This window comes from Paenibacillus sp. NPDC057886, assembly GCF_042796655.1.
Classification (GTDB): Bacteria; Bacillota; Bacilli; order Paenibacillales; family Paenibacillaceae; genus Paenibacillus.
Genome location: NZ_JBHVMZ010000007.1, coordinates 35,274 through 92,944 on the forward strand (window position 1 = coordinate 35,274; position 57,671 = coordinate 92,944).

General features: G+C 47.8%; 53 protein-coding genes, 1 pseudogene and 1 riboswitch. Of the genes and pseudogenes, 15 read left to right on the forward strand and 39 right to left on the reverse strand.

Annotated features, from left to right (window positions below; genetic code table 11):
- Positions 1 to 494: 494 nt before the first annotated feature.
- The 6 genes from ACFVQB_RS23120 to ACFVQB_RS23145 form a co-directional block, all read right to left on the reverse strand.
- Entirely contained in the window at positions 495 to 1,619 is a 1,125-nt protein-coding gene (locus ACFVQB_RS23120) for a rhamnogalacturonan acetylesterase (RefSeq protein WP_379445477.1), read from the reverse strand.
- A gap of 174 nt (positions 1,620 to 1,793) precedes the next feature.
- A complete protein-coding gene (locus ACFVQB_RS23125) occupies positions 1,794 to 2,633 on the reverse strand; it encodes a carbohydrate ABC transporter permease (RefSeq protein ID WP_024633028.1) in 840 nt (279 codons plus the stop codon).
- Positions 2,634 to 2,635: 2 nt separating this feature from the next.
- Positions 2,636 to 3,538 (reverse strand): carbohydrate ABC transporter permease, encoded by a 903-nt coding sequence (locus tag ACFVQB_RS23130; RefSeq protein ID WP_379444596.1) that lies wholly within the window; start codon positions 3,536 to 3,538, stop codon positions 2,636 to 2,638.
- Positions 3,539 to 3,679: 141 nt separating this feature from the next.
- Positions 3,680 to 4,963, reverse strand: a complete 1,284-nt coding sequence (locus tag ACFVQB_RS23135) for an ABC transporter substrate-binding protein (RefSeq protein WP_379444600.1) — start codon at positions 4,961 to 4,963, stop codon at positions 3,680 to 3,682.
- 221 nt (positions 4,964 to 5,184) lie between these two features.
- Complete coding sequence (locus ACFVQB_RS23140; protein ID WP_379444604.1) at positions 5,185 to 6,738, reverse strand: response regulator transcription factor; 1,554 nt, start codon at positions 6,736 to 6,738, stop codon at positions 5,185 to 5,187.
- Entirely contained in the window at positions 6,713 to 8,500 is a 1,788-nt protein-coding gene (locus tag ACFVQB_RS23145; RefSeq protein ID WP_379444608.1) for a cache domain-containing sensor histidine kinase, read from the reverse strand. The genes ACFVQB_RS23140 and ACFVQB_RS23145 overlap by 26 nt, the downstream gene beginning before the upstream one ends.
- Before the next feature lie 414 nt (positions 8,501 to 8,914).
- Here ACFVQB_RS23145 and ACFVQB_RS23150 point away from each other — a divergent pair, with 414 nt between their 5' ends.
- Together ACFVQB_RS23150 and ACFVQB_RS23155 are read left to right on the forward strand one after the other, a co-directional pair.
- Complete coding sequence (locus ACFVQB_RS23150) at positions 8,915 to 9,361, forward strand: hypothetical protein (protein ID WP_379444611.1); 447 nt, start codon at positions 8,915 to 8,917, stop codon at positions 9,359 to 9,361.
- 175 nt (positions 9,362 to 9,536) lie between these two features.
- Complete coding sequence (locus tag ACFVQB_RS23155) at positions 9,537 to 10,091, forward strand: hypothetical protein (protein WP_379444614.1); 555 nt, start codon at positions 9,537 to 9,539, stop codon at positions 10,089 to 10,091.
- Positions 10,092 to 10,211: 120 nt separating this feature from the next.
- On the opposite strand, the gene ACFVQB_RS23160 is transcribed toward ACFVQB_RS23155, so the two are convergent.
- The 7 genes from ACFVQB_RS23160 to ACFVQB_RS23190 form a co-directional block, all read right to left on the reverse strand.
- Positions 10,212 to 11,528 carry an SGNH/GDSL hydrolase family protein gene (locus ACFVQB_RS23160; protein WP_379444617.1) on the reverse strand — a complete coding sequence of 439 codons (1,317 nt, stop codon included), beginning with the start codon at positions 11,526 to 11,528 and terminating at the stop codon, positions 10,212 to 10,214.
- 290 nt (positions 11,529 to 11,818) lie between these two features.
- On the reverse strand, positions 11,819 to 12,109 hold the full coding sequence (locus tag ACFVQB_RS23165; protein WP_379444621.1) for a hypothetical protein: 291 nt from the start codon (positions 12,107 to 12,109) through the stop codon (positions 11,819 to 11,821).
- 274 nt (positions 12,110 to 12,383) lie between these two features.
- Positions 12,384 to 13,247, reverse strand: coding sequence for an inositol monophosphatase family protein (locus tag ACFVQB_RS23170; RefSeq protein WP_379444625.1), 864 nt, complete (start codon positions 13,245 to 13,247; stop codon positions 12,384 to 12,386).
- Positions 13,248 to 13,354: 107 nt separating this feature from the next.
- Entirely contained in the window at positions 13,355 to 14,356 is a 1,002-nt protein-coding gene (gene uvsE, locus ACFVQB_RS23175; RefSeq protein WP_379444628.1) for a UV DNA damage repair endonuclease UvsE, read from the reverse strand.
- A gap of 155 nt (positions 14,357 to 14,511) precedes the next feature.
- The gene (locus ACFVQB_RS23180) at positions 14,512 to 14,835 is read right to left on the reverse strand and encodes a hypothetical protein (RefSeq protein ID WP_053779624.1); all 324 of its coding nucleotides are present in this window, start codon (positions 14,833 to 14,835) and stop codon (positions 14,512 to 14,514) included.
- Positions 14,836 to 14,866: 31 nt separating this feature from the next.
- The gene (locus tag ACFVQB_RS23185; protein WP_379444632.1) at positions 14,867 to 15,967 is read right to left on the reverse strand and encodes a D-alanine--D-alanine ligase; all 1,101 of its coding nucleotides are present in this window, start codon (positions 15,965 to 15,967) and stop codon (positions 14,867 to 14,869) included.
- A gap of 133 nt (positions 15,968 to 16,100) precedes the next feature.
- Positions 16,101 to 17,099 (reverse strand): amidase domain-containing protein, encoded by a 999-nt coding sequence (locus ACFVQB_RS23190; protein WP_379444635.1) that lies wholly within the window; start codon positions 17,097 to 17,099, stop codon positions 16,101 to 16,103.
- 380 nt (positions 17,100 to 17,479) lie between these two features.
- On the opposite strand from ACFVQB_RS23190, the gene acnA reads away from it, so the two are divergent.
- Entirely contained in the window at positions 17,480 to 20,194 is a 2,715-nt protein-coding gene (gene acnA / locus ACFVQB_RS23195; protein ID WP_379444639.1) for an aconitate hydratase AcnA, read from the forward strand.
- A gap of 125 nt (positions 20,195 to 20,319) precedes the next feature.
- Here acnA and ACFVQB_RS23200 read toward each other — a convergent pair whose 3' ends face one another.
- The 5 genes and pseudogenes from ACFVQB_RS23200 to ACFVQB_RS23220 form a co-directional block, all read right to left on the reverse strand.
- Positions 20,320 to 20,535 carry a hypothetical protein gene (locus ACFVQB_RS23200; protein WP_379444642.1) on the reverse strand — a complete coding sequence of 72 codons (216 nt, stop codon included), beginning with the start codon at positions 20,533 to 20,535 and terminating at the stop codon, positions 20,320 to 20,322.
- A 13-nt stretch (positions 20,536 to 20,548) separates the two neighbouring features.
- On the reverse strand, positions 20,549 to 21,100 hold the full coding sequence (locus tag ACFVQB_RS23205; protein WP_379444646.1) for a VanZ family protein: 552 nt from the start codon (positions 21,098 to 21,100) through the stop codon (positions 20,549 to 20,551).
- A gap of 230 nt (positions 21,101 to 21,330) precedes the next feature.
- Positions 21,331 to 21,985, reverse strand: a pseudogene (locus ACFVQB_RS23210) (M15 family metallopeptidase); the annotation flags it as partial.
- Between the two features lie 292 nt (positions 21,986 to 22,277).
- Entirely contained in the window at positions 22,278 to 23,366 is a 1,089-nt protein-coding gene (locus tag ACFVQB_RS23215) for a HAMP domain-containing sensor histidine kinase (protein WP_379444650.1), read from the reverse strand.
- A complete protein-coding gene (locus tag ACFVQB_RS23220) occupies positions 23,359 to 24,054 on the reverse strand; it encodes a response regulator transcription factor (protein ID WP_379444652.1) in 696 nt (231 codons plus the stop codon). Before ACFVQB_RS23220 ends, ACFVQB_RS23215 begins: the two co-directional genes overlap by 8 nt.
- A gap of 83 nt (positions 24,055 to 24,137) precedes the next feature.
- On the opposite strand from ACFVQB_RS23220, the gene ACFVQB_RS23225 reads away from it, so the two are divergent.
- From ACFVQB_RS23225 to ACFVQB_RS23240, 4 genes are all read left to right on the forward strand, one after another.
- Entirely contained in the window at positions 24,138 to 25,088 is a 951-nt protein-coding gene (locus ACFVQB_RS23225; RefSeq protein WP_379444656.1) for a helix-turn-helix transcriptional regulator, read from the forward strand.
- 69 nt (positions 25,089 to 25,157) lie between these two features.
- Complete coding sequence (locus ACFVQB_RS23230; RefSeq protein ID WP_379444660.1) at positions 25,158 to 25,979, forward strand: zinc ribbon domain-containing protein; 822 nt, start codon at positions 25,158 to 25,160, stop codon at positions 25,977 to 25,979.
- A 544-nt stretch (positions 25,980 to 26,523) separates the two neighbouring features.
- A complete protein-coding gene (locus tag ACFVQB_RS23235) occupies positions 26,524 to 26,691 on the forward strand; it encodes a hypothetical protein (RefSeq protein ID WP_379444663.1) in 168 nt (55 codons plus the stop codon).
- A gap of 202 nt (positions 26,692 to 26,893) precedes the next feature.
- A complete protein-coding gene (locus ACFVQB_RS23240; RefSeq protein WP_379444667.1) occupies positions 26,894 to 27,586 on the forward strand; it encodes an aspartate/glutamate racemase family protein in 693 nt (230 codons plus the stop codon).
- A 516-nt stretch (positions 27,587 to 28,102) separates the two neighbouring features.
- On the opposite strand, the gene thiC is transcribed toward ACFVQB_RS23240, so the two are convergent.
- Together thiC and ACFVQB_RS23250 are read right to left on the reverse strand one after the other, a co-directional pair.
- Entirely contained in the window at positions 28,103 to 29,887 is a 1,785-nt protein-coding gene (gene thiC / locus ACFVQB_RS23245) for a phosphomethylpyrimidine synthase ThiC (protein ID WP_379445480.1), read from the reverse strand.
- Between the two features lie 376 nt (positions 29,888 to 30,263).
- Positions 30,264 to 30,377, reverse strand: a riboswitch (TPP riboswitch).
- A 119-nt stretch (positions 30,378 to 30,496) separates the two neighbouring features.
- The gene (locus tag ACFVQB_RS23250; RefSeq protein WP_063568040.1) at positions 30,497 to 31,240 is read right to left on the reverse strand and encodes an IclR family transcriptional regulator; all 744 of its coding nucleotides are present in this window, start codon (positions 31,238 to 31,240) and stop codon (positions 30,497 to 30,499) included.
- A gap of 358 nt (positions 31,241 to 31,598) precedes the next feature.
- Here ACFVQB_RS23250 and ACFVQB_RS23255 point away from each other — a divergent pair, with 358 nt between their 5' ends.
- The gene (locus tag ACFVQB_RS23255) at positions 31,599 to 32,627 is read left to right on the forward strand and encodes an alpha/beta hydrolase (protein WP_379444673.1); all 1,029 of its coding nucleotides are present in this window, start codon (positions 31,599 to 31,601) and stop codon (positions 32,625 to 32,627) included.
- A 197-nt stretch (positions 32,628 to 32,824) separates the two neighbouring features.
- Positions 32,825 to 34,147 (forward strand): Fe-Mn family superoxide dismutase, encoded by a 1,323-nt coding sequence (locus ACFVQB_RS23260; RefSeq protein ID WP_379444677.1) that lies wholly within the window; start codon positions 32,825 to 32,827, stop codon positions 34,145 to 34,147.
- A gap of 208 nt (positions 34,148 to 34,355) precedes the next feature.
- Here the strand turns inward: ACFVQB_RS23260 and ACFVQB_RS23265 are convergent, their stop codons facing one another.
- From ACFVQB_RS23265 to ACFVQB_RS23305, 9 genes are all read right to left on the reverse strand, one after another.
- Positions 34,356 to 35,192, reverse strand: coding sequence for an alpha/beta fold hydrolase (locus ACFVQB_RS23265; protein WP_379444681.1), 837 nt, complete (start codon positions 35,190 to 35,192; stop codon positions 34,356 to 34,358).
- Between the two features lie 214 nt (positions 35,193 to 35,406).
- The gene (locus tag ACFVQB_RS23270; protein ID WP_053779639.1) at positions 35,407 to 35,631 is read right to left on the reverse strand and encodes a hypothetical protein; all 225 of its coding nucleotides are present in this window, start codon (positions 35,629 to 35,631) and stop codon (positions 35,407 to 35,409) included.
- Between the two features lie 70 nt (positions 35,632 to 35,701).
- Positions 35,702 to 36,556 (reverse strand): lipoate--protein ligase family protein, encoded by an 855-nt coding sequence (locus ACFVQB_RS23275; RefSeq protein WP_379444685.1) that lies wholly within the window; start codon positions 36,554 to 36,556, stop codon positions 35,702 to 35,704.
- Between the two features lie 232 nt (positions 36,557 to 36,788).
- Positions 36,789 to 37,382 (reverse strand): GTP cyclohydrolase I FolE, encoded by a 594-nt coding sequence (gene folE, locus ACFVQB_RS23280; protein ID WP_079695742.1) that lies wholly within the window; start codon positions 37,380 to 37,382, stop codon positions 36,789 to 36,791.
- Positions 37,383 to 37,559: 177 nt separating this feature from the next.
- A complete protein-coding gene (locus tag ACFVQB_RS23285) occupies positions 37,560 to 37,823 on the reverse strand; it encodes a YneF family protein (RefSeq protein ID WP_076290490.1) in 264 nt (87 codons plus the stop codon).
- A gap of 223 nt (positions 37,824 to 38,046) precedes the next feature.
- Complete coding sequence (locus tag ACFVQB_RS23290) at positions 38,047 to 39,078, reverse strand: HD-GYP domain-containing protein (RefSeq protein WP_379444692.1); 1,032 nt, start codon at positions 39,076 to 39,078, stop codon at positions 38,047 to 38,049.
- 15 nt (positions 39,079 to 39,093) lie between these two features.
- Positions 39,094 to 40,935, reverse strand: coding sequence for a tRNA epoxyqueuosine(34) reductase QueG (queG, locus tag ACFVQB_RS23295; RefSeq protein ID WP_379444696.1), 1,842 nt, complete (start codon positions 40,933 to 40,935; stop codon positions 39,094 to 39,096).
- Positions 40,936 to 41,113: 178 nt separating this feature from the next.
- Positions 41,114 to 41,719: a signal peptidase I gene (gene lepB / locus ACFVQB_RS23300; protein ID WP_379444699.1), complete on the reverse strand. Its 606-nt coding sequence runs from the start codon at positions 41,717 to 41,719 to the stop codon at positions 41,114 to 41,116.
- A gap of 421 nt (positions 41,720 to 42,140) precedes the next feature.
- Positions 42,141 to 42,566 (reverse strand): GNAT family N-acetyltransferase, encoded by a 426-nt coding sequence (locus ACFVQB_RS23305; protein WP_024632996.1) that lies wholly within the window; start codon positions 42,564 to 42,566, stop codon positions 42,141 to 42,143.
- 540 nt (positions 42,567 to 43,106) lie between these two features.
- Here ACFVQB_RS23305 and ACFVQB_RS23310 point away from each other — a divergent pair.
- A complete protein-coding gene (locus tag ACFVQB_RS23310) occupies positions 43,107 to 43,718 on the forward strand; it encodes a superoxide dismutase (RefSeq protein WP_024632995.1) in 612 nt (203 codons plus the stop codon).
- A 115-nt stretch (positions 43,719 to 43,833) separates the two neighbouring features.
- Here ACFVQB_RS23310 and mutY read toward each other — a convergent pair whose 3' ends face one another.
- Complete coding sequence (gene mutY, locus ACFVQB_RS23315) at positions 43,834 to 45,165, reverse strand: A/G-specific adenine glycosylase (RefSeq protein ID WP_379444704.1); 1,332 nt, start codon at positions 45,163 to 45,165, stop codon at positions 43,834 to 43,836.
- Positions 45,166 to 45,219: 54 nt separating this feature from the next.
- On the reverse strand, positions 45,220 to 45,639 hold the full coding sequence (gene acpS / locus ACFVQB_RS23320) for a holo-ACP synthase (protein ID WP_379444709.1): 420 nt from the start codon (positions 45,637 to 45,639) through the stop codon (positions 45,220 to 45,222).
- Between the two features lie 186 nt (positions 45,640 to 45,825).
- On the opposite strand from acpS, the gene ACFVQB_RS23325 reads away from it, so the two are divergent.
- The gene (locus ACFVQB_RS23325) at positions 45,826 to 46,641 is read left to right on the forward strand and encodes an alpha/beta hydrolase family protein (protein ID WP_379444713.1); all 816 of its coding nucleotides are present in this window, start codon (positions 45,826 to 45,828) and stop codon (positions 46,639 to 46,641) included.
- A 94-nt stretch (positions 46,642 to 46,735) separates the two neighbouring features.
- Here the strand turns inward: ACFVQB_RS23325 and nadE are convergent, their stop codons facing one another.
- From nadE to ACFVQB_RS23340, 3 genes are all read right to left on the reverse strand, one after another.
- On the reverse strand, positions 46,736 to 47,545 hold the full coding sequence (gene nadE, locus ACFVQB_RS23330) for an ammonia-dependent NAD(+) synthetase (protein ID WP_063567821.1): 810 nt from the start codon (positions 47,543 to 47,545) through the stop codon (positions 46,736 to 46,738).
- A gap of 137 nt (positions 47,546 to 47,682) precedes the next feature.
- Complete coding sequence (locus ACFVQB_RS23335) at positions 47,683 to 48,117, reverse strand: BrxA/BrxB family bacilliredoxin (protein WP_053779648.1); 435 nt, start codon at positions 48,115 to 48,117, stop codon at positions 47,683 to 47,685.
- Positions 48,118 to 48,285: 168 nt separating this feature from the next.
- On the reverse strand, positions 48,286 to 49,980 hold the full coding sequence (locus ACFVQB_RS23340; RefSeq protein ID WP_379444719.1) for a two-component system sensor histidine kinase NtrB: 1,695 nt from the start codon (positions 49,978 to 49,980) through the stop codon (positions 48,286 to 48,288).
- Between the two features lie 196 nt (positions 49,981 to 50,176).
- On the opposite strand from ACFVQB_RS23340, the gene ACFVQB_RS23345 reads away from it, so the two are divergent.
- Positions 50,177 to 51,445: a BaiN/RdsA family NAD(P)/FAD-dependent oxidoreductase gene (locus ACFVQB_RS23345; RefSeq protein WP_379444722.1), complete on the forward strand. Its 1,269-nt coding sequence runs from the start codon at positions 50,177 to 50,179 to the stop codon at positions 51,443 to 51,445.
- Positions 51,446 to 51,573: 128 nt separating this feature from the next.
- On the opposite strand, the gene ACFVQB_RS23350 is transcribed toward ACFVQB_RS23345, so the two are convergent.
- The 3 genes from ACFVQB_RS23350 to ACFVQB_RS23360 all read right to left on the reverse strand — a co-directional run bounded on the left by ACFVQB_RS23350 (position 51,574) and on the right by ACFVQB_RS23360 (position 54,074).
- The gene (locus tag ACFVQB_RS23350; protein WP_379444726.1) at positions 51,574 to 51,957 is read right to left on the reverse strand and encodes a hypothetical protein; all 384 of its coding nucleotides are present in this window, start codon (positions 51,955 to 51,957) and stop codon (positions 51,574 to 51,576) included.
- A gap of 115 nt (positions 51,958 to 52,072) precedes the next feature.
- The gene (locus ACFVQB_RS23355; protein ID WP_379444730.1) at positions 52,073 to 53,323 is read right to left on the reverse strand and encodes an ABC transporter permease; all 1,251 of its coding nucleotides are present in this window, start codon (positions 53,321 to 53,323) and stop codon (positions 52,073 to 52,075) included.
- Positions 53,324 to 53,342: 19 nt separating this feature from the next.
- The gene (locus ACFVQB_RS23360; protein ID WP_379444733.1) at positions 53,343 to 54,074 is read right to left on the reverse strand and encodes an ABC transporter ATP-binding protein; all 732 of its coding nucleotides are present in this window, start codon (positions 54,072 to 54,074) and stop codon (positions 53,343 to 53,345) included.
- A gap of 206 nt (positions 54,075 to 54,280) precedes the next feature.
- Here ACFVQB_RS23360 and ACFVQB_RS23365 point away from each other — a divergent pair, with 206 nt between their 5' ends.
- Entirely contained in the window at positions 54,281 to 54,574 is a 294-nt protein-coding gene (locus ACFVQB_RS23365; RefSeq protein ID WP_379444736.1) for an AbrB/MazE/SpoVT family DNA-binding domain-containing protein, read from the forward strand.
- Between the two features lie 2 nt (positions 54,575 to 54,576).
- Complete coding sequence (locus tag ACFVQB_RS23370) at positions 54,577 to 54,969, forward strand: type II toxin-antitoxin system death-on-curing family toxin (RefSeq protein WP_379444738.1); 393 nt, start codon at positions 54,577 to 54,579, stop codon at positions 54,967 to 54,969.
- A 109-nt stretch (positions 54,970 to 55,078) separates the two neighbouring features.
- Here ACFVQB_RS23370 and ACFVQB_RS23375 read toward each other — a convergent pair whose 3' ends face one another.
- A complete protein-coding gene (locus tag ACFVQB_RS23375; protein WP_379444740.1) occupies positions 55,079 to 56,410 on the reverse strand; it encodes an MFS transporter in 1,332 nt (443 codons plus the stop codon).
- A gap of 329 nt (positions 56,411 to 56,739) precedes the next feature.
- On the opposite strand from ACFVQB_RS23375, the gene ACFVQB_RS23380 reads away from it, so the two are divergent.
- Positions 56,740 to 57,201 carry a MarR family winged helix-turn-helix transcriptional regulator gene (locus ACFVQB_RS23380; protein ID WP_379444743.1) on the forward strand — a complete coding sequence of 154 codons (462 nt, stop codon included), beginning with the start codon at positions 56,740 to 56,742 and terminating at the stop codon, positions 57,199 to 57,201.
- A 90-nt stretch (positions 57,202 to 57,291) separates the two neighbouring features.
- On the opposite strand, the gene ACFVQB_RS23385 is transcribed toward ACFVQB_RS23380, so the two are convergent.
- Positions 57,292 to 57,477, reverse strand: coding sequence for a hypothetical protein (locus ACFVQB_RS23385; RefSeq protein WP_175480690.1), 186 nt, complete (start codon positions 57,475 to 57,477; stop codon positions 57,292 to 57,294).
- Positions 57,478 to 57,671 lie beyond the last annotated feature (194 nt).

Genomic DNA, 57,671 nt, shown 5'->3' on the forward strand with positions numbered 1-57,671 from the left:
CTTGGCTTTTTAAAGGCTTATTGCCTTCGCTATATTCGCTGGGCAACTTTTCGGGATGCTCGTTACTTCGTTAACTCGCTGAATAAAAGCAAGGCTGCTCGCGGGGCGGGCGCTTCGGCGGACGGATCGGGCTGTCGGCCGCTGTTGGCTCGGGATTTCTTTCATTCCCCCTCAGCAGGGGAAATCCCGCTCCAAAGGCGGACGCTTCGCTCCCTCTGCTCCGATTCCGCCCTCCTTCGCTGCAACGCTCGCCTTGGCTTTTTAAAGGCTTATTGCCTTCGCTATATTCGCTGGGCAACTTTTCGGGATGCTCGTTACTTCGTTAACTCGCTGAATAAAAGCAAGGCTACTCGCGGGGCGGGCGCTTCGGCGGGCGGATCGGGCTGTCGGCGCTGTTGGCTCGGGATTTCTTTCATTCCCCCTCAGCAGGGGAAATCCCGCTCCAAAGGCGGACGCTTCGCTCCTACTGCTCCAATTCCGCCCTCCTTCGCCACTTACCTCAAATACATTTGCAGCGGCTGAAGTCGCAGCTCGCGGATGGCTTCCGCCACCTGCATGGCGAGGCGACGGGCACCGCGCTCCTGAAAATGCGTGTTATCCTCCACGCCTGCTGGGAAGTTCACGTACTCACCCGGCAGCACCCACATGAAATCCTCCTTGCTGCCTTCAATACCCGCTTGCTCGAAAAGAATGCGGCTTCGCTCAGCCAGATCGATCAGCGGCACCCCTTCCTCTTCCGCCAGCTCCCGTACGGCGATGATATAATCGCCATGGGTGTCGGTCAATGTGCCGTCATCAGCGAAGTAGCGCCGATGCACCGGTGTCACGAGCACCGGACGAGCCTTGGCATCACGGGCGGCATCGATATACTTTTTCAGATATTCCTTATATGTTGTGAAAGGCTCCGTTCCCCGATCAGGGCCCGGCTTCTCATCGTTATGTCCAAATTGAATAAATAGAAAATCTTCCGGCTTCATCTTCTCCAGAATGGCATCCAATCTGCCTTCATTAATGAAGCTTCGGGAGCTGCGCCCAGATTGGGCATGATTATCTACAGCAACATCATGTTTGAACTGAGCGGGTAACAGCTGTCCCCAGCCACAGTATGGATATCCACTCTCCGGCTGATCCGTCACGGTAGAATCACCAGCGAGAAATACAGTCATCGTCTGATTGGCAAGCGTGATCTCCAATGCATTAATCCGTGGCGCGGGACCGGAGAAAGATAGTCGGAGCTTTCCGCCACGAACCACAACTGAGAATCGTACCTCTGCACATTGCCCAGGAAGTGTACGAATGGTTGGCAGCATCAGTCTGCCCTCTCCAGCTTTGACATGGGTGATCGTCTCCGCCAATTCATCCCCTGCAATTAACAAGACCTGATAGGTCCCATCGGGTACAGCCACGATGAAAGATGCCTTGAGCGGAATACAAAAGCTTGAACGCAATTGGGCAGACACATTGGACTGCCCTTTTTTGCCATCGTTTGCTCTACTCTTATCCGATACTTCGTCTTCACTTATCCGTTGTTTCTCGTACACAAGGGAGCCGGATTCAAAACCGTATTCTCCCTGTTCTTCATAGGCGGTGCTGGCAGAGACTTTCAAATAACCCTCAATCTCACCTGTACTGCCTGAGTTCGGTCCAAAATTGAACTTCCACTGGGTAACGGCCTCTTTACCGCCATCTGCCGTTACCTCTGTGGCAACAGCCTGACTACCCTGGCCCTTATTCAATAGGAACAACCTCCTTGTTCAACATGCTTATCCAGGTTTGAATCCAGTGAATATCGCTTATCCTTTCAGTCCGCTGGTGCTCATGCCCTGTACAATTTGTTTCTGGAAAATAAAGAACACGGCTACAACAGGTACGAGACTCACAATAGACATCGCGAACATTGCTCCCCAGTTGGAGGCAGACTCACTGTCCAGGAACATTTTCAGTGCCATGGAGACCGTATATTTATCCGGGGAGTTCAGATACAGTACTGGACCGAGCAGATCCTCCCATCTCCAGTAGAAGGAGAAGATTGCAGCCGTTGCGAGTGATGACTTGATGAGCGGCATAATAATCTGCACATACAGTCTGAACTTGTTACAACCATCAATAGTAGCCGCTTCATCCAGCTCTTTCGGAATCGTACGAATGAACTGAACCATCAGGAAGATGAAGAAAGGCATCCCGAAGAACGTAGGTACAACAATCGGCAGAATGGTGTTCAACCAGCCAAGCTTCGTGAAGATAATATATTGGGGTACGAGTACAACGTCATGCGGCAACATCAGAGTCAACATCATCAGGGAGAACCAAAAGTTACGTCCTTTAAAGTTGAGTCTGGCAAAACCAAAGGCAATCAGCGACGAGGATAACACTGCACCAATCGTGGAGATGACCACAATAACGAGCGAGTTGGTGATGTAATCCATAAACGGTCTTCCGCCTGCGCCTTTCCAACCATCCGCGTAGTTACTCCAGATCCATTCTGTAGGGAACAGGGACTCGGCAGTTACGAAAATGGTACGACTTTCTTTGAATGAGCTGAACAACATCCATAGAACGGGATAGAGCATCAGGAGGGCCAAAGCTGCAACGAACAGGTGATAGATGGGCCATTTCACATTTCTCCAAACCATCGTTACTTCCCTCCTTCGGATTCATAAAACACCCAGAACTTGGATGTCAGAAACACCGCGACTGTGAGTATACCGATCATAATAAGCATGATCCAGGCCATGGCCGAAGCATAACTCATGTTGTTAAACATAAACGCCTGACGGAACAGATACAGCGAGTAAAGCATCGTACCGTCCATTGGACCGCCCTCGCCTTTAGAGATGATATATGCAGGTACAAAGGTCATAAATGCACCGATGGTTTGCATAATCAGGTTGAACAGAATGATTGGACTGAGTAGCGGTAAAGTGATACCAAAAAATTTACGTACCGGGTTGGCACCATCTACACCTGCTGCTTCGTACATCTCGGGAGAGATATTTTTCAGACCGGCGAGGAAGATGAGCATGGACGATCCAAACTGCCAAACAGACAGCGAGATCAGCATAACCAGAGACGCATTCGGATCACCAAACCAGCTGATAGGCCCGATGCCGATTGCTGTTAATGCACTGTTGATGACACCTTCATTACTGAAAAGGTTACGCCACATAATCGATACAGCCACACTACCACCGATAATGGATGGCAGGTAGTACAAGGTACGATACGTTCCAACCATACGGGATCCCGTATTCAGGATCATGGCTACGAAAAGCGCGAACACCAGCCTTAGAGGGACACCAATAAACACATACAGAAACGTTACTTTAACCGAATTCCAGTACTTCGGATCATCAAAGAACATTTTGGTGTAGTTGTCCATCCCGATCCACCGTGGGGAGGTGAACAGGTTATAACTCGTAAACGACATGTACAGGGATACAAACATCGGAATAAGCGTAAATCCCAGAAAACCGATGATAAAAGGACTAATAAAAGCATACCCGGTCAGGTTTCTGCGCAACGACGAATATTGCCTCAACGGAACGAACCTCCTTTATTGATCTGCTTGTTTCCCGCAGCCTTGCTTCGAGCTGCTGGACGGGGAAAGGCCCTCGCGTTATGCGAGTAGCCCTGTTCCCGTCCATCCCGGTCATGGGATGAGCAAGCGATCATTCAACTGTTATTTATTGTTGGCAAGAACCGCTTCGGCATTTTTGCGGAATGTTGCTGCTGCTTGTTCCGGTGTAACCTTACCAAAGTTGAGTTCCTCTACAACATCCGCCAGAGAAGCAATAACTTCCGGCGAACCTACCGGCGGTGGCGGGCTCATTGGCGAAGCCTTAGGCTCCATGGACGCTACGAAGTCAAATACCTGTTTCGTTGCATCACTCAGCTCAGGAGCAATAGCTTCTTTAATTTTGCCCGAGATCGGTACACCACGCTCGCCTTTGATCAGTTTGTTAGCTTCTACATCGTTCACCCAGAAATCGATGAATTTGGCCGCTTCTTCCTTCACTTTTGAGTTCGATGTTACAGCCCAGTACATACTTGGCTGCATATAGAGTCCTTTTTCCATATCCGGTCCAGGCATTGGTGCAATTTCCAATGGACGGTTGGCTACCTGCTGCAAGGCTACAAATTGGTTGGACCACTGCCATACGCCAATTCCTTTTTCCTTGACCAGATCGGATTCCTCAATAATGCCTTTCGTCTGGTTAGCCAGATCAGGTGAAGGTGCTGCACCCTGTTCGATCATCCGGCGCATGAGTCCGAAGAACTCAACGAAAAGCTTGTCGTCATCATAGCCAAGACCCGTTCCTTCAGCATTGTAGAGGGATAATCCTTTGGTTCGTAGGAAATAGTGGAAGAAGATATCCGGTGCTACGCCCCCGTCCAAAAAGAGTCCTTTGGCAGCCGTTTGCTTGCCAAGCTCTTCATACGATTCCCAAGTCATATTTTCAGGAATGGCGTCCACGCCCGCTTTTTTGAGCAAAGCCGGATCATACTGGAAACCCAGTACGTTAACACCAGCAGGTACGCCATATTGTTTGCTGTTGATAATGCCTGTGCTGATTACGTTCTCGGATACATCGTCCACTTTGATCTGGTTTCCGAGGTATGGGGACAGATCTTCCAGCTGTCCGTTCTGTGCATATTGGCTGATGTAGGAAATATCCATCTGAACAATATCCGGCAGTTGATTCGCCGCAGCTTGTGGAGCGAGCTTTTTCCAGTAGTCATCGAACGAAGCGTATTCCACGTCAATTTTGACGTTCGGGTTTTTCTCTTTGTACAAATCAATGACCTTCTGTGTATATTCGTGACGTGCATCCGATCCCCACCACGCGATACGAAGTGTTACCGAACCATCTCCAGATGTTTCGCCCGATCCTCCGCTGCTGCTGCATGCCGTTGTTAATACCAGCAATGCCGCCATCATCAGGAATATCGCCTTTTTCACCATACCAATCTCCCCTTTTATGTTGAAATGGTTGTGTGAACGAGTTACCTTTCACTTTCTGATAACGCTTTCACAAACTTTATATTGTCATTTTCGCAAATGTGGGACCATAGTTGAATACACAAAACCGTCTTGTTGGTTCAAAAAACAGAGGAGGACAACTGCACCTCTATCGGCGCTGTTCGTCCCCCTCATATATCAAATACATGATCGTCAGTCAATTGTTATAAGCCAGTTCTGCGGAATTCGGTAGGTGTCATGCCGGTCCACTTTTTGAACACCTGACTGAAATATTGCGAGTTCCCTCCGAAGCCAAACAATTCGGCAAGTTCAAAAACCTTCACATCTCCACCTCTGCGAATATGGTCACAGGCACGCTCAATGCGCAAACGATTCACATAATTGGAGAAGTTTTCTCCCGTCACTTTTTTGAAAATTTTGCCGAGATAATCCGGATTCATATATAACATCTGATGGGCGACCCCGTTAAGCGACAGATCAGCTTCGCCATAGTGGCGATCCACAATATCCATCATCTTCTCCACGGCAGAAGACTGGCGGCTAATATGGTTTTTGTAATAACCGGAGGTTAACCGGGCTGCGCTGCTGGCGACAAAGGATTTCAAGCCAGACAATGTGTCGATGTGGGGCAACTCTGCCATCCGCTGGGTGAATTCCGTCGCCTCCTCGGGAGGACAGACATGAATCATTGCAGAGTACAACTGCACCACATACGAACGAGTAATCTCGATTTCAAGCTGCTGGCCAGACAGAAGATCAAACAGGCGATCCACTTCAGCTGCAGCTTCTTCGGTATTGCCTGACTTAATCAACTGGCAGAGCTGCTCTGCATCTTGTTCAACATGTACCCCGTCACATTCTCCGGCCAGTTCCAGATCACTTTTGGTAATCAGTTTGCCTTCACCGATAAAAAAGCGGTGGTTCAGGCATTGCAGTGCCTCACGAAACAGACGCCGGGATTGGATCATTCGATCTGCTTCACTGAGGGCAGCCGTAACTTCCAGTTTATATAGTCTGGTGAAAGCAGCGCGCACTTCCTCGATGCTCTCCTTCAGACCGACCGAATCGGCAGAGTCCCGCAGCAGAATTAACAGTTTGCCTTCAATGGTCGTGCTTAACAGAACATGGGGCAGCAGATCGCTGGCAATATTTTTGATCGCAAATAAATGACTATAATCATGTTCATCTGCAATCCGGAACAGCAATAGCCGAACTTCGTTATCCTCCAGCTCCAGATCAAACAGCTCCTGATAATACTCCAAATCGACCGGACCATAGGTTTGGTTCGTCATAAACTCCAGCAGGAACTGCTCCTTCACATGGGGCAGCACCCGCTGCAGCCGCTGTTTCATCTCTCCGGCCACATGTTCCTTCACCTGGGCATCCTGATGTTCCTGAAGCAACTCGGACAAGGCATCATGAATCTGGTTCTCGTTACACGGTTTAAGCAGATAATGCTTCACTCCATATTGCATGGCCCGGCGGGCGTATTCGAACTCTTTGTAGCCAGACAACATGATAAAGCGGAGTCCAGGGTATGCTTCGGATGCTTTTTCAATAAGCCCAAGACCATCCAGACCCGGCATCGAAATATCCGTAATGATAATATCCGGTTTGGAATGACCGATCTTATCCAGCGCTTCAATTCCGTTTCTCGCGGTATCCACCAGTTCTGTTCCCGCTGCAGCCCAATCCACGACTTGCGAAATCCCCTCCAGAATGACACGTTCATCATCTACGAGCATCACTTTGTACATCGTCATCGTCCTCTCTGATCCAAGGTATTCTGATCGATACTACGGTCCCTGATCCGGGATTGCTGCTCATGATCATTTCGCCTTCGTCACCGAAGGTCAATCTGATCCGCTCCTTGATGTTCGATAGTCCGATCCCCTGTCCCCTCGTCTGTACGCGTCCCTCCTGCAATTGCTCCAAAAATTCGGGAGTCATGCCTGGACCGTCGTCCTCCACCTCAATTACAACGTTGTCTCCATCCGCTCTCGCCCGAATCCGAATACGGCAAGGTTCAATGCTTGGCTCCAATGCATAATGAATGGCGTTCTCCACCAATGGCTGCAGGGTTAACTTCGGAATACGTGCAGTTCCCACTTCGGGAGCAATATCCATGTCAAAATCAAGTCTTTCCTCAAATCGCGTGTGCTGGATCGTCACATAACTGCGGACGATTTCCAGTTCCCTTTCCAAAGTAATCCACTTCTCGGACATGTTCACTGAGCTTCGCAGCAGAAATCCGAGGGCCTCAACCATTTCGGAGATTTGATGCTGCTTCTGCACTTTGGCAAGCCAGTTGATTGATTCCAGTGTGTTATATAGAAAATGTGGATTAATCTGAGCCTGAAGCGCTTTCAATTCAGTCTCTCGGATTACGAGCTGCTTCGCATAATTCTCGTCAATGAGTTCGCGTATACGCTGTACCATCATCTTGAACGTGCGATGCAGCAATCCGACCTCATTTTGTGAAGATACCGGGACATTGCCGAGCGCTGCTTCCTCCAGCTTATCCAGATCGCCTTTTTCGATATTGCGCATTTTCTTGATCAGCTGGGCGATGGGCTGAGTAATACTGCGGGAAAACTTAGCTCCGAATATAAGCGCCGCCAGAAATATCATGATAAAAATGACAGTCACCAGCTGTTTGACAAACTGGATCTGTTTAAACATTTGGTCAAAGGGCGTCATGTACAGATACACCCAATCCGTATAGGAAGAATGCGCACGGGCGACAAAATTCCTACCCTGCTCAAACATGGCGATCCCATAAGGCTGAGTCCGCTTCAGTTCAGACTCAATTTCAGATTTGCTGACAGTCGACTCTGTCGGATAGATCACTTCCCGGCCATCTGTAATTAATAGCTGTGAATCCTCTGCCGGATGCTGCATCTGGTCCTGAACAATTCGATCCAGCCGTACACGAATAACCAAAGTGCCCAGCTTCTCCAGCGTGAATGCTCCACCAGTAAAAGACTTCACCTGTCTAACCGACAGTAATCTGGCTTGTTGGTCCCCGCCCGTATACCAGGCATTGGAGCCCGAATATTGCTGTCCCAAAGCAACCAGCTCACGCTGCTTTGCTTCCGAGATTCCCTCACGGTTTCCAGCCGCCATAACATTATTATCATTATCGATAAAGATCATGGAATAGACGTATTTCTCTGAACCTGCATATGCCACCAGTCTGTTGGTAATTTTTTTGCGCAGGCCATTTTTCTCATAGCCTGATTCAGCCTTGTCCAACTGAAGAAGATATTGCTGAAGAGGCTCGTCGGACATGACCTTGAAGGATAGATTCGAAATCTCACGCAGTTGGTTCTCGATGCCCACCGAAGACATATTAAGCACCTGTGAGGATTTCTCATAAATTTGTCGGTCATAAATGCCGAACACATATCCCAGGACAGATACATAAAATGTAAAGCTGATCATCATCAATAATCCGATGAGAAGAATGGTTTTGTGATGAATTGGTAATTTCGTGAAAGCGTTTTTAATTCTACTCATCCAAAGCGCTCCTTTGGCTCGCGAAGGGTGCTGTCATTCGAAACTGTTTTCGATCTACTGTAAGTTATTTTCATATTTACACATCCATGGTCAGATGACAAGTCATATTTATGCAACATTTTAGGTCGTTATCGAAGGTCTTAAACAATATTTAGTTCCCAATCAAACAAAATTTTAAGAGGATAAATTAGGTAATAGCAACTTTTCAATCTCACTTAAACTATCAACAAAATAAAAAAATGTATTATAATGTATTTAAATGACTTTATTTGTCAAAAGTGTAGACTTTTGTTTTATCTTGTACTATAAATAGATATAGCGCTGAAATAAAAGGATGATCATCCAAGTTTTAAATAAAATGGATGGTATTATCTTGAAATTCAAAAAACAATTACTTCTACCTTAGCCGCAGCTATGCTTGTAGGCGCTTTATCTGGGCCAGCTACTATTTTTGCAAGCCCCGCTCCCACAAAAACGGTTGTATCTGCTAGTTCAACAATCGTTTCTAACAATTTAACTACAAGATCTTTCCCTATTGTTTCGTCTAATACAGTTACTGTAACTCCAACCGCTATAAATAATGGCGATGTAGGAACTCAGAATCTTATTTCAAATGTTATTAAAAAGGCTATCACTTCTGCCCTTCGCTACGGTGGAGATTACCTAGGTAAATTACTCTCAAAACTAAGTCCTAGTGCAGGTAATTTTGTAATCAAATATTCAAGCAAAATTGCCGATGTACTCGATTCTATTACGAATTGGCAAGAAAATATTATTGCTACTGGGCTTGTTAGTATCGGAATCCCACCAGCAGAAGCTTATGAAATTGCAACATACATTGTTTGGTTAGCAGGTCTCTAAAAAAAATACTTATACCTCAATCAGACTTCATACTTGTAATTTACAAAAAATTATTTTTTTCAGCATGGACTTGAGGTAGTTTAAAAAATATACTTTACTTCTTAAGAAGTAAAGTATATTTTATTTTTATGGGAATTAAAGTAATTTAAATTAAAATAATTCCAAAGGAGGAAATATGAATTCTACCCATATTCTTATTCTCTTTATTTTGCTACTTTTTCTTTTCCTATCACTAAATGAAATCATTAAGTTTATAGCTCGCAAAGATAAAGAATCGCCCCCACCAATAAACGTAAGACTTTGGCTTATTCCTTTGTTATCTCTATTGATCATTGTTCCTGTTGCTTTTTTCACAATATTATATAGTTTGTTTTTTTATACTTTTGGTGGAATGAGTAATTCGTTATATTTTGAACAGATTGGTGATGGGATTATATTTTCTGTATTTATTTTAATTGGATTTATATTGTTTGAAACACTTATCCATCCTATTATCATTGCTGCCCTGAACTATGGTGTACAAAGACGGGTTTCAGTTTATACCAGAAACTCTGTCACAATAATAATCGATGGTATCATTATTTATTTTTTGGGCTCCATCTTTGAAGGAGTATATATCCAAGATTTCTGGTCGGCTCTATCCATTTCAGTTTTATATCATATTATAGAATGGTTATTCACTTGGATTCACCATCTTTACAAAAAGAGGAAAAATAATATGACTTTATAATTTCATTTAGTCTCCCAAGTAAAAATGCTAAAGCCTTCCTAATTAGTAGGAAGGCTTTAGCATTTTTACTTAAATCATTTTAAGTTCACAAACTTTATTTAATAAATTCTTATATACGTTTTACGGATTCACAAAAACGGTTTTTAACTTGGCTACATACTGCACATCAAAGCCAAGACCCTCGGCTACCATGGCGAGAGGTACATACGTTTTGGACTCGTTGCCCACCTTGTTCAGGAATGCAGGTGTGTCCACGGAAAGGGATGCCCCATTTACCTGAACGGCCGCTGCACCAATCTTCACGGCAACCTTCCGGTCTCCATATGTAATCGTTGCGGTTGAAGTTTTGTTATCCCATACCGTGGTTGCACCAACAGCGTTCACGATATCCTGGATCGCCACAAAGTTTTTGCCATTGCGGATGATTGGTTTATACGGCGTATCCAGCGTTTTACCACTGACGATGATATTCATCGGTTGACCTGCAGTAGGAGCCGTCAGCTTGGTGTAATCGCCCCAGATCGTTTCTGCGAATACTTTGGCAATCGCTTCATATCCGAACTGATTCGGATGGAAGTCGCGGTCCTTAATCATGTGCGTCATCGTGCCTTCTCCGCCAATAAACTCCTTGGCGACATGAGCCACTTTTACATCAATCCCTTTAGCAGAAAATTCAGCCGCAATTCCATCAATGGTCTTCGTAAACCCTTGGGAAGCTTCCATCAGTTTCGCATAGAGTGCTTTACCAGCTACTTCTGGCATAGGTTGGTACTGGTCTGCGATTACGATTTTGGCATTAGGATTAATCTCATGAATATCATTGATAACTGCGCTAACATTAGCTGTATAGGAAGATAGCAATTCTTTCACTTTTGCTTCCAGTTCCGCATCACTCAGCTTATCTGCTGAACTGAGCAGCTCAGATACATCGTTCCCTCCAATTGTGATGGCAACGAGATTGGCTCCAGCTACACTCTCCCGGATGGTAGCAATATTGGCTCCAACTTGTCCTGCTCTTGGATCAGGAAGACTCGGTTGAATGGCTTCGGAAGTGAGCGCTTTCCCTTCTTTAATCGCATCTGCAAAGTTTTTCAGACCACTGCTCTTCAATCCGGCAATACCATAGTTGTCCACCTGAGTACGTCCATGAAGCAGACCTTGTTCCTGTAACCGTTCCACATAACCATATGGCAGTTCTTTCAGGTTCGGCTCATAACCTACGGTGATGGAGTCCCCCAATGTGACGATGCGGAATTCCTTGGTTACTGCTGTGGCATCCTTGTTCGCAGGCAAAGATGCTGTTGTAGTTCCCGCAGGTAACGTATTGCTATCCGCAGCAAGAGCGGACTGTGCGGATGATGCCAAAATCAGCATGCCTGCCAGCATACTTGCCGTTAATCCCGCGGCGGTACTTCTCCATATGCGTTTACGCTTCATTCTTAGAACAACTCCTTTTTCTCGTATCTATAAAATAAAATATAATTACATATTACACTGCTCACTCTGATGACAGAAGTTCGTGTAACTCTATTCTAACATTATTAATGGGGTGCTGTCGTCTGTACGAAAAAGTAGACGCCCCCACTGTACACATGAAATAGGCTACTCCGGGAGTCGCCTCCCCTCCAGTCGTCCCTGGTCCTCACGCTGACGAACAAAAGGGGCTTCCCGTCATTTTTCATGACTATTGGAAGCCCTTCGTTTAACACAAATAAAATGCTAACCTGTCAAGACCTCTGTTTCTCCGACTCTCCTGGATCTGAATCAATCGGGTTGGTATCCGGTTTGTTCCCAGCAGAACGCTCCAGATATCGATCGTAGCGATCGTCCACCTCACGTGCCATATCCCGGTACTTCATCGTTTCTTCCACAATTGGGTCTCGTTCTGTCTGGATGCGCACCTCGTACTTGGGAGGAATGAGTTGGCGTTCACGCTTGTCAGCTTCGCCGGACTCCTCCATGTCCCCTTCAGTCAGCATATCACTCAAACGTCGTTCCAGTTCTTTGGATTCATCCATTGTTGTTCGCTCCTTAAATTAAAGTCACATATGCACTAATCTTACTATTGCACTTTCACTTCGTGGACAGAACAATCTTCCGATCGCTGTTATCCCCAGATTTCTTTGATTCCCTTCTCCAAGGGAGAAATCCGGTGATAAAGGCGAAGCATATGCTTACGAAGCAGCTTTCTTTCAGAAAGCTTGTAGCTATGCTTCTTCAGATTTGTTCAGTCCCCTCCGTTTAATGTACAATTCCAGATTTTTCAAGCATTGATGAATTGAGTAAACTCACTCACTCCAAGCCTGTTGCGTTTACTTCCTTCAGCACACCCGTCAGTGCATCATGAATCTTGCCATTGCTGGCAACCACATGACTCACCGACAGTAGGTAAGGCGTTCCTACAGTATCGGTAACCTTGCCGCCGGATTCCTCAACCAACAGAGCACCTGCGGCAATATCCCAAGGCTTCAAACCAACTTCGGTATAAGCGCTCAGACGACCCGCTGCAACATACGCCAAATGCAGGGCAGCAGAACCACCTGCACGCAGACTGCGTACTTGCGGTGCAAGCGCCTGAACAGCGGCCATATTGATCGGCAACGCGTAGGATGTATCCGCTGGGAAGCCAACCGCGATCAGGCTCTGAGCCAGTTCCTGTTCACCAGATACAAGCATCCGGTTTCCGTGCACATAAGCGCCTTTTCCTTTTTCCGCAACAAACATCTCGTCACGGGAAGGGTCGTAGATTACCCCTACAATCACCTCACCGTTATGAGCCAAAGCGATGGATACAGAGTAGAACGGAAAACCGTGTACAAAGTTCGTCGTTCCGTCCACCGGGTCAACAATCCAGAGAAACTCTTCTTCCTCAGCTTCTTTCAGTGCCTTCGCTGATGCTTCCGGTCCCGGCTCGACGCCTTCTTCACCCAGAATGGCATGATGGGGAAAATGCGTCAGAATCAGGCGACGGATCATCTGTTCCGCACCTTTATCAACTTCAGTAACGAGATCCTGCGGTGAATACTTGGTTCCGGGCTCCCCCACAGTTCCGAGACGGCTCTTGATCCACTCTCCAGCTTTGGAAGCTGCATTAATGGCGACGGCAGTATAGCTTTTGCTTGTCACGACATAAGGTGTTTTTTCCTTCTCATTCAAAGCGTTCACTCTACTTTCTATATCAATCTACGAAAAATTAAAATACTTGTTAAAAGTATACGCCCCAAGGGTCGTAAAGTTTCTCGTTGCCCAGGCCCCTTTTGGCGCTACGGATGAATGATGACCGTCGACTCGTCCACCCACTCCACACCCTCTTCGTGATAGAATGCTAGTTTCTGCATCAACTGCACCAGAGCTTCATCCTTGCGCTTGGCCTCAATCATCACATCAAGGGAGGGCGTATCTGCTGCAATATGACGTAAAAAATCGAGTAAAGGCTCCACCTCAACACCGTCAGCATGACCACGCGGGTCCTTCTCACTCTTGGGACTGGAGACGTGAATTTTGGGCGGCAACGGCTTGTCTGCCGGTGAATCCGCTTGAGCAAGCGGGGATTCCCACGTCTTCAATATATCCGGCCAAAGATCCCACGGCTGTTCACCTTCATGGTTCACCCATTGATGGTGGATATCCAGCACCATGGGCAGCCCCATACGTTGACATACCGAAAGTGTCTCGGGAGCATTGAACGTTTTGTCATCATTTTCGAGCGTCATCCGTTCCTGAATATCCCGATCCAGCTTCAGAAAATTTTCTTCAAAACGCAGCGCTGCACTAGGCTTATCCCCGTATGCACCACCAATATGTATATTGTTCTTGGCAGTGGCATTCAGCCCCATGGCATCCAGCATGCGTACATGATGACGAAGGTCGCGCATGGAGTTGCGCAGCACTTCCTCCCGAGGCGTGCTGAGTACCGTAAAATGATCCGGGTGGAAAGACACACGCATCTCGTTCTCCTTCACAAAATCGCCAATCGCGGCAAAATCCTGCTTAAGCGCGGGAAACGGGTCCCAATCACTGAGATCCTCATGAGTTGCCAGCGGAATTAATTTGGAAGAGAAACGATATACATGAATATGGCTTCCTTTGTTGTGTCTGAGCAAACGTAATGTATTATGCAAATTCTCGGCCGCAATCCGTTCCAGCTTGCGAATTGCCCCTTCCCTATCATCAATTTTCTTAAAGCTGGACATGGTCATCGTCCGGGAAGGTGAAGCATTCTCCACAAGCACGGACATCGCCACATAGCCAAAACGTACGAGCATGAATTTCTTCCTCTCTATTAGGGCGGGATTCCTTCCCGGCATATGAAGCCGGCAGTCTTCCCATCACTTTATATAACAAAGTTTTACCCTAAAAGAGTGACCATAATCGTGATTTGGACAAATCCGTCCATTCGTTCCGGTCCACATGTAGCAAACTACCCCTGTGCCTGTTCACCAAAGAACATCTCGTCCGCGAGAGCAGTCTGAATGCGTGATTCTTCCTCGTTCAGTTTACGGATCAATTGCATCTCCACTTCGGTCACTTCCTGACCCTGGAAGTTAATCTCCGCAATGGATACTACGATTTTCACGATGGCTACGGCCACGTTATCCGGTGTGTAAGCAATGACTTTCTGTCCGGTAGGAAATACGCGAAAGCCTTGTTTGACCATTTTGCCACGGCCGTATTCAAGCAATTCGAACAGCTCTTGTTCATTCTTGAATTTGCACACGGAATTGAATTCGGTCTGAAATCCCATTCATACCCCTCCTTATATTGTCGTCCCAAAGCTATGCCTGTACGCCGTTCTCGTAGTTTAACGCCTGCTTGCGGTTGTAGCGTTCCAAAGCCAGATCAATCATGCGATCCAGCAGTTCGGCATACGATACGCCGGTCTCACGCCACAATAGAGGATACATGCTGTATGGTGTAAAACCAGGCATAGTGTTTACTTCATTAATAAGCAATGCCCCATCCGATTTGCGAATGAAGAAATCTGCACGGGAAATGCCATTGCCTTCAATCGCGCGGAATGCCTGCAATGCGGCCTCGCGGATGCGATCTGCGGCTTCCGGGTCTAGCGGAGCAGGGATCAGCATCTGAGATTGTCCATCGATGTATTTGGCTGCATAGTCATAATATTCACCGGAAGATACGATTTCTCCTGGTACGGAAGCCATCGGCTCGTCATTACCGAGCACACTGACTTCAACTTCTCGTGCCTCTACAAACTCCTCAATGACTACCTTGGTATCATAACGAAGAGCGAACTCCACTGCTTTCTTCAGTTCATCCCGGTTACGCGCCTTCGAGATCCCTACGCTGGAACCGAGATTGGCCGGCTTAATGAAACACGGATAGCCCAGTTGATCCTCCACCTGCAAGATCATTTCATGTTCGGTCTGCTTCCATTGAGTAGCGTTAAAATACGTAAAGGCACATTGGTCGATCCCGGCCTGCGCGAACAGTTTCTTCATGACCACTTTGTCCATGCCACCTGCCGAAGCCAGTACGCCTGCGCCAACATAAGGCATATCGGCCATCTCGAACATCCCTTGAATCGTACCATCCTCACCAAACGTACCGTGCAGCAGCGGGAACATGACGTCCATTGCTTCTTCTCCACCATATAAACGGCCAAACAGCGCGTTCAGCGCTTCCTGGGTTCCGCCCGCCGCCTGCTCCAGCTTCAAATCTTCAAACTGCGCGAATGGCGCGTGCATGACAGATCCTTTTTTCCACGTACCCTGCTTGGAGATATAAAAAGGAACCAGTTCATACTTCTCATAATCAAATGCGTTCGTTACAGCAAACGCCGTTTGCAGCGACACCTCATGCTCGCCTGACTTTCCGCCGTAAACGACGCCTACTGTTAATTTATCCATACTCATGCGTAACCTCCGATTATCTGTGCAATGATGCTGCCATGTCTGCATGTTCAGCACCACTTTTATTCTGTTATCTAGACTTATTTTACACGGAACCGGATGTCCACGTCACCGAATCCCGTAAAATCTTTGACCATCAAAACTCATCTGCAATGTGAAAAAGCCGGTACACCGTCTGCTCGTTCCAAGCGTAAGAATCCCGGTAATCCCAAAAACGGTGGCGGCTGCTGACCGTATGTGCATTCACAAGCGGCATGCCCCCCGCATCAAAAGCGGTCACAACGGTGCTGTGCTGAAACCTGCCGTCCCCGTCCCAGTCATAGAGAATTACATCTCCGAGCATTAACTGCTCTGGACGATCCACTTCGGTCGCTGACAATCCCCAGCTGCTGCCGGATAAATAACGCTCCAGACTATTGGACACGGCCCAGCTGTAACTCCACATTTCAGAGCCATTTACATAGCCTTTGTACCACCATCCTGCTTCTCTTTTACCAGTATAGTGGATGGGTGCTCCCCCTGCAAAGAGACATTGGGACACATAATTGGTGCAATCTACTTCGAATTCCTCAAATGCCGGGTTTCCCGCATTCCACCACCGGTCCGCGTAGGCGACAGCCAGATCCCTGCGATACAGCTGCTGCCTCGATCTTCTACCCTGTCCCAGTACTTCTCGGTTAAGCAGCGGCCGGTTCATCGCCTGTACAAAATCGGCTTGTTGAAAGGGGCGACCCTCTCCTACCGGACGACGCTCCGGCACTTCACGTTCCACACGTGCAATGGTCCAAACTCCACCTTGCCTAAGAAAGGTCAGGCGTTCCCGTTCAATCCGGTCTTCCCGATGGGTCAAACCGTTCTTCTCATAGAACAGCCTGCTGTACAATTGCACATCGACCACCGATTCATCTGCCCCATCCATAAGTGTCCGCACAAGCTTGGCGCTGGTCTCACTGCGAAGAGGCACGGCCCGCCGCTTGCGGTACCATTGGTCCAGTCTGGCCATCCGCTCCCCCCGTTCCAGCACAAATTCCGGATCGGTGACAATCCGTTCGCTTGTCTGTGGACGGTAGTCGATCTCACAGCGATTATACTGGTTCACGTAGGTATATAAGGCACTCTTCCATTCGCGTTCCAAGCCTGTGTCCCCCTTTGGCATGAGTTCTATCCGGAATGATCCATTGCATGAAAACTCCTTTTATTTATATGAGAGAATTTCGGTTGTATGTGTCCGGTTCTGTTTTGAAGCCTTATTATCGGGGATAATGCGTACGGAAGAGATCGCATCCATTCCCTTTACTTGAGAACGCATTCAATCTCTCAATGGCTTGGCTGGACAGGCAAAAAGCCCTTTACGTACGGAGTTGAAAACGGTATACTTAAAACTAAAGTTACGATTATGAAATTGCGTTTCACCTAATGAAACTAACGAACAAGGACACGGAACGATGAAGGCCTGTTCTTCACCTAAATGAACGTTTTCTTCATCTCACCGACACATTTTAAGGAGGTACATGTATGTCAGCCAAGAATCATTTCTCCGCGGCCCGCAGTCTTGAGGTCGGAGGCAAGTCTTATCGCTACTACAGTTTAGATGCTCTTCAGGAAGGCGGCTACGGCGACCTTTCCAAGCTTCCTTTCTCCATTAAAGTGCTGCTCGAAGCAGCTATTCGTCAATTCGACGGACGTGCTATTACCGAAGAACATGTAAAACAACTGACCGGCTGGGCAGAAGGCCGTGACAATAACAAAGAAATTCCATTTATCCCTGCACGTATCGTTCTGCAGGATTTCACCGGTGTACCCGTTGTCGTTGACCTTGCAGCAATGCGTGATACTGTGAAAAAAGCAGGCGGTGATCCAAAACAGATCAACCCACTCGTACCCGTCGATCTCGTTATCGACCACTCCGTTATGGTTGATGCGTTCGGAACGAACGATGCACTCGACTACAACATCAAGGTTGAATTCGAGCGTAACGAAGAGCGTTACCGCTTCTTGCGCTGGGCGCAAACGGCATTCAACAACTTCCGTGCAGTTCCACCATCCACAGGGATCGTTCACCAGGTTAACCTGGAGTACTTGGCTTCCGTGGCTGCAACCAAAACCATTGATGGCGAAACTGTTGTATTCCCGGATTCCCTCGTAGGAACCGACTCCCACACCACCATGATCAACGGACTCGGCGTTGTTGGTTGGGGTGTTGGCGGGATCGAGGCTGAAGCAGGTATGCTGGGCCAACCGCTTTATTTTGTAACACCGGACGTTATCGGTTTCAAATTGACAGGCAGCCTGAGCGAAGGCTCAACGGCAACGGATCTGGCACTCACAGTTACTCAAATGCTGCGTAAAAAAGGCGTTGTCGGTAAATTTGTCGAGTTCTACGGACCGGGCCTTGGCAACATCAGCCTGGCTGACCGTGCAACGGTAGCCAACATGGCACCAGAGTACGGCGCAACAATTGGTTTCTTCCCTGTTGATAGCGAAACACTGAACTATATGCGTAATACTGGCCGTACCGACGAACAGGTAGATCTGGTTGAAGCTTATTACAAAGCTCAGAACATGTTCCGTACTGCTGATACGGTTGATCCTGAGTTTACAGACGTGATTGAACTGGATCTGGCATCCGTTGTTCCAAGTCTTGCCGGACCAAAACGTCCACAGGATCGCATCGAGCTGACTCAAATGAAAGAAGGCTTCAATAGCATTATTCGCACGCCGATCGACAAAGGCGGCTATGGTCTGAGCGACGAGAAAATCGCTGAGAAAGTGCCTGTGAAACACCCTGACGGTTCCACTAGCGAACTGACTGCTGGTGCTGTCGTTATCGCGGCAATCACAAGCTGCACCAACACATCAAACCCTAGCGTTATGGTCGGAGCGGGTCTGCTTGCGAAAAAAGCCGTTGAACGTGGTCTGACTAAGCCTGGCTACGTGAAAAGCAGCTTGACTCCAGGTTCCCTCGTTGTTACCGAGTACCTGGAAAAAGCAGGACTGATCGAATATCTCGACAAACTCGGATTCAACGTTGCCGGCTATGGTTGCGCAACTTGCATCGGTAACTCTGGCCCACTGCCAGACGAAGTAAGTGAAGCAATCGCAGAGAACGATATGACGGTAGCGGCTGTATTGTCCGGTAACCGTAACTTTGAAGGTCGTGTGCACGCGCAGGTCAAAGCCAACTATCTGGCTTCTCCGCCACTCGTTGTGGCGTATGCTCTCGCGGGTACCGTTAATATTGATTTTGCAACCGATCCAATCGGTTATGATACCAACAACGAGCCTGTATTCCTGAAAGACCTCTGGCCTAGCTCCGAGGAAATCAAGGATACCATCGCTAGCTCGCTGAACGCACAGATGTTCCGTAACAAATACGAGAACGTATTTACAGCTAACGAACGTTGGAATACGATCCCTGTACCGGAAGGCGAATTGTATGAGTGGGATCCAAACTCCACGTATATTCAGAATCCACCATTCTTCCAGGAGCTTGGCGACAAGTTGACTGATATCGCAGATATTCGTTCCGCACGTGTCATGGCATTGCTTGCTGATTCCGTAACAACGGATCACATCTCGCCAGCGGGTAATATCGCACCATCCAGTCCGGCTGGGCTGTACCTGAAAGAACATGGCGTAGAACGCAAAGACTTCAACTCCTACGGCTCCCGTCGTGGTAACCATGAAGTTATGATGCGTGGTACGTTTGCAAACATTCGTATCCGTAACCAAGTGGCTCCAGGAACTGAGGGTGGTATTACGAAATACCTGCCAACAGATGAAGAGATGTCCATCTACGACGCTTCCATGAAGTATCAGGACGAAGGACAGAACCTGATCGTTATCGCAGGTAAAGAGTATGGTACAGGAAGCTCGCGTGACTGGGCGGCAAAAGGAACATTCCTGCTTGGCGTCAAAGCCGTTATCGCAGAAAGCTTCGAGCGTATTCACCGCAGTAACCTGGTGGGCATGGGCGTAATGCCATTGCAATTCCAGGAAGGTCACGGCTGGTCCAGCCTCGGTCTGAACGGTCGTGAAACGTATGACATCACAGGTCTGAGCAATGATGTGAAACCAGGACAAGAACTGACGGTTACCGTAACTCGTGAGGACGGCACCAAGTTCGACTTCCCTGTCATTGCTCGTCTGGACAGCATGGTGGACGTGGACTACTACCATAACGGTGGTATCCTGCAAACCGTATTGCGTCAAATGATGAAAAAATCTTAATTGCCTTTATATTTAATGCAATTAAGTTATACAGAAAAGCTCCCCGCCACGTGCACTCTGCACGGTGACGGAGAGCTTTTTTTGATTAATATGACAAAGGCTGTATTGCACTACTAGACTTCTCTTCAATGTCCAATGTAATGTGATGCTTGATCCAGTGATTGCAGTGTGGCCATGACCACAAACAGACAGGACATTATGATCAGTGAGTACCCAATCCATCTGGAGGTAATTTGATTGTTCTTGGTTCCATCCTCCGACGAAGAATGAGTAACATAACGTGGACGAACGATAAATAAAATTCCTATCCCAATCATTAAAGCAGCCAAGAAAATCATCAAATGCTCCCCCTCCTTACACGCGACTCTGATTGGAATTATACTCTTTTTTCGCGGTGCGAGCTGTTCCTCCCATAATCATTCGTTTCATGCTGATAAGCATGGTATATAGAACATAACCGACCATTCCACCAAAGGTGTTCAGCATAAGATCATCCACGTCGAATATGCCCATGCCCGTTAATAGCTGTGTCGCTTCAAAAGCAAAACTTAAGAGCAAGGAAAGTACGAGTACCTTGGCCCCTGACAAAAGCTTGTTACCCAACAGCACTGGAATGAAAATGCCCAGTGGGATAAAAGCCATGACATTGCCCATTAGATGGATCGCGGTACCCGGACGATGTAAAGACAGGCTATGCCAGTCTCTTGAAATCTCCTGAAATGGCGTCAGGTTAACGGTTCGCGTATGAATCAGATCCGGTTGCTGCGCGATCGCCATAAGTTGAACCCTCACGACGTCCCAATCCATCGTATGTCCCTTGAACAGGATCAGTTTGGTTAGCAGATACAGATAGACGATCAATGTCGCGACCCATACGATCTTCATATTGAACTCTCTAGGTTTCATAATGAACCTCCGTGTATTTCTTGTTGTTTATTCCTCCACCGTCACGACAACTCCGTTCATGTTGTCTCCCGATATCTCATATTGACCGTGCTCAGGTACGTTAATGCTCTCATCTTTGGATGCATCGTAATAGTGTACAAGATAGTGCTCGTCCCCAACCTCAGCGGAAATGCTCTTTTTCTGTTGCAGCAGCTCCAAATACTGCTCCAGCACCAGGTGATTATGATACATGATGGCGCTATGCGGCAGTCCTACATACCGAAAATGCCAGGGTTCGTATTGAATGCCGGTAATGTCCACTTTATCCTTCGGGTAACGTAAAATGAATCCGTATTTCCATGCATTCTTCTCCAGCCAAGCTCCTTCTGGCGCTTCACTCATGGCAGCCAGGGTAGAGCCGATATCCATCGACAAGCCCAGATTATGTTCACTGTGACCCGCAGGAAGCGCATAGTCCGAGCCCTTTTCCTTATATAGCTGCTCCTGTTTTGTAAAGTCCCGATAACCACTGCTGATAATGAAATATCGCACGTCATCTTTCGCAGCAGCTTCAATCATCTTCTGGAACGCTTGCGCTACGTACTTTGACAACATGATATTCTGATCCAGCAATCCGTATCCCCGGACCAGATCATGTTGTTCAGCCAGTTTGACAATGTCTGTTCTAATACCCTCCGCATGAACGGGATACTCCGAATTGACGAGCAGTAAATTCCCTTTATGTACTTGATTCTCCACGTTAATGCTTTTGGTATATCCCGCCCGACTTTTAGTCGTATCCTGAATTTGCAGATTCGCTTCTTCCTTCTGCTCAAACAATGCAGGTGACTTGGAAAAAAAATATCCCAGTACAATGATACATATCAAAAATCCCCACTTCTTCATCCCTTGTTCCTCCTTTACCTCGTATATTCAAGGATAGAGAAAACTAGTTAAAAAAAAGCAGGGCAATTCTAAAGTTTTTCTTAAACTATATAAATTGAACTAAAGAATATTTACACTTACCACTCCGATGACAGAACAACCTTCCGATCACTCTTATCCCCAGATTTTTTTTGGATTCCCTTATTCAAAGGGGAAAATCCGGGGATAAAGGCGAACGCTCCGCTTCTTCAGGTTATTTCTGTCCTCTCCGTTCTCGTGTAAATGTTTAGTTCATTTTATATAGCACAGGACTTCATTCTAACGCAGGCAACCGCACTTCAAATACGGTCCGTACGATATCACTTTGGGCCGAAATGGACCCATCATGCTGCTCCACAATATTTTTGGCAATAAACAGCCCCAGACCTGTTCCACCTTCCTGAGGTGTCCGCGCACGATCTCCGGTATAGTACATATCGAAAATATGAGGCAGATCATCCGGATGAATATGTCCCCCATAGTTCATGATCTGAATGATCACCTGTCCTGCATCACGATGCCCATGGATATCCACATAAAGACCATCCGTACCGTGACGCGCTGCATTGATCAACAAGTTCTCAAACACGCGTGCAAGCACTTCACCATCACCGGAAATGGTTAACTCGGAATCGATATGCAGTCGGGTGACCAGGCGGTTCTTTTCAAAAACAGGGTACAGCTCTTCGTTCATCTGCCTTAGCAGCTCACTAAGATCAAGTCTCTTTTTCTCAATCGGCAACATGCCATAATTCATTCGTGTAATCTCAAACAAATCATCGATCAGTTTCTCGAGACGCTGAGATTTGGTAAAAGCAATCGCTGTAAAGTGCCTGACCTGCTCCTCTGTCAGCTGATCATCCTTCATCAACAGATCCAGATAACCCAATACTGATGTTAGAGGGGTACGCAAATCATGCGCCAGGTTTACAACCAGTTGGTCCTTGCTGCTCTCCGCAAAATCTCCCCGTTCTACCGCTTCCCTCAGTTTTAGACTCGCCAGATTGATATCCTCTGCAATCGCGCCCAGCTCGTCCTTCGTCGAAATCTGTACACGGTGCTGGAAATCACCACTCGCGAGTTGCCGGATACCTGTGGAGATATTTTTGAAGTAGGTAACATACGGCTTAGTAAACCAGAAGAAGAACAGGATCGCAAGTGGTATGAACAAGATGAGGAAAAAGTAAATATCCCCTATGCTTCTCATAAAGTGACGATATTCCGCTAACTGATCCTCCGCACGCACACCGGTATAATAGTATTGCATCAGTTTATATACCCCAAAGGTAATCGCACCAGATGCCAGCATGCTCAAACCAAGCAACAGAATCATAGTCGTTCGAAAACTTCTGCGTTTATTCATTGAACGTGTACCCCACACCCCAGATCGTTTTGATAAACTTGTTCTTGTCCACATCTTCTCCCAGCTTCTTGCGCAGGGTCCGAATATGAACCATCACGGTATTGCCGTTCTCATAATAAGCCTCTCCCCACACTTGTTCAAAGATGCTCTCCGCACTGAACACCTGTTTGGGATGACTTGCGAGCAGATACAGGATGTCAAACTCCTTCGGTGTTAACTCTACTGGCTTGCCGTATAGGGTGACGCTATGTTGATCTGGCGAAATAATGAGCCCGCCTTTCTCCAGAATGGAGCGCTGGATCGGTACAGACTGGCTGAATTGAAGGGAACGGCGCAGCTGGGAATTGACCCGTGCAACCAGTTCCATCGGGTTAAATGGTTTAGTCATATAATCGTCTGCGCCCATCACGAGCCCGGTGATTTTATCCATATCCGAGGTTTTGGCACTCAGAAAAATGATAGGCAGGTGATACTGCTCCCGAATTTTGCGGGTCACCTCATATCCATCCATACCAGGCATCATAATATCCAAAATGGCCAAATCTATCGTTTGTGTCTGAACGGCTTGAACCGCCGCTTTCCCATCAAATGCCTTGATGATGTGATATCCTTCTTTTTGCAAGTGCAATGCAACCAGATCAGCGATCTCAACTTCATCATCTGCGATCAAAATCGTAATACGCTTCATTGCTTATTCCACTCCTATATGTGATGCTCAACAATATAACATATCTGAATCCAACTTATAAATGATTGAAGGGAATCCAATATATGAAACTGGACCGTTTATTAGCCATCGTTGTGCTGCTGATCAATCGTGGCCGGGTGCAGGCCAAGGATCTGGCCGATACGTTTGAAGTATCTATTCGCACCATCTACCGGGATATAGACACACTGGGTCAGGCGGGTATTCCTGTCGTCACCTATCAGGGCGCAAGCGGTGGTATTGGCCTTGCAGAGGGCTATCGGCTTGACCGAAATGTATTAACCGACAAGGATTTGGCCTCGATAGTCACTGCGCTGCGCAGTGTCTCCACCTCCCATACGAATGTGGCGCGGGATCTGTTGATGGAGAAACTCAGCAGTATCGTGCCTGAAGCCAAAAATGAGGATTTCCAGGCCAATACCAGCCGCTTCATTGTGGATTATTCGATGTGGACACATCCCGAAGCGCTGCAAATCAAACTTCAGCTCATTGAACAGGGTATGGATCAACTGCGACCCATTACATTTACCTATTGTAGTGCCGAAGGTACTCAAACTCATAGAACGACCGACCCGCATACCCTTGTGCTCAAAAAGCATTCCTGGTACCTCTATGCGTTTTGTCACGAACGCAACGAGTTCCGCATGTTCAAGCTGGTTCGCATGCGAGACGTCGTCCTTGCCCAAGGAAGCTTCGAACGTAAGCCAATCAACCTGCAGGACAGGCCCTGGCAGCAAGGGTGGGCAACTCCAGATAATAAAGTGGCCTTGAGCCTGAGATTTCATGCTCGTATCCGTCACATCGCAGAGGAATGGTTTGGCATAGAGAACGTCGTTTCGGATGGTGAGGGGTATTATATAAGCCAGGTCGCATTTCCGGAGGACAACTGGCTGTATGGGTTCATTCTTGGATTTGGCGCAGATGTCGAAGTGCTGGAGCCTCTGCACATTCGGGAAGAGATTCGTAGAATTGCTGAACAAATTGTGCAAAATTATAAAGCTCCGCCCCTAACCTGACAGACAGGTGTCCAGTTCCTCCCGTTATACTTTTACTATATTCAAGCTGTACATAACGAGGAGGAATTGATGATGAACGTCACAGTATGCCAAAGCTGCGGAATGCCACTTACGACCCCTGCTCAATTCGGAACAGAAACGGATGGCAATACAACCCGCGAATACTGTATCTATTGTTATAAAGAAGGCAAGTTCGAGCAGCCCGATATTACGCTGGAGGGCATGATTGAAATGTGCACCGCTATCCTAAATCAGGAAGGGATGGACGAGGAATCAGCAAGGGCGATGCTGCGCAACCAGCTTCCTTTTTTGAAAAGATGGAATGCTAACGGCTCAGGTCGGAACGTGGCGTTTTCAACAGAAAATTCAGTTGAGTCCGCTGACCTTAATCAAGGAACTCGCGACAATACGCTCTCCACAGAGCCCGTTCGATATGTCACGCTGCCAGGAAAGCGCCTTGCAGGTGTGTCCGCCAGAACAACCAATGCCATTGAGATTAGTGGCAAAGGCTGTATTCAGGGCCTCTGGAACAGCTACTTCGCCTCAGATTATCAGCCTGCCCCTGAAGCGGCCCGCTATGGCTGTTACGCTGACTATACGGATGGCATAAATGGAGAATACACCATACTGGTGGGTCATGAGGTGGGTCCGGGTGAATCGTTGCCTGAGGGAGTCAGTTCCGTTGAGCTGCCACCTGCAACATATGCGGTGTTCACCTCCAGAAAAGGCCCGATGACCGAGGTCGTAGGTGAGGCCTGGGGTGCAGTGTGGGCTTGGAACAATCAGGGGGAGCGCACGTTTACCGGAGATTTCGAATTGTATGATGAGCGCAGTCTCGATCCTGAGAACGTACAAGTGGACCTGTATATCGCTGTTCGGCAAGAAAAATAAGAAAAATAGTAATTATGGTCATTTCTTAATTCCAATTGGACCGTTTCGATCTATATCTCAGCAATGGAATACCGCTCACGGATTTATGCAAAATGCTGTTAGGCTGTCAGGTTTTCCTGACGGCTTTTTGGCGTTTCACCTTTGTCTATCCGTCGAAAAATGCCCTAATATGCACCCGACAACCGACCATGGTACCAAGTTAGCAAGCTTGCGTCGTACCTATACAACCAGACAATATGTCTTAATTTCGACACAATTGGCATTCCCAAAACTGGGTCTATTCACTTAACAACCGCTTCTATCCTCCCATACGAGACCTCACATATGCGGTCCTTTCCTCCTGAATTTACTTAAAAACGTTTACATCTCCTGAATACGGGGTAAAATCACTACAATCCAATTGGAATTACACCTTAAAGTTGCCTGTTTCGTCTAACAAGTCACATATACCTATTTGCGTAACAGAGACGATAACCCGTCGGAATACATAACCTATTAATAATCACTTATGCATATTCGAAAATGCATTAAAGGAGGAACCAAGATGATCCGCATGCCTATTCAGCAAATGATCCCGTACCACCACCAATATCCGCGCAACACGGCGACCACTGCTCCCAAAAAGGAGAATGAGAACACTCAAGGTCTATCCTTTCATGAAATTTTGCAACAAAAAATGGCGAAAAAGAATGCTGCCCCATCCTTGAGATAGAATGAAATGATGAGCGAATTGAGAATCGCTAACGTGGTTGCACCGTTCCTCTGCGAAGTTGTGGATGAACGGTTATTCGCGTTTTCACGATAAATGTAGTTACCACAGTAATTTAAATATGTACAGTTTATTGTCACATCCCTATAATGGGTTAAATATCTGCGAAACTTATATGAGACATAATCCATTTCAGGGGGCAAGTATGATGATGACCATTGGCTGTTTTCACGCTCACTATTCCAATATTGCACTGATTGAAGAAGCTCTCGCTCCTTATGAGGTTGAACTTGTACATTATGTCGATCCGGGTCTGGATCGCCTCAAACATGATGCTGATTTCACCGAGGCAGTTACGCATGAGAAAGTCTCACAAACGCTGCAATGGATCGCGCACTGCCATGCAGATGCCATCCTCGTCACCTGTACCCTGTTTGCGGTCGTACTTGAGCAGGTGGCACAGTATGTTCCCGTGCCCGTGGTTGGCATTGATGATCCATTACTTGTGGAAATGCAGCAGAATCCTGGTGAATACATCCTAGCGTTTACCAACCCCGCAACGATTGAGGGAACGATGGCGCGGGTGAATCAGGCTTTGCAGCAAAAAGATGGGGATGGGCAGCGAAATGGGATCGAAGCAGTTGAGACTGAAGCTGCACTGATTCCGGGGACATTCGAGTTAATTATGCGAGGTGATAAGGAAGGCTATCTTGCTGCGGTGAGCACCGGATTACTGCAACTTGGTGAGCAGTACCCGGATAGCACGGTAGTCGCCGCTCAACTGTCCATGGCTCCCGCAGCAGCCCGGGTCACAGCAAACACAGGCATTGCGATTTATAGTCCGCTAGCATCACTTGCGGCGTACTTGGAGAAGAATTTGAGCTTGGCCCAGCGTTAAGTGTTGAGCTCATGAAGCAAAATAAAAAGACTCTCGAATGAGAGACTTTCGAATGGCATAATTATTTTGTACAGCCAATTTGTGGTGGGAAATAGGTTGCCTCCGGTGGGAGGTGATCCTATGAACTTCTCTTTCAACGACGTAATCGTGTTCGCAATGTTAATTATTGCGCTCCTGACATACATCGACCGTAAAAAGAAGTGACCCGCCACAGGTTGACGGCCTGACGGGTCACTTCGTCTGAATTATGCTGCACTTGGAGGAATACCTACCGCAAATGCTGTGCAGGAGTAGCCATTGGCCTGGCTACTCTTATTTGTTTTTACTTATATTCATTTTATTAAACACCTGTGAGACAATCAACCTATAACTGATAAAATATGTTGTGTCGTAATCCTTGTCCTTCGAAATGAAGTGTACGTACCACATACCAAGTAAGAGCCGCTCGTCTCCGCAATCACGGAGAGGAACGGCTTTTCACTATGTCAGGCCGCCCAGATTGCGCTGTAACGACGCCTAAGGGCGGGTCCGGTATTCCTCAGCCTTTTCCAACATGCCCGCTGCCACAGCCTCATTTTCGGACAAACCTTTGTCCGCGGCAAAGGCACGAATATCCTGCGTAATGCGCATGCTGCAAAATTTCGGCCCGCACATGGAGCAGAAATGGGCTTCCTTAGCCCCTTCGGCCGGCAACGTCTCATCGTGGTAGGATAGCGCACGTTCCGGGTCGAGTGACAGGTTGAACTGATCGCGCCAGCGGAACTCGAACCGTGCTTTGGACAGCGCATCGTCCCGCCGCTGGGCACGAGGGTGACCTTTCGCCAGATCAGCGGCATGAGCAGCGATCTTGTAGGCGATAACCCCTTCCCGCACATCCTCCTTATTGGGCAGGCCCAGATGCTCTTTTGGCGTAACATAACAGAGCATCGACGTTCCGAACCAACCGATCATCGCCGCTCCAATGGCTGAGGTAATATGGTCATAGCCTGGTGCAATATCGGTCGTCAGCGGTCCCAGCGTATAGAAAGGCGCCTCTTTGCAAATCTCCATCTGGAGATCGACATTCTCCTTAATCTTGTGCATCGGCACATGTCCCGGACCTTCAATCATCACCTGCACATCATGCTTCCATGCAATCTGTGTCAGTTCGCCGAGCGTAGCCAGTTCCGCCATCTGGGCTTCATCATTGGCATCATAGATGCTGCCTGGGCGGAGTCCATCTCCGAGAGAGAAGGCTACATCATACCTTTTCATAATCTCGCAGATTTCTTCAAAATGGGTATACAAAAAATTCTCCTGATGATGCGCAAGGCACCATGCTGCCATGATGGACCCGCCCCGTGACACAATGCCCGTCATGCGCTTGGCGGTCATCGGAATATATCGCAGCAGCACGCCTGCATGGATCGTAAAGTAGTCCACACCCTGCTCTGCCTGCTCTATGAGCGTGTCACGATACAAGTCCCAGGTCAGTGCTTCGGCTTCCCCATTGACCTTCTCCAGCGCCTGATAGAGCGGTACTGTTCCAATTGGTACAGGTGAATTGCGGATGATCCATTCGCGGGTTGTATGAATGTCCTTGCCTGTGGAAAGATCCATCACCGTATCCGAACCCCAACGTACCGCCCAAGTCATCTTCTCCACCTCTTCCTCGATGGAAGAAGATACCGCAGAGTTTCCGATGTTCGCATTGATCTTCACATGAAAATGACGCCCGATCAGCATCGGCTCACTCTCCGGGTGATTGATGTTCGACGGCAGGATGGCTCTGCCACTCGCCAGCTCCTGCCGTACAAACTCCGGCTCCACCCCTTCACGAATAGCGGCGAACTCCATCTCCGGCGTGATCATTCCCTGCCGTGCATAATGCATTTGGGTCACGCTGCGCCCTGCCTGTCCCCGTAATGGTTTACCACGCAAGCCTGGATACTTCTCGGCTCCAGTTCGCTTCCCTCCCGGTTTCAGTCCGTTATCCTCCGGTCTTACCGTTCGTCCCTGGTAGGCTTCAACATCTTCACGCTCCGTAATCCAGCGGGTACGCAGCGCCGGCAGACCTGCCCGGATATCGGCATGAAATTCGGGATCGGTCATTGGCCCGCTCGTATCGTAGACACGCAGCGGTTCGTTATGCTCCACCCCTTGGGGAGTATTGGTGTCATGAAGGGCAATTTCACGCTCCGGTACAGCAATGTCCGGTCGTGAGCCATGAATGTACACTTTGCGGCTGCCCGGGAAGGGCTGAACCCGCCCCACCGTACCTTTTTCCTTTGCCAACTGCTGATCCTGCTTGTCCTGTCCCATCGCTTCTTGTCCCGTTTGTTTTCCTGTGCTCATCGCTCTTGTCTCCTCCTCATTGGTGATCGCCTGGATTGAAATGCTTGCGCACGGGTCCAAAATCATCCACAGCATAGAAAAAGAAAGAGCGACCATACAACACAAAATAGGGACATACACTTCAAGTAATACAGACAGTCGAGGCAAAAGATATCCACCCCAATGCTCGCCAATGGCTCCCAGCTCTTTATCCAAAAGCAGCTCTGACACCAGCTTCCGCCTGTTTACTGTATAAAAAAAGCCGGTTCCCAAGGGAACCGGCTTATGTCCATCACCAATAACGCCCCTAATACAGACGCCTTAACGGAGTCCATCCATAGGTCACATCATATGGTGTTCGTGGTCGTATCGCCGATTACTTCCCTACGCTGGTATGATCCAGATCAGGTGCAAAGGGTCCGGAATCTCATGCGATTCCGTCTCAGTCCGGACAATTCGGACTCCCCCAGTAACGTTAACAAGTTGCAGCATCTAAGCCGCAGATTCATATTCAATTATGCTGACCCCGTTGGGCCGTCCATTACAGAGTAGCGCAACCGAATCATAAAAACAACCTTTATATTCCAGAACATAAAATCAGGATAACATAAGTCCCATCTGTGTAGCAGCTTCCTTCAGCACAGGAGCGTATTCATGCAACGTCTCCTGCGAGAGGCGACTAACAGGCCCGGATACGGACAGGGCAGCAGCAATGTTGCCTTTCCGATCCATGATCGGTACAGATACTGCCGCGGCTCCCGGTTCACGTTCCTCATAACTTGTTGCGTAGCCATATTCCAGAATGTCTTTCATCTGTGCCAAATATACTTTGGGATCGATAAATACCGGCCACTCCGGCCCATTCATCAGATCTTCGCGGTCCTCTTCGGTAGCAAAAGCCATCAGCACTTTGCTGGATGCTCCCACGGATAACGGAAGTCTGACGCCCACCGGAGCTACACGACGAATCGCCTGATCACTCTGTACGGCTTGAATTCGAATCCGCTCACTGCCATCACGCAGATATAAGCTCACGGTTTCGCCCAGTCGATCTCTGAGCCGCTCCATTGCAGGCAGTAGCAGAATAGCAGGATCATCGCTGCGAGACATATGGGCAGACAGTTCCCAGATGCGTATGCCAAGTCGATACTTCTCGGTGGCTGCATCCCGAATCACGAACCCCTTGTCCTCCAAAGTAGCCATCAGACGATGGACTGTACTTTTGTGCAGGCCGATCTGGCTGGCAATTTCTGTGAGCCCCAGATCACTGCGGGTTGTAAAACACAATAATATATCCAGCGCCCGTTCTACAGCCCGGACGGTTAACTTTCGGTCTTCCATGGCAAGTTGCCCTCCTCATGTTTCATCACATGAAACTTGGTTACATAAATTATATGAGAAACGGTCTCATCTGTAAACCAAAAAGCGCCATTTGGAATAGGGATATTTGTAAATATTTTCTTTTTATAAATTAAAATCCCCTGCTATTTGCACCCTAAGGAAATGTTAACCAGATATCTTCAGAACTATATAACAATTGCGTAACAAATGCCTCCAATCAATTGACTTTGACTATATTGGAACATACGATAAAGATATATTAAATTAAGATTTTGCTTCATAAGTAGTCAGAAAAATTATTTATCCGCTCTGTTCGATTCGTTGTTATCTTCATTTGATTTTTAAAGGAGGGGCAATCATGTATCCGACATCCCAGAGCGAAGCCCCGCTGCAAACGAAAGTGTCAGATCTGCCTTCTTCGTTATCACCGAGGCTGATCCGGTTCAAACATATTGTCGTGGCGTTGTTGCTCTCCGTTGTTTTTTTTCTGCTCTTTTGTTTCATTGCACTACACGGTTATATTGCTTGGGTATTATCCAATCCAACTGTAGCGCCTGTATTCTCCAATCCCATGCAGGCGAAGAACATGAAGTATCAAGACATCACGTTCCCGGCAGCAGACGGCAGTCGAACGATGCAGGGTTGGTATATTCCGGCTGACGATAATGCTAACAAAACCATCATATTCAGCCATGGATATGGTGCGAATCGTGAAGAGACCTGGGTACCAATGTATGACCTGGCCCATTATGCTCACCAACTCGGCTTCAATGTGGTGATGTTCGATTACGGTTTCGCTTCACAGGTGAACAAAGCTGTCGCCACAGGCGGCAAAGCCGAGTCCCAGCAGCTGCTCGGTGCAATCCAGTTTGCGAAGCAGCGCGGAGCTCAGGAGCTTGTCGTGTGGGGGTTCTCCATGGGTGCAGGCACAGCCTTGCAGACTGGGCTTATTACCAAAGATGTGGATGCCATGATTCTGGACAGCACATTCCTGCTTGAGCCGGATACGCTGTATCACAACATCCATAATCAGATAGATCTTCCGCGTCAGCCTACGCTGGAGATTATGAACCTGCTGTTCCCGATTCTGAACGGGACCGGATTGCAGCAAATTCCGTATCAGGAAGTAAAAAAAGAAGATTATCCTTTCCCGATTTTCTTCATCCATGGTACCGAAGATGAGAAAGCTCCTTACCCCATTGCGGAGCTGCTCGCTGCCAACCAGACCAATCCGTATTCCGATGAATGGATTGTAGATGGTGCGCACCATGAGCTGATCTTCCGGGAGCATCCAAAGGAATATCTGCGCCGTGTCTCCACATTCCTGAGTCATGTGACCAAGACGAGCAGCGATGATGTGGAAAATACCAATACCGGAGAATCGTGAAGATCCGGTAATTCAAGAGCCCTTATGGGCTCTTTTTTTTGTGTACACATAGGACAACATGCCTGGAGAATATACTTTTGGGACGTAATTAAAGACAGCTCTGGCTTGTACATTGCAATTTGAGCGAACCGGGCATCGAATTTTATTTCTGCTGCTGGAACTGAATTTGAACTCATCTGAACGGAGGTTTACCGCTTATGAATTGGTATGGATATGGGCATCTGCTGCCTCTGCGGGTACTCGAAGAAGTCCGTTTCTGGAAAGAGCAAGAGAAAGAACATACCCTTGTCATCCGTGCTTTGGTTCCTGATCTTGAAGCCTCATATGTCAAATGGCTTGCGGAATGGGAAGCGATCTTTGAGAACAGCGAAAGGGTCGCCAATCAGCTGTTGAAGCAAATACTGCCAGGAACCCAGCCGCCTGCTCCCTACATCATCCGCTGTATTGAACAGCTCGTAGCTGCTGCCTGCACACAATCGCGAGAGTTCATTAGACAGCTGTACGTCCTGCTGGAGCAAAGTAATGCTGTTCAGCATGTGCCGATTGCCAAAGTGGTTATTCTGCATTTCATTCGCGAATCCGAGTATTTCCTGGGGGTACTTGAAACGCTGAAACAATCTGGAGCTTTGCGAGATTTGGTATCTGATTCACCTTTTTCACTGGAACATATTCTTCAAACCTCGGGACAAACGGCTGATTCCAACGCACAAGTTGCTTCTACGTCCGTGTCTGGACAGTCCAATCGTGAAGCTGTAGAGGAGTCGTCTACTGCTGAGGGAAAAGTTAACAATTCTACTCCATCAGTACAGCCACAGTCTACATCGACTGTTCAGTCTCCCAATGCAAATGCAGAGGGCACTACCAACTCTACCGCAGCGCCGGTCAAGGAGAAGCCCGTTCCCATCGGTGGACACACGCTCCCTCCCCTGCCCTATGCCTATAACGCCCTTGAGCCCCATATTGATGAGATGACGATGCGCATTCACCATGACAAGCACCATCAATCTTACGTGGACGGACTGAACACCGCAGAGAAAAAGCTGGCAGAATCGCGGAAAAAGAATAATTTTGAACTCATCAAACATTGGGAACGTGAACTCGCCTTTAATGGGGCAGGCCACTACCTTCATACGATTTTCTGGACGGTCATGAATCCCAAGGGTGGAGGCAAACCCTCCGGTATGCTCGCAGAGCAGATCAAACGGGATTTCGGCAGTTATGAAGCGTTCAAAAATCAATTCACCGAAGCCGCTAACAAAGTGGAAGGCAGCGGCTGGGCTATGCTGGTCTGGAGCCCGCGGGCGCACAGACTGGAGATTTTGCAGGCAGAGAAACATCAGAACTTGTCCCAATCCGATATCGTTCCACTCTTACCGCTCGATGTATGGGAGCATGCCTATTACCTGAAACACCAGAATGAACGAAAAAAATATATTGAGGACTGGTGGAATGTGGTGTACTGGCCCGCTGTGGCCGAACGTTACGAGACCGCACGCAAGCTGTTGTGGCCGCCTTATTAAGAATTGAACGATATAAGCCAAAAAAGAGATATCTCTCAGCGAACCTGCTGTTCGCAAAGGCCTGCCTCTCAAGGTAAACGAGAAGCCGATTATCTTGCCTGGGCAGTCGAAGTTCTTTAACAGTTGAAAAAGCAGGACACCCTACTTCAGAAAGGGTGTCCTGCTTTTTTTGCGTTTCATTTGGGTTTATAAGCAATTTAAGTAATGCTTAGTCCTGCAAAAACTCGATCAGCGCTGCATTAAATGCTTCAGGATGTGTCGCATTAAAGCCATGCGGTCCCCCCTCTACAACAACAAGCCGACTGCTAGGGATGGATTCATGTGTACGTTGTCCACTGACTTCAAGCGGCACAACAGCATCGGAATCACCATGAATAACCAGCGTCGGAATATCGAATTTCTCCAGCTCCTGACGGAAATCGGTAAGAGCAAAGGCAGCAATGCAATCCAGAGTGCCCTTTGGTGATGCCAGAACAGCGATATCCCGGTTATATTGACGGAACGGTTCGCTCACCAGATCTGTACGATCTCCTGCTGCGAAAAAGTTATTCGTAAACCCATCCAAAAAGGCTATACGATCTCCCTTAACCCCATTTTGGAATTCTGCAATCGTTGCATCATCCAATCCTCCCTGTGGGTTGTCCTCGGACTTATACAGGTAAGGAGGCACAGCACCAGCAAATACAGCTTTGGAAACCCGTTCTGTTCCATATATTCCGACATAGCGAGCCACTTCGCCGCCTCCCATGGAGAAACCGACCAGTGTGGCATCGCGCAAATCGAGATGTAAAATCAATTTATGTAAATCAGAAGCAAATGTATCATAGTCATAACCATCCCAAGGTTGGGAAGACTGACCAAAACCACGACGGTCATACGTGATGACGCGGTAGCCCGCTTCAATCAGGGCAGGTACTTGCTTCTCCCAGGATCGTCCACTCAATGGCCAGCCATGAATAAGGATAATGGGTTTCCCCTCACCATGATCTTCGTAATACAGTTCAATTGGTTGTGCATTCTCTTCGCCTACGTTTACTTTAGCCATGGAAAATCCCTCCGTCAGTTATAACCTGTTTGGTTGTTACTATGCAAATGCTACATATGCAATCTATTATTGTCAATCGTACACAAGAATCAAATAGAATCGTTCAATGTTATGATGATTGGAAGATATCTCTTTCATTTGAACTACAAAAAAGCAAGCCTCTTGATTCAAGAAGACTTGCTTGTACTGAGATACTCTATGAGTACAACCACCATTAAGAGGCGCAACCCTCACAGGCCACATAGTTGTCGCCAACCTGTTTGCTAATCGCGATCAGATCGCCCAGCTTGATATCTTCTTCACCTGTAAATTCAAGATCAGCGATACGTGCAACGATCAGGGCAGCTGCTTCTTCCTTGCTTGTAGCCATTTGGCTGAATTCAGACTTTTCGCCTGTGGAAATGACCTCATATAAGTACGTATATCTTAAAGTTTCCATGTAGACACTCTCCTTCCGAAATCACATCATATCATCTCTATTACCCAATTCCAAGTCCAAGCTTCTGAACCTAATCGTAACGCAGTTTCATCTGCTCAGCCGTCAGCCTGACCACTTCTCGGTCCACGGTCAACACTCGGCTCGTCTCCGCCAGGGGAAAACGCTGACGCAGTGTACGTACAAGCGAGGCAGTATACGCCGCAGCAGAAGGGACACCTGCCAGTTCCTGCAAACTTGCCATCGTTCCGGGCCGAACATCCGGATAACCTTCGCCGGCACCGTCTGCTGCATCCTGATAGAAATTACGCACGTCTGCTGCCAGTTGGTCCCCTTGTCCTTCCACGATGATAAAGGCAGTAATGATATAAGCCTTGGCCTGTCTGCGCTGGGCAATACCACAGAATTTCAGTCCATCCACACTGACATCATAATCGCCAGGACAGAAGGCGCCTTCGATCTCCCCCGTGCGTGCCTGACTCGACCATGGTGTTAGCGATTCAGCAATCAGTGAGGCCATCTCCCGAAAATCATCATGAATATTGATAACACGTCCCGGGTTGGGCAAAATCAAAGACACGTTAACCACCCCTGGATTCAGGGGAACTGCTGCACCACCCGATGGACGAACGCAGACCGCCGTTCCCTGGCTTCTAATGCGTTCCATCGCTTCAACCGCCTGAGGCAGCCTCCGATCCCGCAGCCCCGCTACAAAGGCATCTGGATGCCGCCAAATATGAGCAACGGGCAACTGACCTTCTCCCACCCGGCGGCACATGACCTCTTCCCAAGCAAATGCTTCAAGTACACTGCTCCCGTGGCGCAGCAGCGGTGTCTCCCAAATCTGTAGACGCAAGGAATGATCCAGCTGCATCTGCTGCTCTGCTCCCGGCGATCCGGGTTGATCTGAATTGGACGGTACACTCATATAAGATAGCCTCCGACTAAACTAATCTGGATGAATTGTGTGAATGCAAAAGTAATATATAAATAAGCCGGTTCCCCAGGGAACACGGCTTATTTATGAAAGCTTCCATTGGCACAAGCGCTATTCTGCCATTTCAGATTCCGGCAATTTGCCGAATACGAATGCAATTACTATAATAGTGCCAAAGGATTCCATGCTTCTGGCTTGTCCAACGTGTGGAATGAGCCCGATCTTAATCTTTCATCAGCGACAGGAACTCGGCACGCTGTGCCGGATTTTCACGGAAAGAACCACGCACAGCAGACGTTACCGTCTTGCTACCCGGCTTCTTCACGCCGCGGGAACACATGCACAAGTGCTCGCCTTCCACAACGACCATGACACCGTTCGGCTCTACCGCTTCAGTCAGAATATCGGCAATCTGTGAGGTAATACGCTCCTGAACCTGCAGGCGGCGGGTAACTGCCTCCACCAGACGGGCCATTTTGCTCAATCCCACAATTTTGCCACTCGGTACATATCCAATGTGCACCTTGCCGAAGAAAGGTGCCATATGGTGTTCACATTGGCTGTAATAGACAATGTCCTTCACAATGACCAGTTCTTCATGATTCTCGTCAAAAGTCACACCAAGTACATCGCGCGGGTCCACTTCATACCCGCCAAAAATCTCTTCATACATCCGGGTTACGCGTGCAGGCGTTTCTAGCAGCCCTTCCCGCGTGCTATCCTCACCGATCAATTGCAAGATCTGCTCAATGTGATACTCGATCTTCTCCCGATTGTCGGATACTTTTGAATTCAAATAATCTTTAACGCCAGCCACTGCCGAACGCCTCCTTTCGAACCACATGCTGTAAGCAACTATTCACTTCAGCATTATGCATAATTCGATTCTAACCGCTCCCGGGTATAATATATAGACGAATAAAACCATTTCGATCTATACATTAATGATTGGAAGTCGCTCTTTTGATTTATGCAAAATGCTCGCTCACAGCTATTATTTTCGGCGGCCCGAGTTTTTACGCGCAGGATGTTGTTGCGGCTGAGGCATCTTAGCGCCAGGCTGCTGGTTCTTCATCATCTGCTGGGCGCGCTGCATTTGCTTGCCATTCAGGTTATACCCCATTTGCTTCGCCATCTTCTGGAGCATGTCGGGATCACTTTGCATTTTCTCAAGCTGTTTCCGCAAGTAGTATACCCCAATGAAAAATCCTCCGACCAGACCAACAATCAATGTAATAATCGGTATTGCTATTTCCATCTCTTAGACACCTCTGTATGCAATCTAAAAAGCCTGATGATCCGTGTCAGCACATGATGTTATACGCTCACGATGCAAACATGACACGCACCGGATTTCCTGAAAGTTATCATAGCATTTCCGCACGCCTTGAGCAAACGGATTTTCCAGCTAAGTGCTGAATTTAACATCCAGAAAACAGATCGAAAACATTCAGTAAATCTCTCAGGAACATCCTTATAAGTTACATCAGTACCGCCTCTATGAAAACGGTTGTATGCTGAGCCAGATCGACTTCAATCACATCCAGATCATAACGTGTACTGCCACGTGCCACCCGAATGACCGGCCTGCCGGGCAACCCCCGGTGCTGACGTACAATGACTCCGGTCTCTTTGGTAGATAATCGAACTGCTGTTCCATTCGGATACACGGACACACTCCGGTTGAATTCGATCAAAATGTCACGATCCAGCTTCGTGCCCGACATCGCCATCATCTCTTCACAGGCTTCATGTGGCAGCAACCTTCTATCCGAAAGGCCATTGATCAGATTATCATACGTGTTAGCTGCACTGACGATTTTAGCGAAAAGATGAATGTCTTTTCCCTTGATCCCCCTCGGTAGTCCCGTACCATCCACATGCTCATGATGCTGTAGAGCCGTATGTGCCACAAGCAGATTGAACTCCCGTTTGGATTTGATCAACTCGAATCCTTTCCACGTGTGATGCAGGGAAGAATTCGCTGCTGAACCGCTGCCGGGTGGCTCCCCCACTTTGCCGATGTCATGCAATAGAGCTCCGACGGCCAGATCCTTGAGCTGCACATAGTTAAGCCCCAGATTCAGACCTATGACAGAAGACAGCAAACATACATTCATGGCGTGAACATACTGTGCGTTATCTTTGGTCCGAATATCTGTGAGCTGAACAAGCAGTTCACGCCCGTTCAGAACATCATTCAACAATTTATCTATGCTGATGGCGACCTTCTTCGGGCTCCAGTCCTTTCCGGAACGGATAGAATCGAGTGTAACACTCATTTCATTAATTACTGCCTTTTTCGTGGCTTCATCCAGAATGTCTTCTGTATCCACATCTTTATACGCTTCATCCTGGATGTACAGCATGGTCACGCCAATACGCTTCAGCGTATTAACCATAAATACGGTGAGCTGGACTCCGGCAGACAGCAATACTGTGCCGTTGCCGGAATATATGGTTTTGCCCAGAAGCTCCCCCGCCTCCACGCTCTCCACGTTAACATACTTCATGAACGTCCCCCGCTCTTACGATTGCTGCTCCAATGTGAGCAATTGCTCTTTGGTTTGCAGCCCGCCTACATAACCCACCAGGGTTCCGTCTTTACCGCTGATGCGGTGACAGGGAATAATAATCGGTATCGGATTTTTACTAATGGCATCCAGAACTGCTCGAACAGCTTTGGGCCTACCGATGATTTCCGCAACCTGTTGGTGTGTTGAGGCCTCTCCATAAGATATATCGGACAGGACTTGCCATACTTGTAGCTGGAATGGTGTTCCAAACAAATCGAGCTTCAGTTCAAATGCTTTTCGTTCTCCAGCAAAATACTGCTTCAACTGCTGTGCAGCTTCGCTCAGCTTCTCTTCATTTTTCTCATATCGATATTCGCCGATCCATGTACGGGCCCATTGTTGCAGATGCGCCTCGCGCACATGGAATGCACCAAAATCAATATGACACAGGCCCTTATCCGTAGCACAGAGCGTAAGTGTACCGATCGGTGTCAGCACCTCATCGTAATATACCGGCGTACCATGCAGGCCTGTTACAGCTGACGGTTTCCATGCTGCAGCTTCTGGTTTTACAGGCTCTGTCGTCTGCCCGTTTTCCTGTTCGGATGTCTCGTTCTGTTCCTTCTGATCCTCAGGCTTATCGTTGCTCTTTGGCTCTACCTGAGACTTATCGGGTAAGGTCTGGGACGAACTCAGTCGTTCCTTGGCCTTCTGCAGCATGCTTAGCACGTTCCCATCTTGTTCGTTAGCGGCAGCTTCCCCAATGGCTCTCATTGCGTCTTCTCCTCCAATTCTGCTCAGCGCCCAAGCTGCAGTTCCCCGCAGCTCGGGACGCGGATCGCGCTTCAGTACCTCCGTTAGTTTGGGTACAGCGGTTTTGTCTTTGAAATTGCCTAGGGCAATTACGGCGTTACGCTGGATTGGCTTCTTGCCCCGCCAAGCGGCGGAACTTTGGCCGAAGCGCTCTTTGAATTCACGGTTACCGATGTCAAGCAGCGGTATCAGCAAAGGTTTTACAATCTCCGGATCGGGATGAAACTCAGGATGGTGGTCCCAGTTTTTACCCCGATTCTTCGGACAGACAATCTGACAGGTATCACAACCGTACAGACGGTTGCCAATTTTGAGCATAAACTCTTCATCCACAAAGCCTTTCGTCTGGGTCACAAACGAAATGCAGCGCTGTGCATTCAGTTGTCCCGGCCCTACCAGTGCTCCTGTTGGACAGGCATCAATACACTTCGTACATTCACCACAATCCTCGGTCACCGGGTTATCTGGCTGAAATGGGATATTCGTGACCAGTTCGCCGAGAAAGATCCATGAACCGAATTTGGGCGATATAATGGCACAGTTCTTGGCACTGAATCCAATCCCCGCACGCTGGGAAACGGCACGGTCCACCAACGCCCCCGTGTCTACCATACTTTCGATCATGGCTTCAGGTACGCGTTCACGTATAAAATGAACCAGCTTGTCCATCGCGGCACGCAGGACTTGGTGATAATCCTGCCCCCAGGCGGAACGAGCCAGAATACCGCGGTATGCACCCGGCTCCGACTTCGGAGGATTGACCATCTTCGAAGGATAAGCCACAGCAATCGCAATGAGCGAAGCAGGCTCGCCATCTTTCAACTCTGGACGTATCCTTTTCTCAATATCAGGCTCCTCAAATCCGGACTCGAATCCTTTCGCCCGATGTTGCTCCAGAATGGATTTCAATGTCACGAATGGCTCCGCCGAAGCAAACCCTATATCATCAATACCCATCTCGGGAGCAGCTGCCTTAATCTCTTGTTTTAACTTCTCCCATACAGCTGCTGCTTTTGCTGCTCCGGTCTGTACACTCGTCATATCTCTTCCCTCTCTTCTTCCACGCTAATTCCGTAAATAGTGAACGCCCGCCTCAATTGGGAGGACAGGCGCTGATTTCGATATACAAGTCGGACATACCGGAGCTAAAAAGAAACCGAGTCTATATCGTTTAACGCAAAATGCAGCGTGAAGTTGTTGTCCTTGTCCTGCTAACATTTTACAATTTTTTAATTTCCGAGAACGGCCAAAAAATAAACTCCGCCCTGCCTACAATTTCACTGGATGTAATGCTGCCAAACACACGGCTATCCTTGCTCTTGCCTTCATGACGGTTATCTCCCATCACAAAGTAATGATCCGCTTCCAGCGTAATTGGTCCAAAATCAGGGTCCTGAACCTCCGTATCCGTGTACGTTTCCGCTTGCTGCTCTCCATTCACGAACAGATGGTGATCCCTTACTTCAACCGTATCACCGGGAAGCCCGACAATCCGTTTGACCAGAAAATCTTTTTTCTCCACACCTTCGCTTGGATCACGAAGCACAATGACATCTGATCGGGACGGCGTTCCAAAATCATATACAATTTTATTTACAAACAGACGATCCCGCTCAACCAGCGTAGGCTGCATAGATTGACCTTTGACCATTGAAAGATTGAATACAAACAGGTTCAACAGCATCATAATTACAAAAGCAATCACTATGGTTTTCACCCAGTCCCAAAGCTCTGCACCCCAGGATTTCCCCGGTTGTTCGGGCACTCCCGGACCGTTTCGTTCCTTGGAGGCCACATGCTCCGTTGAAAGATTGTTGGAATTCAAAGAGACACCTCGTTTATCCATTTTGTGAAGAAAAACGTCGATCGACGTACTTTCAAGGAGACAGATTCCGTATAGTGAAAGCTTTTCTTGATATATCAGGAAGCTGACGCTCCGTGTTTATATGTTCTGATATTACCAAAATCGAGTGATCATAATCCTTTTAATTCTACTTCATTTACAAGGCTGAAACAATTGGTTATGAGCACCAGCACAACTTGAAGGGTGAATAACACCGCGATTAAGACAATTAAACTAGGGATGAAGTTAAATGGAATGGCGTTCAGAAGTAGCGAAAAAAGGGGAATAATCGGTGAATAGCACCCATATAAATAGAAAGGCATATCCCTCACGTTGTTACACGTTGAAAGATACGCCTAATATGAAATGAAAATCTGTTATATTTCTTTTTTAACCATGCAAACTAAGCTTTTGACAAGATACTAAGTTTCTGGAAAGCGCTCATAATCTGATTGGCACCGTAACCCATTGCTTCATATAGAGGCATGGCTACTTTGTTGTGCTCATCACCCGCCACCCATATTTGACTGACTTTACGCTGCTGGAACCTTTGTTCCATGGCCTCGACAAGTTTTTTGCCGACTCCGCGGCGACGATAGTCTGGATGGACCGCAATACGATAGATGCATCCCTGGTTGTGGTCAATCGTACCGATCAAAGCGCCAACGAGGTCTCCCTCTTCTTCCGCAACCATGATCAGGTCAGAATCCCATGACAATTGACGGGCAAACGGGCCCATCGTGTTCTCATAACACTCTTCCGATAGTGCAACCTGGAGAAGCTCTGTCATCTGGCTTGCATCACTCAACTGAAAGGAACGAACGTGCATGTCTTAAATCTCCCTTTTCGTTAGCTTAGATGAGGTTTTACAAAAAGGGGCTCCCCTTTTTACCAAAAACCCAATGTTCATATAATGACAAAAAACGAGAAAATACCGCTTCTTCGTCAATTAAACCATACTTTACGCCATAAAACACGCATTTTCTTTTGAAAGCGCTTAATTGTAACCGTTTACATCCGAATATTAAACTTTTTCTCTATTTAAACGCCTAAAATCACATAAATAGTTTCATAATGGGTAAAATATGTTTGTTATCTCTGACCCATGAATGGATTAACGTCTGGGGGGGGGACTTAATAAACAAAAATGTTGCTTAATTAGCCCGAATGCGGTTTAATATTAGTGACAAGGGTATTATTACATAGGTACCTGGGCAATTTGCATAAATCCTATGAGCGACTTTCACTCAGCAAGATATAGATCGAAGTGAACCTATTCGTCTAGAACTTGTCCCGGAAGCGATTCAAACTGAATTATGCAAAAGGCTGACCTTAACAAAAATTCAAAAATCTCAGGAGGTATTTCACTATGACTTTTCAATTACCAGCACTTCCTTACGCTAACGACGCACTGGAACCACATATTGATGCGCAAACGATGGAAATTCACCACGATCGCCATCACAATACTTACGTAACGAACTTGAACGCAGCTCTGGAAAGCGCTCCTGAACTGCAAGGTAAAAGCTTGGAAGATCTGATTGCTAACCTTGACAGCGTACCTGAAGGTATCCGCACAGCGGTTCGCAACAATGGTGGCGGACATGCTAACCACAGCTTGTTCTGGGAAATCATCGGACCTAACGGCGGCGGCGCTCCTACTGGCGACATCGCAGCAGCAATCGATAGCGAACTGGGTGGCTTTGACAAATTCAAAGAAGATTTTGCAAAAGCAGCTACAACTCGTTTCGGTTCCGGTTGGGCTTGGCTCGTAGTTGGTAAAGATGGCAAATTGTCCATCACTAGCACACCTAACCAAGATAGCCCTCTCTTCGAAGGTCTGACTCCGGTTCTGGGTCTGGATGTATGGGAGCACGCGTACTACCTGAAATATCAAAACAAACGCCCTGACTACATCGGTGCTTTCTGGAATGTAATCAACTGGGACGAAGTAAACAAACGTTACGCTGCAGCTAAATAAGACTGCCAGCATAATAGAAGAGCCTGATTTGGTCAACGCGACCGAATCAGGCTTTTTTTGTGTGCTTTTGTTTGCTGCACGTTGGTTGATTTAATATTTGTATGGCAAGCGCCCATTACTCACTAACATCGTCATATGCCCCTGCAAAATAACTGCTGATCAGCTTCAGGAATATGTTCGGAAATGCCATCTTGTCCATATCTTCCGGACCAATCCAGCGATAGGTCAGGCCATCGCCTTTGCCTGTCATTACATCATGCGCCGGGCTACTTGTGGCCAATGCTGACAACGGCTCGCCCTGCTCATCAAGCGAGCCAAAGATGTTGGCTGCATCGGTGATGCCTGGCTCCGATGCTTGGGCTGGCGCAGTGGTTTCCTTGGCTGCCGCCTGTGTGTCGTAGGCGGCTCTGGCTTCCGCGGCGATCAGCGGAAGCTCGTTACTCTGGTCCTGCTCGGTGCACTTGTACACCTGCAGGCTCCAGACAATGTGGCTGAACACATGCTCCGCATGGGTAGCCAGCCCTTCCGGGCGGGCAGCGAAGCCTTCCGCCCACATACTGCCGGCCAGCAAAGCCATGGCCGGCTCATCTGCCAGCGGCCCCGCCGCCTTGCCGGCTGCGGCGGGCGCCGCCAGCACATGCGGCAGCTCCCACATGCGGGCCAATAGGCCCGTCGCTGGGCGCTGGCGCACAAGCACACGGCCGCGATGAGCACCGCGGCCCTCCACAATGGCGACCAGCCGCTGCTCAGGGCGCGGCGGCTTTGCCTTGGTCTTGACCGGCAGCGTGAGCTCCCGTCCGGCAATGCGGCCGGAACATTGCTCCATGACCGGGCAAGTCAGGCAGTGCGGCGCTTTGGGCGTGCACACCAGCGCGCCAAGTTCCATCAGCGCCTGATTGAAATCACGCGCACGCCCTTCCGGAATGAGCTCTCCCGCGAGCTCTTCCATCAAAACCCGGGTGCTGCCCTTCATAATGTCCTCATCAATGAGGAAGTATCGGGACAGGACCCGCATCACATTGCCATCCACCGCTGGCTGCGGCTGGTTGAAGGCAATGCTGAGAATGGCCCCGGCTGTATACGGGCCCACCCCTTTTAACGCAAAGACTGCCTGCTTGTCCTGCGGCATCTCCCCACCGTGCAGCTCCATGACTTGTCTGGCAGCTGCCTGAAGATTGCGGGCACGCGAATAATATCCGAGTCCCTCCCAATTTTTCAAAACCTCTTCTTCTGGTGCTTCAGCAAGAGCCTGTACGGTTGGAAAATTCCCGATAAAACGGTTGAAATACGGGATCACCGTATCCACCCGAGTCTGTTGCAACATAATTTCCGATACCCACGTAAAATAAGGATTGTTGTGGCGACGCCACGGCAAATCCCGTCTGTTGACCATATACCAATCCAGCAAATTCACGCTGAAATGTCGTTTCTGTTCCAATAACCCCATATTCCCGTCCTCTCCTGTTACCATGCTTACGTTCTTCACACGTTTCCCACATTATTACTGTTCAGATCCGGGCAACGTCTTCTCCATTTGCTCCACAATAGCAAAGGCCGCCGCCAGCTCCGTCTGGTGCGTAATGCTCAAATGAATATCATACTGTTTGCCGTATGGCAGTTGCAGTCGTTCCCATGCTTCATCAGACAGCGTGGCAACGGGACGTCCTTTCGCATCAGGCAGCACTTTAATGTCGGTAAAACTCATCATGCTTCCAATACCGCACCCAAACGCCTTGGACACCGCTTCCTTTGCTGCGAATCGGCCGGATACAAACTCTACCATCCGTTTTCCCCGATAATCCGCAATCTCCCGCTCTGCAGGCGTTAAAACTCGCTTCATAAACGCTTCCGCGTGGCGACCTGACAACAGCTTGCGCATACGTCCAATCTCCAGCACGTCGTTTCCAATGCCATATATCATCAACGCTTCACCCGCTTAACCTTTTATGCTGTAAACGATCTCCATTCGGTCATCTGATCCGTAACTTATCCGAACACGTATTCTATTGTAGCAGGAGGCGCACACGGATGCGAGTACCTTCGTCCACATTACCATTTATGTTAAAATATGAATCAGCAATAGATGAAACTTTAGGAGGAATAAGATATGTCCACAGCATTTGAACTGCCTGCTGGCGGAGATACCGTCATTCGCGGAAATATATTCACTGCACGGCAACCCGCTCAAGGAATCATTATCCTGGCTCACGGTTACAAAGGCTTCAAAGACTGGGGCATGTTCCCCTACGCTGCATCGCAACTAAGCGAGGACTATCACGTCCTGACCTTTAATTTCTCTCACAACGGTGTTGGAGAAGATCTGGAGCAATTTTCTGAACTTGAAAAGTTTGCAGTCAATACGTACAGCCGGGAGCTTACCGATTTGGCAACGCTGCTTGATTATGTGTCCACACAGCCTGAACTTAACGGACTGCCGGTATTTCTACTTGGACATAGCCGCGGTGCAGGTGTAAGCCTCGTGTACGCGCTTGATCATCCCGAGCAGATTGCAGGCGTAATTTCCTGGAACGGCGTAACCAACCTGGATCTCTTTACCTCTGAGCAAAAAGAAGAAATGCGAACACATGGCCGCAGCCATGTCACGAACGGGCGAACCGGCCAGCAGATGCCTCTGGACATGTCCATTCTGGAAGACCTGGACGCGCATAAGGAGCGTTACGCCATTATTGATCGCTTGGCTTCATCCCCACTGCGTGTGGCACTTATTCAGGGAACAGAGGATGGCACACGGCTTCGTGACGGCTCGGCTGCACTGGTTCAGGCTCGCCCTGATATCCCGTGGCATCAGATTCCCGGCGGAAATCATACCTTTAATACTGTGCATCCATTCAAGGAATCGACGCCGCAGCTTGAGCAGGCAATCGCCGAAACCCTTCGCCAGATCGCAACCTGGATTCACTAGTCCTGCATAACAAAAAGAGTCGCTGCCTTGTGCAGTGACTCTTTTCTGTTCAGATGCTTGCTTTGTCCATATCATGGCATGCTTGCAATCCATATTAGATGCCAGGAATGGCATTACGTTTGTGATGGGTACGCGTGTAGAATGCTTCAAGACGTTCCTGTGCAGCCGGATCAATCTGTTTGCCTTCCAGATAGTCACTGTTCGCTTCATACGAAATGCCCAGTTCATCTTCATCGGTCTGGCCTTCCCAGAGTCCTGCTGATGGAGCCTTGTCCAAAATGGCCTGTGGCACGTTCAAATACGCAGCCAGCTGACGCACTTGACGTTTGTTCAGGCTGCTCAGTGGTGTAATATCCACGGCGCCGTCACCCCATTTGGTGTAAAAGCCCGTGATGGCTTCAGAGGCATGGTCTGTTCCGACAACCAGCAGGTTTTCCTCAAAGGACAGAGCATATTGCATCACCATACGGGTTCTCGCTTTCACGTTCCCTTTGCCTTGGTGAGTCATATGACGCGGGCTGCCCATGGATTTGAAACCTTGCTCCACTTCCAGTGCAATCTCGTTAACTGCATCTTCGATGTTGGTTTCTACGACATGCTTCAGGTCATAGGCTTTTGCCACAGCATAGCTATGGTCGATGTCCGATTGCTCACCGTAAGGCTGGAAAACACCCAGCGTTTTGTATTCCTTATTCTCTTCTGCTGTAAGCTCGTCCGTTGCTTTTTTGCAAAGCGCCGTAGCTACAGCACTGTCAATCCCGCCACTGATTGCGATTAGCAACCCTTTGGAATTGGCATTTTTCACATAGGTTTTGAGAAAGTCAACGCGCTTGCGCACTTCCTCTTCTTCATTAATGCTTGGTTTAACCTTCAATTCAGCGATGATCTGTTGTTGCAAACTCATCGTTCACACACCCCGTTTCTAAATTAATGAAATTTGATGTCCATTTTGAAAGGTCCGAATGGTTCAATAACCCTATTTGCTCAAAATGAAACGCCCCGGCATCGGTCATCCGAAAGGCGGGGCGTTTCTTGAGCTAATTAACGGCAGTAACGGTCAAACACACTTGTGAGCTCAGCCGCAATTTCCTCCGCAGAACGGTCTTCCACTTGATGACGCTCAATAAAGTGAACGAGTTCTCCGTCTTTCATCAGAGCGATGGAAGGTGAAGATGGAGGATACGGTGCAAAGTATTCACGTGCTTTTGCTGTAGCTTCCTTGTCCTGACCGGCAAATACTGTGTACAGGTGATCTGGTGTAATATCATGCTGAAGTGCTTGGGATACACCTGGGCGGCACTGACCTGCAGCACATCCGCAGACCGAGTTAATAACAACCAGAGCGGTACCTTTGGCATCCGGCAAACTTGCTTCAACTTCTTCTGGAGTACGCAGCTCCTGAATTCCCAAACGAGTCAGATCATCCCGCATCGGTTGAACCATATCTTTCATGTATTGATCAAATGACATAGACATTCGGTTTCACTCCTTAAACATGTGAGTTCTATTATTTAAAAGATTAAATGCTTTTGTGCTATTCCTATTATACATCCCTAATCAATGAAAGCAAGGTTCAAACACCGCCTGCGGAAAGGCTTCTCCTTCAATATTATGTCTCATTCCTTGGCAAAACATGCTTGGAGTTCAGCGTTGAAATGCAACCTTGAACGTTGTACCCTGACCTTCCTCCGATTCGATGGTAATGGTTCCGTTATGCCGTTCGACAATGCTCAGACACATGGATAATCCCAGTCCGGTCCCTTTGGCCTTGGTCGTAAAAAAAGGTTCGAACAGCTTCTCCTGCTTCACTCTAGGAATACCTGGGCCTGTATCTCGCACACATAGCTCCACAGTGTCATCCACCAACCGAGTCTCAAGTGTAAGTACCCCTTTTTCATTCATGGCTTCCATCCCGTTACGAGCCAGATTAAGTACCACTTGTTTGATTTCCTTTGAATTCAGATGCAGCTTCGGCACATTATGAGCCAGCATGAATTCAATACTCTGACCTCGCAAATTTGCATCCGCCCATAACAAAGGACTTAGTTCATGGATGATATCATGCAGCTGGGATTCTTCTTTCTCAGCAATTCGATTCTGAGCCAATGACAGAAAATCATTAATAATGCTGTTCGCCCGATCAAGCTCCTCCAGAACAATCCGGTAATAGTGATCCAGGGACTCTGGGCTCTTTTCCTGCATTAATTGAAGAAAACCACGCACAACCGCCATCGGATTTCGTACCTCATGGGTAATACTTGCGGCCATTTGGCCTACAAGACTAAGGCGATCCACATTATCAAGCTCGCTTCGCAGCATTTCAAGTTCAGTGATATCCTGAATGATCAACATGGCTCCAATAGCCTCTCTTGGCAGTTCTGCTGAATACGCGTAGATAGGAACGGTCCGGGACTGGAACACGTTTGAACCGTAACGCATCGTCAGCCCACTCACTTCTCCATGAACAATGGCTTTACGAATACTGCTCTCCATCTTATCTGCTTGGGCTTGTTCAACAAACTGACTCGCAGGTTGCCCAATCAAATCCGGTGTTGTTGTGCAAGGCAGTTGATCCCGCGCTGTTTGCTCCATGGTATCGTTGACGAACTGCACGGTCCCCTCCTTATCTACGGTCGCTATGGATAAAGGAACGGCATTCAAAATTTGGTTAAGCTTTTCCGTTTCGGCTATGTATCTGTGATGAACTTCGGACAAATGTTGCTCAAGCCCCCGGTGATGTTGCATCTGTTCAATCCAGAGCATACTAAGACTTCCGGCAATGATTGCGCCGATCGTATATCCCAGAGCTAGCAACACCCACTGTACTATTGAGAATGTCGGCTGACTTTCTATGGACGGGATATACAGTATACTGGCCACAACCAGCTCTGCCGTTATCAGAGCGATAACTGTTCCCATTTTGCGTGAACGTGTATAATGCTTGAATCGTTTGGCAGACAACCATACAATAGGATAGAGAAGAATGCCCGTTTGAAGTAGAAATCCGTACAGATTATAGGGATGCGCAAAGAGAAAATAGAAGAGTATCTGGAGAAGAGACAGCGTTAGGCCTATTCGAGGCCTGCAATACAATATGACGAGCGTCAGGGGCACAATACCCAAGGAGATGGGAACTGACACCGGACTCCCATAGTGGGCAAAAAGCAGACACAGCAACATGCTTACCACACTGGTTGCGGCAAAACTGTGTTGTACCATCCTATGATATCCTGCCTTGGCGACCGCCTGCTTGGAGAGCCCCAAGTGCAATAATGGAATCAGGAATACCGCAGCTCCTGCAAGCAGTATTTGTAAAAGAATGTCCTTCAACGCAACCACAATGCCATCTCCCTCCTCTGCCTGCACATTCCCTCATGTATTTCTGATTAAAACATAGGCGACAGTATATTACAATATATCCCTTAAGACTGCATAATAGAACTGCTAATACATTTGTATTGTTTCATAAACAGGCAGGAGTAGACAGAGTTTTCGGAAAACAGACAAAATCAATGAAAAAAGAGGGTAATAAAGCATGTATGATGTCATTGTAATTGGCGGTGGATCTGCGGGCCTCATGGCCTGTGTTGCCGCTGCCGAGCATGGAGCCTCGGTGCTTTTGCTGGATAAAGGAGATCAACTCGGCCGCAAACTCGGGATCTCTGGCGGCGGTCGCTGCAATGTGACCAATGCCAAGGAGACGGATGAACTGATCCGGCACATTCCGGGCAATGGACGCTTTTTATATAGTTCATTTCAGAATCTGGACAATCAGGGAATTATGCGTTTTTTTGAAAATCTCGGTATTGCCCTGAAAGAGGAGGATAACGGGAGAATGTTCCCGGTAACCGATAAAGCCAAAACGGTCGTTGATGCGTTGGTAGGCAAAATCGTTTCTCTTGGGGTAGAGATTCGCACCAAACAGCCGGTTAAGGAATTAATTCAGAACGGTCAACACGTGCAGGGCGTAAAGCTGGCTTCTGGCGCAACGGTACTTGCACGCTCTGTTATTATTGCTACCGGGGGCAAATCAGTCCCCCAAACCGGATCAACCGGGGACGGCTATCCTTGGGCTGAAGCGGCTGGACATACGATTACAGAGCTATATCCGACGGAAGTACCAATTGTGTCTGGCGAGAGCTGGATTCAATCCAAAGAACTGCAAGGTTTATCCTTGCGGGATGTCGGGTTATCTGTTCTAGATGCCAAAGGCAAATCGGTTATCTCCCATCGCGGAGATATGATCTTTACCCATTTTGGCGTATCAGGACCGATCGCGCTTCGTTGCAGCCAGTTCATTCGCAAGGTGCAAATGAAATCTGGGAACCCCCAGGTCACGATGAGTATTGATCTGTTCCCGGATCTGTCTGCCGGTGCTCTGGAAGCCCAGGTTCAGCAGGTGCTGGAGCAAGAATCCCGAAAGGCCGTCAAAAACATACTCAAAACATGGGTTCCTGAGCGCATGATTCCATTGATGATGAAGCGTGCGGAAATCAGCGAAGACCTCACGTTCCACCATTTTCCCAAAGGTATGTTAAGTACATTAGTGGGGCTAATGAAAGATTTTACCTTCCGCGCAGACGGAACTCGTTCTCTCAAAGAAGCCTTTGTTACTGGCGGGGGAATCCACTTAAAGGAGATATACCCAAAAACTATGGAATCCAAGCTGCTGCCGGGACTATTCTTTTGCGGTGAAGTTTTGGACATTCATGGCTACACGGGAGGCTATAATATTACCGCTGCCTTCTCTACGGGGTACACGGCTGGCATGCATGCTGCAGAGTATAAAAACGCTCGCTCATGACTTGAACAATAAGAGATGAAAAAACCTCGAAATCCCGCTATCGGTGGGGTTTCGAGGTTTTTTTAGATGCAAGCAATCCAGAATCACTGTGATCAACAAGGCACACAGCATCGTTGCTCATGTTGTATTTACGCTTTCACACTGCCCGAGAAACCATCGACTGAGTCATCGAATGTCGGATCTTCATCCCGGTTATGCATCTCCTGATCGGAATTGCTCCCCTGGATTCCGCTCGCATAACCTTCATTCCAATCTTCATTCACGAGATGAGCCGGAATGGATATATTCTGAAACTGATCCAATCCATCTGTTTCGGAGAGAAACACCGCACTTCCACCATGTGACTGTACGATTTCCACAGCAGATTGCGTATCCTGGCGATCTGTAGGAATATACAATTCAAGCGGTCCTGACTGGTATGGCTTATACCCCAGTTCCTCCAAAGTTGCCTGCGCAGAGAGTAACGCTGCACTGTCTGCAAAATGCACCTGAAGTTCACTATCATCCATCATGATTTTTTTCCTCCTTGCGAGAGCTGATCCCTTACTTTCAAAATCGTAAGATCTGTCTCCTATAGCATGGTCAGTTACTTCATCTGATATGCTACTGTACAAGGAAGAATATCAACTAAGCGGATCGGATGTACCGAATCCAGCCTGTTATAGACAGGACGAACAGCCCGAATGCTACGACAGCCGCAGCCGTAACGATACCTTCAAGCCAGCCTAGCCAGGCTGCTCCCAGTGAAAATCCCATTAAAATCCCCAGCGGGACGAACAACATCCGTACCATGGTCAGACCTGCACGATTTAACGCCTCCGAATCGTAGGATACGAGCTGAACATACTCCGAGGTTGCAAATACCTCCCAGGAGCGATAAAAAAGTACGCTCAACATGATGACCAATAAGCCGCACACGATTACATTGACCGGGAAAGGCGGCAAAGCAACGGCAGCGATCGAAAGACCACCAAGCTGCAAGTACAATTTCATCGTGGATGAGTTACGAAAAAATGCTTTGAATGCCGTCTCGGCTGTCCGATTAGAGATCGTTCGATGACGCAGCAACTTGCGCTGCTTGCGGAATATGATCGTCCGGGTGCGCGGCGCTTTCGGCTTGGTCACAGATCGGCTCAGTAAAAGGGCTGTAAGCTTTAGCCTTTCTCGTAAATCTTCACGCACATCGCCCTCAAAGGTTCCCTTCATCTCCAGCCTCATTCGGCCAACCATAATTAGAAGAAGGAATGCGGCCACAATGCCTGCAAGCTGTGTCCAGATGTGTCCATGCGTCCAGGATGTTACCCCAATCGTAATAATGCCCATTGCAACAGCTAAAGGGATCATGCGAAGCCAGCGTCTCCATCCGGTATAACGTACTTTCGTCATATGGAGTACAATGACCTGGAATGAAGCTACTGTGCCAAACCAAATCGCTGTTAGCACGATATGGATAAATGACATGTCATACACACGGGACCATAGTGGTGAGGTCAACGCCGTAATTGCAATCATTTTGCCCAGATGCTGCAAGCAAGCCCGAAAGATCCCCTGTTTCATCAATGTACGCATCCACAGCGACCGCGATTTCAGGAATAACACATCCGCTTCCTCTACAAATATAAGAATTCCACCTGTAAGCATAACGATGTCGATCAGCCCGGTCAGTGTAGGCAGCGTTAATCCGGTTGCCCAGGAGGGCAGCGGTTTGGACCATAAACTCATGTACCATCCGCTGAGATACAACAGACCCGGAATAAGCAGGTACACCCATACCGTCCAATCTACTACTAGTTTCAGGTTTTTTAACTGTTCATTGAAGTGCTCCTTGCGTCTGCGTCTATATAAACCAATTGGCGTGTATGCTCGAGAGGTCTCCATCTTTCTCCCGCCTTCCCGATTAGGATGTCAGAGTGTCAAAACAATCAAACAACGAGGCATCCGGCAAATCTGCGGCTGCACGGATTTCGTCCAGTGTTCCTTCGGCAGCAGAATGCCCGGAATGGATGAGAATAAAACGATCACAGATTCGCTCAGCAGTATCCAGTACATGCGTTGACATAAGAACACCCGCACCACGGCGGCGCTCATCGTCCAGCAATTTCAGAAAATCCTTGGTTGCGCGCGGGTCCAGCCCGATGAAAGGCTCGTCCACAATATATACATCCGGCGAGGACAGGAAGCCGATCATCAGCATCATTTTCTGCCGCATCCCCTTGGAGAAACTGGCCGGAAGATCATTGCGAACGTGGTCCATGCCGAAACGAACCAACATCTCCTCCGCCCTAGTGACGAAGACCTCTTCCTCCATCTCATAAGCGGCCGCAGCCAGATCAAGATGTTCCCACAGGGTCATATATTCATAAAACACAGGTTGTTCCGGGATATAGGCATAGCGTCCGTCTCCCCCAATGGTTACTTCATATTTCGCATGCTCTAGCAGGCCAAGCAATGTTTTGATGGTAGTGCTTTTGCCAGCCCCATTCGGTCCGATAATACCCACCAGTTCCCCTGGCGCCACGTGTAATCGGATGTTCCTTATCGTGGATTGTCCCGCCTCATATCCTGCTTCCGTAATATGTACGTCCAATATGGACTCCTGTGCAGCTATATCTTCGTTTTCGATCTCCATATCATTCACTCCCTGTCCTGTCAGGTGCTTGTTCGGTTCTTTATTGATATTGTAATCGAGTTCGTGAGGAATTGTTTGATCATTTTGAGCTTTTGTATAATGATTTTACATTTGCAATTCGTGTTATAATGTTATAACGTACTAACATTTATACTTACTTACGTATTCATTTCTTAAGTTGGATCATACTATAGGAGGAACATACTATGAATGGTGGGGCCCAAATGAAAGAGGACAATTTTAAGAAGAAAATTTTATCTCGTAAGATAGGTAAAATGGGTAATAGCTTAGGCGTTAGCTTGCCAAAGGTTTTGATCGATAAGCTCGATGTGTCACAAGGTGATGAGATTGAATTTATTGAGAACAGTCAAGGTGAGATTATACTCAAAAAAGTTAGACAGTTGAAAATACCTGAAAATGTAAGACCTGAAGTACTTGAAGCTTTTTTTGATGTTTTTGAAGAGGATGAGGGCATCCTCCAAGATTTAAGAGATCGTTAATCATGATCATATTCCTTTCAATAGAAGAAGTGGTAGCCGCTCATTATTTTATGATGAAGAGAATGAATGACACAGCACAAGCTGGAGTGAAGAACTATTCTTTGTTGGACTCTGCTGTAAATAGCCCCCAACAAACTTTGTTTGGAGAAGACGCCTATCCTTCTATATTCGATAAGGCTAGTGCTTTATTAGAGTCCTTAGTTAAAAATCACTGCTTTCATAACGGGAACAAACGGACAGCTTATCTCGTAACCAAATCGTTTTTGATGGTGAATGGTTACCATCTCCAAATGGAACGTCAATTTGCAGTAGAGTTCATGGTCAATATTGCAGAGGGCAAGCACTCATTTGAAAGCATAGCAAATATATTAAAGTACCATTCAGTCGTGCGGTAACATAATTTTATAATAAACCGAAAAAAAAGCAGGGGATCCGGATCCCCTTGCTTCTTTATATTACAGTGAAAATCTCATCCTTTGAAACTGAGGTGTTTGCGAACCCATTTCACTCACCTGTAATCACTGATTTTGCTGGAAGACTCCCGTCCATATCGTTCTTTTTTTGCCTGCGAATCACTACATAAATCACGCCAAGCAACGTCAGCAAAATGCCTGAACTGATAAAAGCCGGAATAACTCCGAATGAAGTCACCAAAAATCCACCTACCACCGGACCCATGATGTTACTGGCCGTCATGATGCTGCCAACCGTTCCAAACACACGCCCCGTCATGGATTCAGGTGTTTGTTCCTGAAGTAGAATTTGGAACGGAACAATGGCAAACCCAACACCCACACCTGCCAAGGCAAATAATGATATCAGCAGCAAATTGGCGCCAAGCCCGGCATGCGGCCATACGCCTACGATCATTCCTACTCCACCAATGACGAGACCCATCAATGATGTTCCAAGCCCCATCTTGATGACATGCCCTGCCTTTTTCCACTTCTGAACACTCATCGCTGCAATTAACGTTCCAACACCGCTCGCCGCGACGCACCATCCGAGCAGATCACTTGAAATACCGGGAAGCTGTCTGAACAGGACTACGGTCTGGGAATCCGCAAATTGCAGAAACAAAAGTGCTGAAGCAAGCAGGACTAGAGAAGTACCCACATGAGGAAGAGATGCGAGCATGCGGATGCCCTCCATTGTATCTTTCAAAAACGTAGCTTTTTTACCTGATTGAGCAACACCTGCTGTCTCTTCCCTTACTTGTTCTACGTTCTGATTCGCAGATTGGATCACCCGAGCTCCAGGAATCCATAGCAAAATAATACCTGAGATCAGAAAGGATGCGGAATCCAACACGAAACACCAGGTGATCCCAAAAGCGGCAACCAACAGCCCGCCAAGGGCCGGACCGATAATTTTGGACATCTGTTCGATCACCGAGCTGATGGATACCGCCTGCCCTAATTGCTCCTGCGGCACAATCTCCTTAAGCTTGCCGTTCTTGGCCGGTGAGAACACCACATCGAATAACGACTTGAGAATAAGCAATACATATACATGCCACATTTGATCGGCAAAAATAAGCCCTCCAACAATCACAATTCGTGCACCGTCGGCAACGATCATCAGCCACTTCCGATTGACCCGGTCCGCCAGCGCCCCTGCAAATGGCCCAGTAAGCAATACAGGCAGTGCTGCACACAACGTGGTGAAGGTAATCTCCCACGGCGTGGCATTCCAGCGAATGCCCACCAAAGTAAGGATTGCCAACAGATGCAGCCAGTCTCCCAGATTGGAGATAGCCTGTGCAGCCATCAAGGTTATGAAAGATCGATTGTGCTTCAGGGGTCTTCGTTCCTGCATCATTAATCCACTTGTCATCTTTCTTCTCCTCCGCCCTCAACCCATTCATGATATGAATTTATTATAGAGAGCAGGCAGTGCTCCCACCTCCTGCCAGAGACGTAGAAGAAGCGGCGCCTTCAGGAGGATTTTCCCAGAACTTATTTTATAATGAAAAACTTTTTTTGGACTTTCTATGTACACTGACAAGTTAGGAAAATGATTAAATTTTAATTGCTAAAAATGCAAATCTTGTGACATATCGCATGTTTTTCGTATAAACAGATGCTTACAATAGAAATATGGCGAACCTCTGAATCGTCAAATGTAAAACATTAACTCCAATAATCTGAAAAGGCGGGATCAGTATGCTGGAATTACAGGAAATCGGAACCGAACGTTCTCTTCATCTGTACCGCACCTTGGCCCAGACATTTAAGAGCGTGAATGAACACGCTGTATCCGGAAGCAAAGTGCATGGCTTCAACCCCACCGCTTACGGGGTGCTCGAAGTGTTATATATGAAAGGAGCACAGCCCATTCAACAAGTTGGTGCACAGCTTCTGCTGCAAAGCGGGAATGTCACTTATGTCATTGACAAGCTGGAGCAAAAGGGACTTTTACATCGAAAACACTGTCCGCAGGACAGACGCATTATTTTCGTAGAATTGACTGAGAAGGGCCAGCGTACGATGGATGACATTTATCCAGGCTACGCACACAAAATAGATCGTGCTGTCAGCGGTCTGAGCGAAGATGATAAGACGTTGCTCTCTGAGCTGTTGGAAAGGCTTGCACTCGGTGCGGATCGTTTATCCGCAAACGGTTAAGGCCAGTCCCGTATCACCTGATCCAAATTAAAAATAACCGGTTCGCCTAAATAGGCGGTACCGGTTATTTGTATTTGTTTATTAATCTAATCAAAGGTACAGAATCCACATCAACACCGTGAGAGCAGCGACAACCAATCCACCTGCAATCAGCAAATCGACAATGTAACTGGACAGACCTGAGCGGCTGTGACCCTCAATCTCCCTTTGAGTCTCTTCGTACTTGCTTTTGGCTTCATCTTCCTTGGACGAATTCAGATTATTGGGAAACATCATCCTCACCCCTACTCCAAATGAGATATCTATATTATCCTGTGTTGGTCTGCTCCTGCTTACGGAATCTATTCCAGATCCATCCCAGACCTGATTGCCACAGCAAAAAAACAAAGGTTGTTATTACAACGTATTGATAAGGGCCAGCATACTGAAAAGCATCCATTTTGTACAAAAAGATGGAGAACAACAGCCAA

Coding starts and splice junctions, on each gene's coding strand:
- ACFVQB_RS23125 (WP_024633028.1), bottom strand. CDS start 2,633: ATGGTTTGGAGAAATGTGAAATGGCCCATCTATCACCTGTTCGTTGCA.
- ACFVQB_RS23135 (WP_379444600.1), bottom strand. CDS start 4,963: ATGGTGAAAAAGGCGATATTCCTGATGATGGCGGCATTGCTGGTATTA.
- ACFVQB_RS23140 (WP_379444604.1), bottom strand. CDS start 6,738: ATGTACAAAGTGATGCTCGTAGATGATGAACGTGTCATTCTGGAGGGG.
- ACFVQB_RS23145 (WP_379444608.1), bottom strand. CDS start 8,500: ATGAGTAGAATTAAAAACGCTTTCACGAAATTACCAATTCATCACAAA.
- ACFVQB_RS23150 (WP_379444611.1), top strand. CDS start 8,915: ATGCTTGTAGGCGCTTTATCTGGGCCAGCTACTATTTTTGCAAGCCCC.
- ACFVQB_RS23155 (WP_379444614.1), top strand. CDS start 9,537: ATGAATTCTACCCATATTCTTATTCTCTTTATTTTGCTACTTTTTCTT.
- ACFVQB_RS23160 (WP_379444617.1), bottom strand. CDS start 11,528: ATGAAGCGTAAACGCATATGGAGAAGTACCGCCGCGGGATTAACGGCA.
- ACFVQB_RS23165 (WP_379444621.1), bottom strand. CDS start 12,109: ATGGATGAATCCAAAGAACTGGAACGACGTTTGAGTGATATGCTGACT.
- uvsE (WP_379444628.1), bottom strand. CDS start 14,356: ATGCTCGTACGTTTTGGCTATGTGGCGATGTCCGTGCTTGTGGAGAAT.
- ACFVQB_RS23180 (WP_053779624.1), bottom strand. CDS start 14,835: ATGGGATTTCAGACCGAATTCAATTCCGTGTGCAAATTCAAGAATGAA.
- ACFVQB_RS23185 (WP_379444632.1), bottom strand. CDS start 15,967: ATGAGTATGGATAAATTAACAGTAGGCGTCGTTTACGGCGGAAAGTCA.
- acnA (WP_379444639.1), top strand. CDS start 17,480: ATGTCAGCCAAGAATCATTTCTCCGCGGCCCGCAGTCTTGAGGTCGGA.
- ACFVQB_RS23205 (WP_379444646.1), bottom strand. CDS start 21,100: ATGAAACCTAGAGAGTTCAATATGAAGATCGTATGGGTCGCGACATTG.
- ACFVQB_RS23215 (WP_379444650.1), bottom strand. CDS start 23,366: ATGAATAAACGCAGAAGTTTTCGAACGACTATGATTCTGTTGCTTGGT.
- ACFVQB_RS23220 (WP_379444652.1), bottom strand. CDS start 24,054: ATGAAGCGTATTACGATTTTGATCGCAGATGATGAAGTTGAGATCGCT.
- ACFVQB_RS23225 (WP_379444656.1), top strand. CDS start 24,138: ATGAAACTGGACCGTTTATTAGCCATCGTTGTGCTGCTGATCAATCGT.
- ACFVQB_RS23230 (WP_379444660.1), top strand. CDS start 25,158: ATGATGAACGTCACAGTATGCCAAAGCTGCGGAATGCCACTTACGACC.
- ACFVQB_RS23235 (WP_379444663.1), top strand. CDS start 26,524: ATGATCCGCATGCCTATTCAGCAAATGATCCCGTACCACCACCAATAT.
- ACFVQB_RS23240 (WP_379444667.1), top strand. CDS start 26,894: ATGATGATGACCATTGGCTGTTTTCACGCTCACTATTCCAATATTGCA.
- thiC (WP_379445480.1), bottom strand. CDS start 29,887: ATGGGACAGGACAAGCAGGATCAGCAGTTGGCAAAGGAAAAAGGTACG.
- ACFVQB_RS23250 (WP_063568040.1), bottom strand. CDS start 31,240: ATGGAAGACCGAAAGTTAACCGTCCGGGCTGTAGAACGGGCGCTGGAT.
- ACFVQB_RS23255 (WP_379444673.1), top strand. CDS start 31,599: ATGTATCCGACATCCCAGAGCGAAGCCCCGCTGCAAACGAAAGTGTCA.
- ACFVQB_RS23260 (WP_379444677.1), top strand. CDS start 32,825: ATGAATTGGTATGGATATGGGCATCTGCTGCCTCTGCGGGTACTCGAA.
- ACFVQB_RS23265 (WP_379444681.1), bottom strand. CDS start 35,192: ATGGCTAAAGTAAACGTAGGCGAAGAGAATGCACAACCAATTGAACTG.
- ACFVQB_RS23270 (WP_053779639.1), bottom strand. CDS start 35,631: ATGGAAACTTTAAGATATACGTACTTATATGAGGTCATTTCCACAGGC.
- ACFVQB_RS23275 (WP_379444685.1), bottom strand. CDS start 36,556: ATGAGTGTACCGTCCAATTCAGATCAACCCGGATCGCCGGGAGCAGAG.
- ACFVQB_RS23285 (WP_076290490.1), bottom strand. CDS start 37,823: ATGGAAATAGCAATACCGATTATTACATTGATTGTTGGTCTGGTCGGA.
- ACFVQB_RS23290 (WP_379444692.1), bottom strand. CDS start 39,078: ATGAAGTATGTTAACGTGGAGAGCGTGGAGGCGGGGGAGCTTCTGGGC.
- queG (WP_379444696.1), bottom strand. CDS start 40,935: ATGACGAGTGTACAGACCGGAGCAGCAAAAGCAGCAGCTGTATGGGAG.
- ACFVQB_RS23305 (WP_024632996.1), bottom strand. CDS start 42,566: ATGCACGTTCGTTCCTTTCAGTTGAGTGATGCAAGCCAGATGACAGAG.
- ACFVQB_RS23310 (WP_024632995.1), top strand. CDS start 43,107: ATGACTTTTCAATTACCAGCACTTCCTTACGCTAACGACGCACTGGAA.
- mutY (WP_379444704.1), bottom strand. CDS start 45,165: ATGGGGTTATTGGAACAGAAACGACATTTCAGCGTGAATTTGCTGGAT.
- acpS (WP_379444709.1), bottom strand. CDS start 45,639: ATGATATATGGCATTGGAAACGACGTGCTGGAGATTGGACGTATGCGC.
- ACFVQB_RS23325 (WP_379444713.1), top strand. CDS start 45,826: ATGTCCACAGCATTTGAACTGCCTGCTGGCGGAGATACCGTCATTCGC.
- nadE (WP_063567821.1), bottom strand. CDS start 47,545: ATGAGTTTGCAACAACAGATCATCGCTGAATTGAAGGTTAAACCAAGC.
- ACFVQB_RS23335 (WP_053779648.1), bottom strand. CDS start 48,117: ATGTCTATGTCATTTGATCAATACATGAAAGATATGGTTCAACCGATG.
- ACFVQB_RS23345 (WP_379444722.1), top strand. CDS start 50,177: ATGTATGATGTCATTGTAATTGGCGGTGGATCTGCGGGCCTCATGGCC.
- ACFVQB_RS23350 (WP_379444726.1), bottom strand. CDS start 51,957: ATGATGGATGATAGTGAACTTCAGGTGCATTTTGCAGACAGTGCAGCG.
- ACFVQB_RS23355 (WP_379444730.1), bottom strand. CDS start 53,323: ATGGAGACCTCTCGAGCATACACGCCAATTGGTTTATATAGACGCAGA.
- ACFVQB_RS23360 (WP_379444733.1), bottom strand. CDS start 54,074: ATGGAGATCGAAAACGAAGATATAGCTGCACAGGAGTCCATATTGGAC.
- ACFVQB_RS23365 (WP_379444736.1), top strand. CDS start 54,281: ATGAATGGTGGGGCCCAAATGAAAGAGGACAATTTTAAGAAGAAAATT.
- ACFVQB_RS23370 (WP_379444738.1), top strand. CDS start 54,577: ATGATCATATTCCTTTCAATAGAAGAAGTGGTAGCCGCTCATTATTTT.
- ACFVQB_RS23375 (WP_379444740.1), bottom strand. CDS start 56,410: ATGACAAGTGGATTAATGATGCAGGAACGAAGACCCCTGAAGCACAAT.
- ACFVQB_RS23380 (WP_379444743.1), top strand. CDS start 56,740: ATGCTGGAATTACAGGAAATCGGAACCGAACGTTCTCTTCATCTGTAC.
- ACFVQB_RS23385 (WP_175480690.1), bottom strand. CDS start 57,477: ATGATGTTTCCCAATAATCTGAATTCGTCCAAGGAAGATGAAGCCAAA.